Below are 57,671 nucleotides of genomic sequence, written 5' to 3'. Positions count from 1 at the left end.
CCAAACCTACGATGGCTTATCCTTACTAATAATAAAATATCGGCTTTGCCTTCTGCAATAGGTAAATGCGCCAGGCTGCAAAAGCTGATGCTTGCCGGAAACCAGCTGAAGGAACTGCCTGCAGAGCTTAAGAATTGCCAAAACCTTTCGCTTTTGCGGATCTCTGCAAACAGGTTGCCCACGTTACCCCAATGGCTTTTATCAATGCCGAAACTTTCATGGCTGGCAATCTCCGGAAACCTGTTCAACAAAAAGCCTGATGTTTTGCCGCCTGCTTTTATTAACTGGGGCGAATTAGAGATCAATCAATTACTGGGCGAAGGAGCCTCCGGAATGATCTATAAAGCTATCGGCAAATCGGCAGAGAAAGAAGTAGCTGTTAAGGTTTTTAAAGGAGCCGTAACCAGCGATGGCTATCCCGAAGATGAAATGAACGCCTATATAGCCGCGGGCAGCCATGCCGGCCTGGCAAAGTTGATAGGGCAAATCCATGCCCACCCCGAAGGTAAAACAGGATTGGTTATGGAGTTAATTCCTTCCCATTTTTTTAACCTGGGTATGCCGCCCACCTTAGATACTTGTACCCGGGATGTGTTTAAGGAAAACTTTAGCCTTTCATTACAAAAGGTATTAAAAATTGCTGCCACCATTGCTTCTTTAGCAGCGCAATTGCACGATAACGGAATTACCCACAGCGATCTATATGCCCATAATATATTAATAGATGAAGATGGTAATACATTGTTTAGTGACTTTGGGGCAGCATCTTTTTATGATAAAACTGATTTGAAAACTGCCCATGCTTTTGAGCGGTTGGAAGTGAGCGCCTACGGTTACCTGCTGGATGACCTGCTTTCTTTATGCAGCGAAAAGGGAAATGAAAATGCTTTAAAGAAGATAACGGGACTTAAAAATGAATGTTTGGCGTCCGATATATCATCGCGTCCGGGGTTTGAATATTTGGTAGCTGAGTTTACAAAACTATTAACATCGGGTTAATCCTTATAAGGTGGTGTATATAGATCAAATTCGAACCGATTTTTGAGTTTTAACAACTCTTGTTTTAGGTTTAAGGGGGTTTAACCGATCAGATTTTACCATAGTGCGATTGGTGGTTGTGCCAATGGATTTATTAGTTTGTGTAACGTAATCCATAGCCTGTTGGAAGGTAGGTACCCACAATTCGTTTTTGTTTTTATTGATGTATTGCAATAACTCCTGATGGGCTCTGGCCGATATAGTGATGTAATCGCCACCAATGCCATGGATCATCAATACGCCCATCCCACCACTTTGCTGAACTTTTTTTACAAAGGCAATAAGTTGCGCGCCTGTTGTATTATCCTCCACGCCGAAAGATGGTACCAGCAGAGGGTCAAGGCGTTTAAAGTTGGTTATAAAATCGCTGGAATCGCCGCCGCCACGGGCGTATTTTATCTGGTTGAATTTTCTTAAGGAGTCAACATAATCTTTTCCGCCAGCAGTTGTTTCCGTGCAGGGGTAGGCGTAAGTACGGCTTGTTTTGCCGTCAACAGCGTATAAAAAGTGGTTCATTACTTCTATCTCCCTGATTATACTATATGGTGTATAGTTTTCAGAGTGTACCGGGTTATCATCGGTGCTTAAACAAGGATGAAAAATGGTATGGTTAGCCAGTTCAAAACCTCGTTTGCTAAGCCTGCGCCAGCGGGGGATGGTTACCGGATCAATATCGCCGGTTAAAAAGAAGGTAGCTTTCAGATGTGCGGCTTCCAGTTGCGGTACACCTACATTCAGTTGCGAAACCAATGCATCATCATACGTAAGTACAATGGCGGCTTTTTTATGCTTCGGCCATTTAATGCTTTCCTGGGCGTGCCCGGCAAAGCCTATCAAAATAATTAATGAGATGAATATTAATTTCACGGTAGCTATTTAAAAATTGGCTAAATAGATGGTATATCAAATTTGGCGAATTTTACCGGCATAACAATAAAGATCAACACTTGTATTCCGTTAAATTATGAAAAATTCATATCGGCATGGTTGATGTCGTATGATTTCCCCCAGGGCAAACGCATCTAAATAATTAACGGGGATAAGCTGTTATTTAATAATAGGTAACGGAATAAAGCTTATGACGTTAGGAAGATATAAACATCAAACAATACCTTGTTTTTATTGGCTGGTCCTGGTTAAATGGTCCAGGTATCGAATGGGCTTGTATAGGCCAACAACAGGCACAAATATTTGGATGCGCCTAAATTGCGCAATACACCAGTTTAATGTTAACCTTGTTAAAATATAAAATACTGATTATTAGATAATTATAATGTTACGCATCTGAAATGTGTTAAGTTATGTTAACCCAATTAGGTGCGTTTACCCTGTGATTTCCCCTTTAATATTTTGAATATTTAATAATAAACACCATCTTTATAAACAGTTACCTATAAACCAATTTGAAAAAAGTTATTGCATTGCTGTTGTTAAATATTCACCTGCTAAATATTGGCGGGCAATTGGCATTGCATCAATATTTGGTTTATAAAACCGATAAGTTTTATAACGCGCAAATAAGCAAAGGTTTATATAATGTTAAAGACCTAACCGAGATCTCAATCCCAGTAAACATGCCCGGGATTCATGACTGGAAGCGTTTTGAAAACATAGCTGGTCAAATTCAGTTTGGCAGCACCAGCTATAACTATGTAAAAATGAAGCTTACCCGCACGGCGCTTCACCTTATGTGTATCCCTAATTACGATACCACCCGCCCCGTTGACAATAATGTGCTATGCGCTAAAGGGGTTAAAGATATTCCTGTTCCTCAAAAAGATCATGTGCCTTTTGGCAAAATAGTTTTATTGGATAACCTGAGTTTATCATTTATTCAATTTGAGTTTTACTGCCCGATAAAAAAATTGACTGAAAGGTTTATACAACCTACTCAGCCCCTGGTTTACGCTCATCAGGATATCCCGGAGCAACCACCTAAGTTTTTCTGCTAATCTCCTTTAATCAATTCGCTAAACACGTTTTTGTTGTTATAAGTATGCTGTGTTATCAAATGCATAGCCTGCTTATAGTGATCAAAACAATCATATTTCGGATTGACCGATCTTGATTATTTCTCCCTTTAATTTATCTTGACACCTTTTCAGGTTCTGAATAAACATTGGGCATATCAATTTTAAGATCATTGAATATCATTAATATTTATTAAATGGTAACCCTCGTGTAGTGTTATCACCAATATCGCTTCAATCAAAATGAAAATAAAAATAGCCGTAGCCGCGGTGCTTTTTGTAGCACTGGGCTTCACCATAATAGCATCCAGCAAAACCTCGTCACATGAGGATATGATTCAGTTACTTCAACAAATAAACCGCCAGAATTTTAAGATCTCAAATCCTTTTAATCCCGAAGCTAAGATCGCTTTCTGCGATTCTTTACTCAAAGCCGATCCTGGCATGCGGAGTAATTATATTTTAAGTTCCAAAGCCGCTTTGCTGCTAAAAAAAGGAAAAGAGGAAGAGTCTGTTAGTATTTATGAGGATTTGGTTAATAGAATGGATTATATGTCCAGCTCGCAAATATTGCCCGATATGGCCATCGCTTACATGCGCCTTGGCGAGCGCAGCAATTGCATGCTTAACCATACCGGATCTTCCTGTATTTTTCCTATAAAGGATGATGGGGTGCATAAAATTCAAACAGGATCAAGAAAAGCGATTGAGACTTATACATCAATGCTAAAGGCGCATCCTGACGACCTGGAGTCGCGCTGGTTGATTAATATCGCTTATATGACACTGGGTGAGTATCCTCAAAAGGTACCAAAAGAGGTTTTGATCCCCGGTTTAAATGCCGATAGCGTGGCCGGTATTAAGCCGTTTAAGGATATAGCGAAAAGCCTAGGTCTTAATATTAATGGCCGGGCCGGTGGCGTTGCAGTAGACGATTATAATAATGACGGTTACCTGGATATCATCACATCGGGCTGGGATTTGAGCGATCCTATGCATTATTTTCAAAATAATAAGGACGGTACGTTTACAGACCGCACTGAGCAAAGCGGCTTAAAAGGGATTACCGGCGGCCTAAACATCCAACAAACAGATTATAACAATGATGGCAATATCGACTTGTTTGTTTTACGTGGTGCCTGGCTTACCAAGGGGTTTGGCAATCAACCAAGCTCATTGCTGCGCAACAATGGCGATGGTACCTTTACTGATGTAACCATACCAAGCGGTCTGCTTTATTTTCATCCTACACAAACAGCTACCTGGGCCGATTTTAATAACGATGGCTGGCTGGATGTTTTTGTAGGCGTAGAAGCATCTACCCAGGCACTTGACGGCAATGCGCCAACCTGCCAGTTATTCATTAATAACCACGATGGTACATTTAAAGACGTTACTACTTCGGCACATTGCGGTATATTAGCGTTTGTAAAAGGGGTTACCTCTGCCGATTATAATAACGATGGCTTTGCTGATATATTTATTTCCACCATGACCGGCGATAAATACCTGCTGAAAAACAAAGGCCTTAAAAATGGGAAGGTGGATTTTGATGATGTTACCCGCAAAGCCGGCCTGGCACAAAACAAGGAGCGCACCTTTACCACCTGGTTTTATGATTATAACAATGATGGATGGCAGGATATTTTAGTTAGTGACTATAATTTTGAGCACACACTGGGTTATTACAGCGCTGCTGCTGCTTTGGGTAAACCGGTAAAAGACGCGGGCAATGTATTCCTATACAAAAACAATCACGATGGCACTTTTACCAATGTAACCAAAGAAGTAGGGCTTGATAGGGTGGTTTACAGTATGGGTGGCAATTTTGGCGATATTGACAACGACGGTTACCTGGATATGTATTTTGGTACCGGTAACCCCGATTTCAGATCATTGGTGCCTAATAAATTCTTTAAAAATGATGGCGGTAAAAAATTCATTGATATTACAAACTCATCGCGTATGGGCAATCTGCAAAAAGGCCATGGCGTAGCTTTTGCAGATTTTAGAAATACCGGCAACCAGGATATCTACGCCGAAATGGGCGGCGCTTATATAGGCGACTCGTACACCAGTTCGTTATACCTTAACCCGCGCACGGATAATAACAACTGGATAAGCTTAAAGCTTGATGGGGTAAAAGCCAATAAGGCTGCAATAGGTAGTCATATCAAGTTAACGTTTACCGAAAATGGCGTTCAACGAAGCGTTTATAAGGATGTAAACTCTGGTGGCAGCTTTGGCTCATCGCCATTGCGCCAGGAAATGGGTATTGGCCAGGCAAAATTAATTGATGATATCGAAATTAAATGGGCCGGAAGCGGCACTGTGCAGCATTTTGCCAATGTAAAACCAAACCAGTTTTTGCAGATTACCGAAGGCGTTGATCAATATAAGGTAACACATTTAAACAAACTAACCTTTATTGATAAGCAGGATATGGCAACATGTATGCCGATGACCGCGCAAACAAAATAATGATTTGCTTTGTAATACTTCTATTACAAACCGTATTAATAATCTAAATAAATCGATTACCTTTAAAGTAAAATCATTATCAACGCTAAATCTAATTAAAAATGAAAAAACTGCTTTTATTATGCTTCCTGTTTTTGGGAATAACAACAGTAAGTAATGCCCAAATGCATGCAGCCAGCAAGCCCGAAGAAAAGGCTATGGAGTTGCAGAAAAAATTAAAACTATCTGATAAGCAGTGCAAAAAAATTGCAGCCATTTATACAGCGTCATCAGAAAAGTTTGATAAAATAAAGGCAGAAAATAAAGGCGATAACACCAAAATGCTGGTAGCCATTGAACCTTTGCGTACAAGCACCATCAAACAAATTAAAGGGGTGTTAAGCCCTGCCCAGGGCGTAAAATACGATGCACTGGTAAAAGGCGCTAAAGATGCTGGCGGTAACGGCTGGAGCGATGGCTGGAGTGCCCCTAAATAAATGATATTTTAAAAGATCAATTAAAGCCCTTTGCTGCGAAGTAAGGGGCTTTTTATTTGTATAGCTCAATTAAGCTCGAACAGTTGACAATGATCGGCCGCTGCTCAACAAGGCTTTTGTAACAATAATCACTCAAATTACTCCCAGCAATAAATTGTTACATTCAAATATTAAAAAAAGCATAGATTAGCAAATCTAAACGGTTTTAGTTTGTGATTTGCACTTGTATAATTATATTTAAGGCCGCTAAGCATCGCCCTATTTATACCTATGAAACACTTTTTTAGTACCTGTTTCCTGGCAGCACTTTCTATGGGAGTGCTTGCCCAGGAGAAGGCGTTAGACTCCTTAAAGGAGAAAACCGCTTTCCAGACCAGTAGCCCCTGGATGCCCGAAATTGACGTGCGATCGGACATTGCCATTGTTTACGGCGTTAACGACCGGGCTGGAATGACCTTTGAGCAACGGGTACAAACCTGGCGCGATCATGGGTACCAAACCAACTTTATGACCGGCATAGCCTGGGGCGATTACAAAGACTATTTTTTAGGTAAATGGGATGGCAAAAACCACCTGGGCGTAGGGCAGGTTACTATGAAAGGCGATACCATTTTTCATGGTAAGGATATGCCCTATGTGGTGCCCGATACCTCGTTTATTGAATACATGAAAACCGCGATTGTAAAACGGGTAATAGACGCGGGTATCACCAACATATTTTTAGAAGAACCGGAATTTTGGGCACGCGCGGGCTACAGTGCGGGCTTTAAACAGCAATGGCAAACGTATTACGGCTTCCCCTGGAAACCGCAGGATGCATCGGCCGAAAATACCTACCTATCCAGCAAGTTAAAATATCACCTGTATTATGATGCCATTAAACAGGTATCGTCATACGCTAAAGCTTATGGCAAAAGTAAAGGTGTAAATATTAAGGTGTTTATAGCCACGCACTCGTTGGTCAATTATTCATCGTGGCAAATAGTTAGTCCCGAGGCCAGCCTGGCTTCATTACCGGGGATAGATGGTTATATAGCACAGGTGTGGACCGGTACCTCGCGCGAACCAACGTATTTTAACGGCCTGCAAAAAGAAAGGGTGTTTGAAAACGCTTACCTGGAATACGGTTCTATGGTATCTATGACCGCGCCAACCGGTCGTAAAATGTTTTTCCTTACAGATCCTATTGAAGACCGGGAAAAGGACTGGGCCGATTACAAACGCAATTACCAGGCAACCTTTACCGCCAAACTATTATATCCAACCGTATCAGATTACGAGGTGATGCCCTGGCCCGAGCGCATTTATACCCATCCCTATAAAGTGGCCGGCAGTAATGAGAAGATTTTGATCCCGCAATACTACTCCACCCAAATGCAAATTATGGTAAATGCTTTAAATAGCATGCCGCCATCGGCCAATAAAGTAACCGGCGTTAACGGCATAGGGGTGTTAATGAGCAATACGCTCATGTTTCAGCGCTTTCCTACGCATAACGGGTACGATGATCCGCAATTTTCCAACTTTTACGGGCAAACCCTGCCGCTGCTAAAGCGAGGCGTACCAGTGCAAACCGTACATATGGAAAACCTGCAATACACGGCGTCACTTAAAAATATTAAAGTTTTGGTGATGAGCTATGCCAATATGAAGCCGGTATCTGCAGTGATACATCAACAGTTAGCAGCCTGGGTAAAACAAGGCGGCGTTTTGGTTTATTGCGGCCGCGATGACGATCCTTATCAATCGGTAATGGAATGGTGGGATACAAAGGGCAATAAATATACCGCGCCATCGCAGCATTTATTTAAGCTGCTTGGCATCAACCCAACAAAACCCGAACAGCATTTTAAAGTAGGAAAAGGTGCCTTTTACGTAATGCGCCAAAACCCCAAAGAATATGTTTTAACAACCGGGAAAGATAGTGCTTACGTTAATACCGTAAAACAAGCTTATGAAAAAGACGCGCATGCCGGCCTGCTCAGCTTTAAAAACAGCCTTTACCTTGAACGTGGTCCTTATGATATTATATCTGTATTAGATGAAAACATCGATAGCAAACCGTACACGGTAAAAGGCCCGGTGATTGATCTTTTTGACCCGCAGCTGCCGGTACTGGCCAGTAAGGTTGTTAACCCCGGCGAGCAATCGCTGTTATATGACCTGGCCCGCGTACCCAATAAAAACACACCGCAGGTTTTAACATCGGCGTCAAGGATCTACCAGGAAGCGATAACAGCCAATAGCTACTCGTTCATTGCTAAGAGCCCCGTTAAAACGTTAAATAGTGCAAGGGTTTTATTGCCCACCCAACCAAAAGAAATGATAGTTACCGATAGCAAGGGACAAGTTATTACCGATGTTAAGACAACATGGGATACATCATCAAACACCTTATACCTGGGCTTTGCCAATAGCCCGGATGGGATAAAGGTTGATTTGAGATGGTAAATGGAACCTCTGAGAAAGGTTGATTACTATACTCCCGTACGTGAGTTTTCATGTGCGGGAGTTTTTTACTTAAGCACATTGATTGAAAACAAATAGCTGAACCAATATACATAATGAAAAAACTAATTCACCTGGCTTTCGCGTTTTTGCCGCTTGCAGGCATAGCGCAGCAAAGCACCCCGATCAGTAACCCGGTAGACCTGATCAACCCGTTAATGGGTACCGATTCTAAACCCTCTCTTTCAAACGGCAACACTTACCCGGCAATCGCTTTGCCCTGGGGTATGAACTTCTGGACGCCCCAAACCGGCAAAATGGGCGATGGCTGGCAGTACACCTACAGCTCAGATAAAATTCTTGGCTTTAAACAAACGCATCAGCCATCGCCGTGGATGAACGATTATGGTATGTTCTCTATCTTCCCTGAAACCGGCAAGCTGAAATTGAATGAAAAAGAACGCGCAAGCTGGTTTTCGCACAAGGCCGAAATAGCAAAACCTTATTATTACAGCGTTTACCTGGCCGATTATGATGTAACTACCGAGATCACACCTACAGAGCGTGCCGCAAGTTTCAAAATCACGTTTCCTAAAAGCGATAGCTCACACATTGTGATTGATGCTTTTGATAAAGGATCATACGTAAAGATTATCCCCGGCGAGCAAAAGATAGTTGGTTACAGCACTAAAAACAGCGGCGCGGTACCGGCCAACTTTAAAGACTACTTTGTTATTTACGTAGATAAACCATTTGAGCTGGCCTCAACCTGGCACGATTGGAAAAAAGACGGCGCCCTGGAATATACCGGCGATTATGGCGGCGCGGTAATCACCTTCAAAACCAAAAACGGCGAGCAGGTGCATTTAAAAGTGGCTTCATCATTCATTAGTATTGAACAGGCCGAACTGAACCTGAAACGCGAGTTGGGTGAAGATAAGTTTGAAACAACATGCCAAAAAGCGAAAGATACCTGGAACAAAACCCTGAGCAGGCTTAATGTAGAGGGCGGTACTATAGATCAAACCCGTACATTTTACTCCAGCTTATACCGCATGTTGTTTTTCCCTAACAAGATGTACGAGGTAAATGACAAAGGCGAAAACGTACACTACAGTCCTTTTAACGGCAAGGTAATGCCGGGCTATTTATTTGCCGGTACAGGCTTTTGGGATACCTTCAGGGCATTGTATCCATTCCTGAACCTGGTTTACCCATCTATCAATAAAGAGATGCAGGAAGGGCTTATTAACGATTATAAAGAAGGCGGCTGGCTGCCCGAGTGGTCGAGCCCTGGCTATGCCGATTGTATGATTGGTAATAACTCGGCTTCGGTGGTATCAGAGGCTTATTTAAAAGGGATGCGCGGGTACGATATCGAAACCCTGTACCAGGCTTTAAAACATGGTGCCAATAATGAGGGGCCGAACGCTACCGGCCGTAGGGGAGTGCAGTATTATAACACTTTAGGTTATGTGCCTTACAACGTTAAAATTAATGAAAACGCCGCCCGTACTTTAGAATATGCTTATGACGATTTTGCCATTTACCAGTTAGGAAAAGCGTTAGGCAAACCAAAGGCCGAAATTGAAGTGTACAAAAAACGCAGTCAGAATTACCGCAATATTTTTGATCCGCAAACCAAACTGATGCGTGGCAAAAACCAGGATGGTACTTTTGAAACCCCGTTTAATCCGTTTAAATGGGGCGATGCCTTTACTGAAGGCAACAGCTGGCACTATAGCTGGGGTGTTTTTCATGACATCCAGGGTTTAATTAACCTGATGGGCGGCAAGCAGCAGTTTGCAGCCAAACTCGATTCGGTATTTAGCATGCCGCCAACATTTGATGATAGCTATTATGGTGGGGTTATTCACGAAATCCGCGAAATGCAGATTACCAACATGGGCCAGTATGCGCATGGTAACCAGCCTATTCAACATATGATCTATTTATATAACCACGCCGGGCAACCATGGAAAACACAATACTGGGCACGCGAAACCATGAATAAGCTTTATAAAGCCACGCCCGATGGCTATTGCGGCGATGAGGATAACGGCCAAACATCGGCCTGGTACATCTTCTCGGCAATGGGTTTTTACCCGGTAACGCCAGCCAGCGATCAGTATGTGTTAGGTGCACCTTTATTTAAAAAGGTAACCATCAATTTAGAGAATGGTAAAACCATCGTTATTAACGCGCCAAACAACAGTGCCGATAACAAATATGTAAACAGCCTTACTATTGATGGCAAACCGTACACTAACAATTGGCTTAGCCATAAGGGTCTGTTAGGCGGTGCCGAGCTCAATTTTGATATGCAGGCCACGCCAAATAAAGAGCGCGGTACAAAGGATGCAGATGTTCCATATTCGATGAGCAACGAAAAATAACAGCAAATATTGTCCATTTAAAAAAAAGGCCCTGTCATTGACGGGGCCTTTTTTGTTAAGTGATTGTTTATCAGAAAAATAAAATTGTAACATTATTGTTTCTTTTAAAGAAATATGTATTTAACATGTATTGATTATATAATACATATGGTGTGGTAAGTGCCTGTTAGTTTGTTTTTTAGGCGGACACCGGGTGGTTATTTGGATGGTGTAGTTATGCCTTTTAAAAGTGTCCCTTAGGGTGGTAAAAATGCAATTATTGTATTAATCACACTAATTTGAATTTTATGGCGCTTTTTGATGCTTTTTTATGGCTTGTGATATAAAACAAACGGGGGAAATACCTCGCGTATTTCCCCCGTTCAAATTAACTTTATTAACTGTCTTATTATTAACTAAATGATTTAGTTACGATCTAAGAACGAGCAAAGGAACAAAATGTTTTATTATTTATTCAATAAAAAATAATATAATTGCATTTTAATACGTATGTAAGGGAAATGTTACAATTATTTATTTGATATTTTATAAATGTCACGTAGGTTTATCCCTTTAAGTTTTTAACTATTAACTAACTCATTATTTATGAAAAAAAGTCTACTAACGACTTTGTGCATTTTGTGGTTAGCTGTTACACAGCTATATGCGCAAAACCATACCGTAACAGGAAAGGTTACGGCCAAAGAAGACGGCCTGCCGCTGCCAGGCGTATCGGTAAAAATTAAGGGGACAACTACAGGTACCCAAACCAACGCCGATGGTAATTACTCCCTAAGTGTTCCTGATAACGGAACAATCACTTTTAGCTTTATTGGCTACGCTAACCAGGATATTCCTGCAACCGGAAGCCACATCAACGTGGTGATGGTTACTTCAAGCCGCGGCTTAAATGAAGTAATTGTTACTGCCCTTGGTATTTCTCGTCAGCAAAAATCATTAGGTTATGCTGCGCAACAGGTTAAAGGCGACGATTTAACTGTTACCAAACAATCTGATTTGAATACTGCTTTAGCAGGTAAAATTGCCGGTATCCAGGTATTGGGCGGTTCTGGTGCTAAGTTTGGTACTTCAACTATCCGTATCCGCGGTATCAATTCATTGGCAGGTGGTAATCCAATTTACGTAGTTAATGGTGTAATCACCGACCCGAATGCAGTTAACAATGATGATATCGAATCTCTATCTGTATTGAAAGGCCCCGCCGCTACTGCTTTATATGGTCAGCGTGCATCAGAAGGCGCTGTTGTTATTACCCTTAAAAAAGGTACTGATAAAGGCGTTGGTGTTTCTGTTAACCAATCAACAACGTTTGAAAAAGTTTACCAGTTGCCACAGTATCAAAACGAATATGGTGGCGGTACGAGCGTAAACTGGGATACTTATACTTATGATCCTAACAACGGTTCGCCAGCTTCTTATGCCAAATTTAATGGTACAAAAATTTATGATTACGGTGTTGACGAAAGCTGGGGCCCTAAAATGGATGGAACATTATATGCGCCATGGTATTTCTGGGATCCAAGCAATCCTGATTTTGGCAAGCTGAAACCATTTGTTCCACAGCCAAATAACGTACGTGATTTTTACCGCACAGGTATTACCTTCAATACCAACGCCGCGTTTTCAAAAGCTGCTGATAATTATAACATCAGGGTATCTTATACCAACATTGAAAGAACCGGTATTACACCAAACAGCGATCAGAAACGTAACAACGTGGGCATTAACGGTGAACTTAAATTAACCAAGAAGTTAACTTTAAGCGCTAATATGAATTTTTCGCAAATAAATTCATTTAACATCCCAGCCGAAGGATACGGAACTCAAACAGCAGGTTCATTCAGCCAATGGTTCCACAGGGATATTGATATTAATGAATTAAAAAACTACCGTCGTGCTGATGGTACATTTACTTCATGGAACATCACCAGCCCGGATGACTTAACCCCGCACTATTGGGATAACCCTTATACCGAGGCTTACGTAAATACATCTCAATCAAACAACAACCGCGTTTATGGTAACTTAACTTTATCATACCAGTTTACTAAAGATCTGTCATTCGCGATTATTGCAAGAGAAGATCTGTTAAACAGGGACGCCAGCGCGCGCGTAGGCTCTGGTACACTTAACGTGGATGCTTACTCACAAAACCAGTACTCTTATAAAGAAAATAACTACGTAGCAAATTTGGCCTATAATCACAACTTTGGTGAATTATCTGTAAAAGCAGGTGCTTATGCCGAAACACGCCAGGATCGTTACCTATATACAGCTGGTAACACCAATGGTGGTTTAGCTATACCAGATCTTTATACGCTTAGCAACTCGTCAAACGCGCCAACGGCTTTTAGCTTTAATGGTTTATCAAGGGTGAACAGCTACTATGGTTATACATCATTTGGTTATAAAGAATTTTTATACCTTGATTTTAACGCCCGTAACGATATCTCTTCAACGTTACCGGTAAATAGCCATTCTTATTGGTATGGTGGTTTATCAGGTTCATTTGTATTCTCCGAGCTTCTTCCAAAAAGCGATGCTTTCAGCTTTGGTAAATTGAGGTTGTCGGCAGCAAAATTAGGATCTGATGCGCCTATTTATTCCACTAACCTTACGTATAACTTAAGTACTACGCCACATGGTAATGACGCGGTGCAAACAGTGCCGAATACTTTACCAAACGCAACTTTAACACCAACTCTTTCTACAGCTTATGAAATTGGTACCGAGTTGCATTTCTTAAGGGACAGGGTTAAATTTGATTTCAACTATTACACCCGTACTGCAAAAGATCAGATCCTGCCATTACCGGTTAATGGTACAACAGGTTACTCAACAGTGGTGATCAACGCCGGTTCTATCAGGAACAATGGTATTGAAGTATCACTTGGCGGTACACCGGTTAAATCAAAAGATTTTACCTGGAACGTTGATTTCAATATTTCATTTAACCGTAACAAAATTCTTTCACTTTACCCTGGTGTTACCAACGTAAAAGTTACGCCTGATGGTCCGGGTGGTTACACCTTATCTGGTGGTAACCTGGCTGCAGGTTCACAAAGCTTTGGTTTTGTGGGTTCACCAAGCTTTGGTATCAACGGTTTCCCTGGTCAATCATACGGTCAGATTATTGGATCGGGCTTTACACGCGATTCACAAGGCCGCATCATTGTTGGTGCAGATGGTTTACCTGTTAGGGCCGATAACGTTAACCTTGGCAGCATGCTACCAAGCTATACCGGCGGTTTTACCAACTCATTTAACTACAAAGGCTTTTTACTTGCTTTTTCGCTTGATTATCAAAAAGGCGGCAAATTTGTATCTATCACCCAGCAAAACCTTAACGGATCTGGCTTAGGTATCGAAACCGTTGGTAACAATGCAAAAGGTAACCCTGTACGTAACGCTGTTGCCGATGGTGGCGGTACTTTAGTTGCCGGTGTACATGCCGATGGCACACCAAATACTACTTATGTAGAAACACGTACATTATACGAGCAATCATACAGCCAGATTTGGGAAAAATGGACTTACGATGCTTCATATGTTAAATTAAGAGAAGTTAGTGTTGGTTACACATTCGGTAAAAGAATGCTGAACAAAACGCCGTTCCAAAGTGCTTATTTTGGTATAACAGCTCAAAACCCATGGATGATTTATTCAAAGGTAAAAGGTGTTGACCCATCTCAACTGCAAACTTCATTCTATGAAGGCGGTCAGTTACCAAACACCAGGAACTTAGGTTTCAACATTAAGTTAACATTCTAATAAGATTCTCCATCATGAAAAAATCATATATCAGTAAAATTATAACCGGGGCCGGTATCATCATCCTGGCCTCATGTAAGGTTGGTGGTGATGTAAATATCAACCCCAACCAATCGCCGAATGCGCAAACAGGTTACCTGTTAACAAGTGCGCTTCAATACATAGGCGGCATAAACGGTGCCGGTGCAACTACCAATATCAACTCATTTGCCGGCAATTTGTATTCACAATACCTGGCCGAAACATTTTATACCAGCGAATCGCAGTTTTCATTAAAACAATACGATTACCAGGGATATTATACCGGTCCGCTGCAGGATTTAAAAACGCTGATCCAGTTTAACACAGATCCGGCTAAGAAAAACCTGTTATCTACAACCAAATTTGGTTCAAATAACAACCAGATAGCCGCTGCGCGGATACTTACAGATTTCATTTATCTTACTATAACTGATAGGTGGGGTGATATCCCTTATTCTCAGGCTTTAAGCGGTGTGGCTAATTTTACCCCGGCGTTTGATGCTCAAAAGGATATTTATACTGCTTTAATGAAAGATTTAGATGCCGCGCAGGCGCAATTTGATGGCGGTGCTGCATTGTCAAGCGATATATTGTTTCAGGGTGATGCCACCAAATGGAAACATTGGGCAAATTCATTGCATGCTGTTATGGCATTAAGGCTTTCGAAGGTTGACCCTGCTACCGGCAAAACCGAATACGCCAAAGCAGTAGCGGGTGGTTTGATGACCTCAAATGACGATAATGCAACTTATACATACCTTGCAGCTCAAACAAACGAAAACCCATATTTTACAAACTATCGTAGCCGTTATGATTATGCGGTAAGCACCTTGGTAGTAAATACGCTTTCTGGATTAAACGACCCAAGGTTACCAGTTTATGCTGCACCAACAGCTTCAAAAACCTATGTAGGTTTACCATATGGCACATTTGGAAGCGCTTTAGGTAATTATAACAAAGGTACACGTGCAAAACCGGGTAACGTATCGTTAATTGGCCTTGCTGTTTCTGGCCAGGGTTCACCAACCATATGGACTTCATATGCACAGGTCATGTTTACCCAGGCCGAAGCAGCTCATTTGGGCTGGATTTCTGGTGGCGATGCAACTGCTGCTGATTTTTATACCAAAGGTGTAACCGCGTCTTTAGAGCAAAATGGTATCAGCGATGCCGACGCAGCTACTTACCTGGCTCAAGCCTCTGTAAAATTTGTTGCAGCTAACGCGTTAGAGCAAATTTTAACTCAAAAATGGATTGCAGCTTTCCTTGGAGATGGCTGGGAATCATGGGCGGAATATCGCCGTACAGGTTTGCCTAAGCTTCTTGACCCGGTTCCGGGATCATTAAGCCCGGGTCAGAAAATACCACGCAGGCAACAATATCCACAAACCGAGCACGATCTTAACTTAACAAATTACAACGCTGTAATTGCACGTCAAGGTCCGGATGCACAGGATACCAGGATGTATTGGGATAAAAACTAATTTATAGTTTCTATATTACAAAAAGAGGGAGTTGCCATAATGGTAACTCCCTCTTTTGCGTTATAGCCTGTTTAAATTTTCTTTAAGGCTTTTTATGTGCCAATGAAGTTATTATTGAGTGTATTTATAGGCAATTTACCGGTAGTTTATCGTCCTGAAAAAAAGACCGTTAAATCAAAAAACGAACAAAACTAACTGTAAACTTATAGCCGGATAATACCCTGCATGCATAGTAGCGATATTGATGTCTACTACAACTGCGCCACAAAATCCTTCATCGCCTGCCCGGGGTCTGTTTGCTTCATAAAGGTTTCGCCTATTAAAAAGCCGTTAAAGCCGGCCAGTTTCAAATGCCTGATGGTTTCGGCATCGCTAATGGCGCTCTCGGATATTTTCATGAACTCTGCGGGGATATGTTGGGCCAACTGGTACGATGTATCCACAGATACGGTAAAGTCGGCCAGGTTGCGGTTATTTACGCCAATTGCATCTAATTTAGGGTGGATGCTGCGTTCCAGTTCTTCCAGGTTGTGTACTTCTAATAACACATTAAGCCCGATGCTTTTGGCCAGTGTTGCCATTTTATCGATTTCGGCACGGGTAAGGATGGCGGCGATAAGCAAAATGATATCGGCACCCAATGCCTTGGCTTCTATTACCTGGTACTCATCTATCATAAAGTCCTTACGTAGTACAGGAATACTATTTACCGAGCGCGCCCTTTTCAGATCGGCCTTGCGGCCCATAAAAAAGTCGCGGTCGGTTAAAACCGATAGGGCAGATGCACCGGCGGCGGCATAGTCGGTAGTAACTTTGCTCACCCTTACCTTATCGTTAATAATGCCTTTTGACGGCGATTTACGCTTAAATTCGGCAATTATACCGCTGCGTTCCGGATCAAGCAAAAACTCCCTGAAAGAATAAGTTTCCCTGTGGAAATATTCTGATTCTTCCAGTTCGACATACGACGTACGCTTTTTAGCGTAGGCTACTTCCTTTTTTTTATTGGCAACTATTTTATCAAGTATGGTCATAAAGCCCCCTAACCCCCTAAAGGGGGAATTTCAGTTCGTTAAATTACTGTATCTGCAAAGTTATCATTATCTGTTAATTACCCATTCAACCAGTTACCCATCATTTCCTTCCCATATTCGGTGAGTATAGATTCCGGGTGAAACTGTACGCCGCGCACATCGTATTCTTTGTGCGATAGCGCCATAATGGAATTATCGGTCTCATCAATGGCGGTAACCTGTAAGGTTTCGGGCAGATCATTGCTTACCACCCATGAATGATAACGGCCTACCTTAAAGCTTTCGGGCAGGTTTTTAAACAGCTGCTCGCTCTTGTCGGTCACCTTTATGGGGGTAGCTATGCCGTGCATCGGCTGACTAAGGTTATACAAGCTGCCGCCAAAAACTTCGGCAATGGCCTGCTGACCTAAACACACACCGAAAATGCTTTTAGTTGGCGCGTATTTCTCGATCACATCCAGCAGCAAACCAGCCTCAGATGGAATGCCAGGCCCTGGCGAAAGAATGATCTTATCAAATGCATCCACATCCTCCAACGCAAATTTATCGTTCCTCCAAACCTCGCATTGCAGGCCAAGTTCATTAACCAAATGCACCAGGTTATAGGTGAAAGAATCGTAATTGTCTATTATCAGGATGCCCAAGCCCCCCGGCCCCCTAAAGGGGGAGTTTATCTGTTCGCTCATTTCTATATATCTTAAAGAATGTCTTATCAATTATTTAATTATTCAACCCTTATTCCCCCTTTAGGGGGTTAGGGGGCTCTCTATAACTCTTCCGCCAACTCCACAGCCCTTCTTAATGCTGATATTTTTGTATCCACTTCCCTCAACTCGCTTTCGGCAACCGAGCCGGCAACTATGCCTGCTCCGGCCTGGTAATGCAGCGTATTATTTTTACTGAGGAACGATCGGATCATGATGGCATGGTTAAAATCGCCATTAAAGCCCATAAAGCCGATTGCCCCGCTGTAAAAGCTACGTTTTGTTTTTTCGTTTTCGTCGATGATCTCCATGGCCCGGTATTTCGGCGCGCCGCTTAATGTTCCCGCAGGATACGTATCCGCCACAATTTTGAAAGAGGACACAGCCGGTAACAGTTTACCACTTACGTGCGATACCAAATGGATGAGGTGCGAATAATATTGTACTTCTTTAAACGCCTTCACCTCAACCTGCTCGCAATGCCTGCTCAGGTCGTTACGGGCCAGGTCGACTAACATCACATGCTCGGCTGATTCTTTGGGGTCGGCTTCGAGAGCACGTGCTATTTCGGCATCCTTCACGTCATCGCCGCTGCGTTTAAAGGTGCCCGCGATTGGGAAAATGCTGGCTACTTTATTTTTGATGGTGATCTGTGCCTCTGGCGATGAACCAAAAATCCTGAAATCGCCATAATCAAAATAGAATAAATATGGTGATGGGTTGATGGAGCGCAAAGCCCTGTAAACATTAAACTCATCGCCCTGGAAAGCACGGGAAAATGCCCTTGAAGGCACAATCTGGAAAACATCGCCCCGGTAAATATGCTGCTTCATTTTTTCAACAATGGCAATAAATTCTTCGTCTTTTAGGTTCGATTGCTCGGGGCCATTGCTTTTGAAGCTATACTCGGGGAAGTTTTTGTTTTTGATCAGGTATTCCAGTTTTTCGATACCGCCATTGGTTGGTCCGCCTTCGGCCTGGTTATGGAAAATGTAAAGCTCGTTTTTAAAGTGGTCAACCGCGATGATGTAACGGTAAATATGGTACTGCATCACCGGGATTTGTCGGGTAACATCGTCGCTTTCTTTTAGTTTAATGGTTTCAAAATGTTCAACTGCCTCGTGGGTAAAGTAGCCAAACAAACCATTGGTGATCATTTTTAATGGAAGTGCGTCTGTTTCAAACTTGCCCACAAATTTATTGAGCTCATCTATCAACTCAAACGTACCTGCTTCGCTGGTTTCCTGGCTGCTATCGGGGTATTGTGTTTTAAGGATGCCGTTGTTGAGCACCAGGCCGGCAATGGGTTCGCAAACAATATAGCTCAAACTGTTTTCGCGGCTGTGGTAATCAGAACTTTCCAGCAGCAGCGAATTGGGGAACACATCGCGTAGGCGCAGGTATATGCTTACCGGGGTGGTGGTATCGGCAAGTAGTTTTTTATAGGTGGTTGTTATTTTAAAGTTGCTCATGTTATGTTTTCAAAATTTTATAAATAAAAAAACCCGGCGAATTGGGGTCGCCGGGTTTCCACTTAGGTTTACAATTGATTAGATCATCTCTGACTAAAAACGTATCCGGCTGCCAAATTTAATTGGTGCCACCAGCTGCTTTTATTTGCGTTTTTAATCATCGTGGCCACAAATTTATAAAGAAAAATGAATTATCAAATTTTTTTGAAAGTTTATTTATTGCTAAATCCTATTAGCTACGTGGGATAAGTATGATACCAGCCGAAATAAGTACTAAAGCAATGATATAGAACACAAAAATGGTTTTGTGCCTGGCCTCGGCGGTGGCCGCTTTTTTTGATTTGCTGTGGCCTATGGTAATTAAAACCAGGGCAATGATCATAATAACCCAGTGTTCCACAGTGAAATAGCGGGTTACTTTATTCTTCATGGTTTCGCTGTTAAACTGTACCAGCGGGCTAACAAAATACAGCACTATGCCAATAAGCAATTGTGTATGCGCCGAGATCATGGCAAACAAATTAAGCTTGCGATTGCCGTTGGTATACGGTTTTTTGCCCAACCAGCCAATAAGCGAACCAATAATGGCTGCCACAATAAGTGCCAGCACAATATACCTGAAACCCGAATGAAGATGTTGTAAAAAGCTATAAGCTGTCATGCTATCAAATTTTTTTGTGTGAAGATAAGCAAAACTGGCTTTCAAATATGCTCAACCTAAACAATTGAAAATGTTTTTACACGAATTTGAAGGTGGATTGACAAGCTATTCATTTTTAAATTAATCAATCACCTTTGGTTTATATGTGCCGGCAATTAAAAAAGCGATGCCACTAAAACCCAAAGCTTCAAAAACGCTGGTCCACTCGTTAGCGGTAGATTCACTTACCTTGGTGCCGTTAGCAGTATCATCTTTCGGGTTTTTGAGCAGGGCAGCACTGCGCTTTTGGTTATCCTGTTTTTGGGCTGCAACAGCGCGTGGGATATGCAGCATGATGAGCCATAAAAACAAGGTGATGCCTAACAGGTTGGCTGCCAGCTTTACCTTTATTTTAAACATAATAGCGGCACCTGCGGCAATAAGTGCAACTGCAGCAAAATAAGTCCAGAATAAGGGGAAGCCTGCCCATGCGGGAACGAGTGTTGCCACAAAGGACGGATAAACAAAATGCTCTATCCCGAAAACGATCATGGTAGTAGCAAAAAAGTATGGTCCATAGGGGCGTAGCCTATCGGCTATTGCATCTATACCGCTTACTTTTTCGGTTGGTAGGGATGTGGCCACAACCAAGGCCCCGCCGCAAAAGGCGAGCAGCTTAAATGCATCTCCCCAGCCACCTAAAAACAACAGGTTGGTTTTGATATTATAGGGGATGTGGAAAATTATAATAATCAGTAGCATAAATGCCCCGAGGTAATCGGCCACAACATGTGAGTTGATGCCAAATATAATGGCCGCTGATACCAAAATGAGCATAATGCCTGATATGCACATGCAAAACGTACTTTGCCCAATAAATGCCGGCTCGGGCGGCATGATCACCGGCCTGAAACCGGTGCAGATAAATTGTAAAATTGCGATCGAAACTAACGATACGGCAAAAAATACGCGCCACACTTTGTTATAGGTTTCCATGAAGATTAGGTATAAAGGTTAATTGGATTTATATGCAATTTACAATACAAAAACTAATTTAACCTAATCAACGAAAATATTGTGTATAAGGACTTTATAACTCCCCGTTCAGTTTGTTCAGAAAAAAGCGTTTTAGAAATTTGATCTGTTAATGAATTGATAATCAATACATCGATCTGTAAAATGCTTTGACCATGCCGGCCGGATCGGCAGACAGGTTGATGGCCGATGACGCTGCTATGCCGTAAATTCCGGTTTTGAGTAATTGCTCTACGTCTTTTAGCTGAATGCCGCCCACCGCTATTACAGGAATATCAAGGGCAGCTTTTTCCAATTCGCGGTAGCCGTTGTAGCCTAACAATGGAAAATCGTTCGGTTTGGTATCTGTATGCGCAAACGGACCATAACCACAATAATCTACCACGCCGCTATCCTGCAGTTTTAACAGCACATGTAAATTTGTTGCCGATGCGCCCAGTGTTTTATCCTCACCAATAAAATCACGGATGGCCATAAGATTGGCGTCAAGGTCTTCAATGTGTACGCCCTGTACATCAACTTTATGGATGAGGTGATAATGGTTGGTAACAATCAAAGTAGCGCCCCAGTCGTCACAAATGCCGGCGATATGGTTAATCTCCTCTATTAGTTCATCATCTGATTTGCTAAGACAACGATACTGCACCCAATTGGCCCCGGCGCTGCAAGCTATTTCTACCTGTTCAATATGGGTACGGTCGGGAAGATCCTGGGTGAGGTAATGAAATTTGGAAATGTATTTTTTCATAGTATTAGTCCGAAAGTCGGTAAAGTCCGGAAGTCGATAAGTAAAAGAAGTAATTCTTTCGGACTTACCGACTTCCGGACTTCTTCTCCAGGGAAATTGCTTTTAAAAAGGAGACACCTACGGAGTCAAAAAGACAGATGATTTTAAACCTATAAACACGATACTCCTAACGGAGTTTTAAACTGCACTAAACAGACTCCAGCGGAGTCCCGTGTTTATAGTCCAAATTAGTTCTTAAAACAAGGCTCCGTAGGTGCCTCCTTTTTAGTTTGAAATTTAAAAGCGATTTCCCTGACTTCTTGTCTATTTAATCACCTCGCTGATAACTTTACCCACGTTGCCATCTGGTGCCTGGATATGCAGTAAGGCAGCAATGGTGGCGCTGATATCTGTCATATGCGTTTGGCGGTTAAGGCTGCCGTGTTTAACCCCCCAGCCCATAAATACCAAAGGAATGTGGCTGTCATACGGTGCCCAGGTGCCGTGTGTGGTGCCTGTTGAAGCACGGTCATTAGTGCCATGACCGGTAAAATAACCAGGTTTTAAAATGATTTGTATTACGCCGCTATGCTCGGCATTGTAACCGTTAATGATCATGCTGCGCAAATCATCAGGAATATTAGCCGATTGAATTTTTTGCAGATCAATAGCGTAAGCTACCTGGCTTTGTTTTTGAAGGTAAGCAATACAATCGGCCTTAATAGCATCTTCGCTGATGCCGGCTTTTTTAATAGCTGCATTGTTGAAGTTTACCTGGTAGTTATCCATGCTGATCACTAAATGATCTACCTTGAACTTATCGTTTAGCATGGTGTTCAGTTCCTTTTGGGTATTGCCATCATCCCAGGTACCGGCAGGGATGTTATGGTCTTTTAAAAATGTAGGGTTATGAGCCGCGCCATGATCGGCAGATAAAAATACGGTGTAGTTACCTTTACCTACAGTGGCATCAAGATAAGTAAGAAAGGTGGCAATATCGCGGTCAAGTCTTAAATAAGTATCTTCTATCTCAACCGAGTTTGGCCCAAACTGGTGACCGATGTAATCTGTTGATGAAAGGCTTACCGCTAAAAAGTCGGTAACTGTGTTTTTGCCCAATTGTTCGCTTTCTACAGCAGCTTTAGCCAAATCAAGGGTCATGGAGTTACCGTATGGGGTTGAACGGATCATGCCTATTTTGCCTTTATATAAATCCGATGTTTTGATGGGGAAGGTTGGCGCTTCCATACCGGCAAATTTACCCTCGTACCTTGGGCTGTTATCCGGTGCGCTTTGCAGGTAAGTGTTTATTGGGTAAAGTGTATTCCAGTCCTGTTTCAGGTATTTTTCGGGGATTTTTTGGTCATTGAATTTTTTAACCCAGGCAGGCAGATCATTCATGTAATAGGTACTGGTGATCCAGTTGCCGCTGGCATCATCAAACCAGTAAGCCGCATTGGCTGTATGACCGGCAGGTAAAATTCCACCACGATCTTTTAACGCAATCCCTATAACTTTTGAACGGAAGTTGGTTGCCAGTTTCAACTCATCGGTAACGGTAGTAACCTGCAAATTACGGGGTGACATCTGGCCGGCTTTTGAGGTGCTGCCAACCGCGGTAACAGTACTATCATCAGTACAATAGATAGATTTTCCGGTAGCTTGAATGATAAAATCGTTGCCAACAATACCATGTATTGCAGGGATAGAGCCGGTGTAGATACAGGTATGGCCTGCCGCGGTTACGGTAGGGATATAATCAATGTTGGTGTTATCGCAGGTAAAACCTTCATTCAGCATGCGTTTAAATCCGCCGCTTTGGTAGCGGTCATAGTAGCGGTACAGGTAATCCCAGCGCATTTGATCAACCACCAGGCCTACCACCAATTTAGGGCGGGGGATGGAAGATGAAGCAGCAGGGGCAACAGCTTTTTTATTTTGTGCCGATGCGGAAAGAGTTACCAATGATAAGGAAACAAGCAGCAGATGTTTAAACTTCATTTTAAAGATGATTTTGAATTGGCCAAATATCACTATTGCTGTGTGAACTTTGTGTTAAGTTATAGGTGATTGTTACAAAAACAGCGCATCGGGGTGTTGGTTAGGAGATACGGGGCTTTTTGAAATTGTTAAAATTTGATCCTTTTTAACCGCAAACCTGTGGCATACCGTTTACACCCCTCCCAATCACCTTTTGTACACCTTTCGCGATCCTTTGGTTTACCGTTGATGCACCTTTGAATATCCTTTTTAAACGGCGTGTTTTTTATATGTTACTATAAAACAGATGGTTATGTTTTGTTTTTATTGATTTTGCCTTTTCTTTTTTTCAAGAAACTGCAATAACCGCGCAGAACTAACGCGGCACCGGGATTAAATCAAATTTACAAAAAATGCTAAAATTTTACAAGTTAAAACGGAGGCGGCCGAGGGCTTTATTTTTATATCCAAATTTATACCGAAGTTGCTGTTGCGGGCACTTTTTGTACATCTCACATTAAGGTCAATTTTACCCTGTTTGTTACTGTTGAATTACCGGTTTTTTGGTAAGCCCTTAAAAGCTGTTTAAACACAAAAAAACGCCTGTCATCCTGAGTGATAAAATTTCGCGAAAATCTGAAGAGGAAATGACAATATAAAGCTATGTCATGGGTAGGCACGAAGCAATCGCGAACTGTGCAGATTCGCCCTGTAGAGCATGCGATTGCTTCGTGCCTACCCATGACGCGTTTTATATGTCATTTCCTCCTTCACAGTCTGCGGATTTTATACCTCGCAATGACATGGTGGACTTGTCATGGGTAACGTTTGAAGGATCTATTCTACGCCACGCCTTTTCGCCTTGTAAGTTCGCGAATAGTTGCTATGTGTCTACCCATGACGTTTTGTACTTTACACAAACATTGGCTTTGAACGCGGGCGAAGACTCACCCGGCGAGGCTTCGCCCGTCACCCTCTCTTCACCTGCGGTGGAAAGAGGGGTTTTTGATAGTTAATTAATTGATTACAAGTAATATATATGTACAAAAAAAACTTCAACCCCCTCTTTCCGGCGAAGCCGAAGAGGAGGGTGCCGCGCGTAGCGCTGGCGGGTGAGTCTTTGCCGCCATGCGATCTGCGTCATTGCCACCTTCAGAGTCCCGCGGATTTTATAACTCGCAATGACATAGCTTTATATTGTCATTTCCTCTTCAGATTTTCGTGAAGTTTTGCCACTCATGATAGAAATCGTTTTTAAGCAGCGCTGAATGTTAACAACGCGTGCTGACTGGCCGTATGCAAATCCCGCCATACCTGGTTAATCTCTGTATCCGGGCTGGCGGCTTGCAGGCCGCAGTAGGGATAAAGTTGGTCGACACATTCGCGGGCGGTTTTGGCCAGTTTGCGACTGGTTTGGCTAACTTCCTGCAAATGACTGGCCGGTTGAGTTAGGCAGCTTTGCCAGGAAGCATCAACCGCCAGGTAAAACTCCTGCCGGGCTTGGTTTAGCTGATTGCTTAATCCATTTAGCAAATTTGTTGTGATTTCGTGCTGGATGGTACCCCATCGCTTGCCCGCTTGCTTTTCTTCAAATATGGATTTGCATAGATCAAGGAAATGAACAGCCATCCCCGAGATATTTGCAGCAAGGGTAGCCTCGGCTAATTGTAAAAACGGGTATCGGTATAGGGGCTCATCAATCACCGTAAATTCGGGATCAATTTTAAAACAGCGGTCGGTTTTAACAAAAAGGTTGTTTACCTCGTAAGCGTCGCTGCCGGTAGCCGCCATGCCCATATATTTCCATGCCGGGAAAACCTGCACATCTTTTTTATCAAAAATAAAGGGCAGGATCAGTTCGCTGCCATTGGCATTTAAAACAGGCTCATTTCCGTTTTTAATAATACAGTTGGCGGTTATGTGGGTGGCGTGATGCGCACCGCTGGCGTACTTCCACGTCCCGTTAATGATATAGCCATCATTGGTAATGGTTGCAGTTCCGGTTGAGGCACCGCTACCGGCCAGGCATAAACGCGGGTTGTTTAAAAGTTCGGCCGCAATTTGGGGCGATAAAAAGCCGCCGAACCAACCGGCCCCGCTGCAAAGTGTGACCACCCAACCCAAGCCGCCATTGGCCCAGGCCAGGCTTTCTTCTAATCGTACCATATCGGGCAATGCCAACTGCAAACCCGAATATGCTTTAGGTACCAGGAATTTAAACCAGCCCTGTTCATAAATCAGCGCTAACTGATCAGGGTGCAACGCGCCCATCTGCTCAGCTCCGGCAGCCGTATCGCGGATGGTTTTTACCCAATCGGGCTTTAATAAGTAGGAGGGATGGGTATTAGACATTGTTGGACTTTTGGGATTGTTGGACTATAGGACTTTTAGACAAAGAATAATAGACAAAATTGCTTTCAATTTTAAACAGGATGCGAGATTGATCTCAAATCTCATGTCTCATATCTATTCCTCACTATCCAAATCATCAATTACCTGTTTTAATTCGGCAATGTATTTGCCGTATAGGGTTTTGATGTAGTAATTTGTTATAGCAAGTGTAATAATAAATGAAAAAAGAATAGTTACTAAAATAGCCGCCATACCGGCTACCGAAATGGCATCAGCAGTTAATGCGCGTTGCAGGTAATCGGATACCAGCTTGTCGGAAAACAAGGTTATGGTCAGGATCATGGCCAGGGGCACCACACAAAAATTATAGGCCTTATAAATTTCGGTATTAAGCTCCAGGTCATAGGTAATTTTGCGAATGCCCGCTTTAACTGCCAGGTTATATTGCCCTGCCGACTTATAAAACCTGTAAAACCTGGTATAGAAATACGCGTTGAGGATCATGATGGTGAACAACAAAATACTTGTTACATTTAAAAACAAGGGCCTGGTATGACTAAACGCCAGGTAAGCTATTATTATAGGGTATGCTATGATGGTAGCTATAAATTCCGATTTCATGTTTGCGCGCACTTTATCAATCACCGAAGTTGTTTTGCCACTTATCGCGGTGTTATCGGGCAACTGCATGCCTTTTGGCTCATCGTTGTTCCAGGTGTCTTTTAAATCTTCAATGTTCATCGCTCAGTTTTTTAATAATGTCTTTCAATCTGTTCTTGATCCTGTTGAGGCGTACACGTACATTAACGGTGGTAATACCCAGGTTGGCGGCAATTTCATCATGCGGCTGGTTTTCCATGTACAGGAATATCAACGCTTTTTCAACCTTGTTGAGCTGTTGCACTGCTTTGTAAAACAAGGCCAGCTGCTCTTCTTTTTCGCTGCTGTTACCCCGTTCATCAGCCGGATCGAAATTTAAGGGGATTTGTTCGCTGTCTGGTCGGCGTTTTTCCTTTTTAAAAAAGGCAATGGCGGTATTCAATGCCACCCGGTACATCCACGAACTAAATTTGCTTTCGCCCTTAAATGAATGGAACCCGCGCCATAACTGTAAAATCATTTCCTGTAACAGATCCTCCCGGTCATTAGCATCCTCAAGATAGATCCTGCAGATCTTGAACAGGATGCCCTTGTTTTGGCCAATGAGCTGCATAAAATGGGCTTCTTCAGTATTCACCTTTAAATATAATCGTGTAAATTAATTCATCAACATACAATAAGTACCGGGTTTTGAAAAACGTTACACGTTTTTGGATAAAAGATTTTTGGATGAAGGAGCAAGGACTTTTGGACGCACTAAGCCAAATCATATTTTACTGTTCAAAAGAGGTTAAAGCCCAATACTATTGTTGAAGATTTTATTCACGCAAAGGCGCTAAGGTCGCAAAGGTTTTTTGCTTTGCGATCTTAGAGGCTGTTTAAAAACGAAAGGAAATGTCATTGCTTCGTTTGTTCCTACCCATGATGTATTTTTTAGATGGTTATTTTTAAAATCCCCTCTTGAGAGCTACAGTGTGTACACATCTTTTGCTTTTTAACAAATAAATAAGAAACGTTGTCATTTCGAACGAACCGAGGTAGGATTGCGCGCCGGAGGTGAGGAGAAATCTTGTAAAAGCGAACATCCGGCCATGCAAATTGTAGAAGATTTCTCCTCGCGCCCCACTTTCCCCTGCACATGCTCGTTCGAAATGACATTTTTCTTTAATAAAAGATGTGTATTATAATGACATAGCTTTATTATTGTCATTCCACCTATTGATTAAATCGGGATGGAAACCAGGCCCAGAATAAATCAAAAAAAGAGGCTGATCATACGATCCAGCCTCTTTTTATCAGTTTTGGTATTGTCAGCTTTTTTACCGCTCTTTTGGTATTATCCGCATAAGCTTAAGTAGGACTGATCAATATCCGTCATTTTGGGTTAATACAGGTGCATTTCTATCGATCTCTGATTGCGGTATCGGCCAAAAATCAAAATTGTCTTTATATATGGTTTTGGTAGCCGGGATCAACGGATTTTGTGTAAAGCCATTTAGTTTGCCGGTGGCTAAACCCCACCTGCGCAGGTCAAAATAACGCAGGCCTTCCAATGCAAACTCTACCCTGCGCTCATGCCGTATTTTGGTGCGCATATCTGCCTGTGATAACCCCGCGGGTAATGCCGCCATATTTACACCCGGCCTTGCGCGTACTTCATTAACCTGCTGGTATACACTGGCATCGGGACCAACTGCTTCATTTTGGGCTTCTGCATACATCAACTTGATATCGGCATAACGTAACCAAACATAGTCCTGGTCATCAAGCAAGCCTGGTTGCGGATTAACGATCTTGGGGTCGACCCATTTTTTTGAGGGATAGAAGCCCGCGGTCCAGTTATTCACGCCAGGTTTTCCAACAGTACCGGGAAACGGCCATCCCTGGGCCGGGGTATCGCCAGGGAAAAAGAAAGTCATTTTTTCTCTTGGATCATTGGTTTCATACTCGTTGATCATGTCCTGCGTGCCCTGTAAATCAACATACCCCGGCAATATCAGGATCATGGTAAGTGAATTGGGATGCGGGATAGTTGGCGCCTGGAACTGTACAGAAAACATGATCTCGGGGCTGCTTTGCTGATCTGGCTTGTAAAAGTTTGAAGGGTAATTGTTATTTAAAGAAAACAGGCCGCCGTTAATAACCGCCTTAGCCAAAGCCGCCGCTTCTGTATACCTTTTTTCAAACAACAGCACCCTGATCATTATACCCTGGGCCGACGCCTTCACCACGTGGCCATTGGTATATTTCTGGTCGGGAAGCGATGCGATAGCTTTTGTAAGATCGGCTTCTACCTGTTTTAACACATCTGCCCGCGAAGATTTACTCACCTTAGCTTTAAAATCAGATGTGATTGGGTCGGCAGTTAAAACCGGCACGTTACCATAGGTTTCGGCCAGCAAAAAGTAGTTAAAGCCACGAATAAAATAGGCCTCTCCCTGGTATTGCGTAAGCTTATCGCCGGTTAATACCTTGCCAACATTGGCCAGGAAGGTATTACTTGCTGCAATGCCCTGGTAAGCGTTAATATACAAGCTATGGCTACCATCGGCAATAAAACCGCCGCTGTTAGGGGTTAACCCGGCAATGAGTGCCTGCTGGGCACCGGCCTGGTTGTTCTGTGTATAAGAGTCGTCGCTAAAGTTTTCGTACCACATTGGGGCATACGTAGAAATCTGGCCATTTTGGCCATATAACGTAGCATAAACACCGGTAAGCGCCAGGTCTGCATCGGCGGGTGTTTTCCAAAACGTGGTGTTTGATAATTTATCCGGAGGGGTTAGATCCAGTTTTTTGCAGGACGCTAAACAAGCAACCGCTGCCAAAAATATCATGATATATCTTTTCATTGTTTTTTAGTTAAAATTTAACGGATGCGCCAAATGTGTAAGTACGGTTTTGCGGATAGCCGGCAAAGCCATACCAGGCATCGGGCCTGTTGTTGATATCCTGTCTTTCCGGATCGGCACCCTGTTTAAGCGGGGTGAATAAGGCCAGGTTATCTACAGAAGCGAAAATTCTGATAGATTTAACCCCATTGATCATCCTTGCCGGAAAGGTGTAGCCTAACTGCACATTTTTAATACGCATAAAGCTGGCGCTGTATAAATGATAAGTAGACTGTACGCTGGTAATTTTAGGATAGCCGTAAAAACCCATGTAAATTTTAGGCATCGTGGTTGATGGATTTTGAGGTGTCCAGCGGTTTAGCCAGTCGGTTGTTGGGGCTGCACCTTGCGCGAAGGGATCAACACCCCATTTGTATAAATACAGCTTGTTGCCATATGATCCATATAGCTGTACACTGGCATCAAAATTACCATAAGTAGCACCCATAGTATAAGAGTACTCAAACTTAGGATATTGACCCGGCTGAATGCTGCGGTCTTTGGCATCAACCTTACCATCACCATTGATATCTTTATACTTGATATCGCCGGGAGTGGGAACACCGCCCAATGAAGATTGATCTGGCGATTTGTCGATTTCGGCCTGGTTTTGGAAAATACCATCCATGGTATACAGGTAAAACGAGTTGATAGGATATCCATTTTGCATAATGGTTTGCTGGTCGGGCCCGCCAATTTCCGGTGCGCCAAATGATACCAGCTTATTGCGGTATGCCTGGAAATTAGCCGTTGCATAATAGCTGATCTTTTCATTGAGACGGCCCTGGTAGTGCAGGCTAAATTCAACACCTTTATTGCTAACCGCGCCATTGTTTACAATTGGCGCGTTAACGCCAAGGGCCAATGGTACCTGCGATTGACGTAAAATATCATAGGTGTATTTATTAAACCAATCAAACGTAAAGGTAAGCTTGTTGTTAAACGCGGTAAAATCGACACCAATATCGGTCATCCTTGCCGATTCCCAGGTGAGGTTTGGGTCAACCAATTGATTTGCCTGGAAACCGTTTGTTATAGTGCCGTTAAAGGCATAAGCGCTTTGTAACAATGCCGACTGATAAGGATAGGTACCTATGTTTTGGTTACCCAGCTTACCCCATGAACCGCGGATCTTTAAATCGTTTATCCAGCTTACATCTTTCAGGAAGCTTTCCTGTGATACCCGCCAGCCTGCCGAAAATGACTCATAGAGTTTCCAGCGCGAATCTTTAGGCAGGCGCGATGATCCATCATACCTTACACTGGCTCCTAAAAGGTATTTATCACTAAAGCTATAATTGGCGTTGCCATAATAGGAGTTTACTACCCATTCGGCAGATGTACCGCCGTTGGTCGCCCCGTTTAGCGATCCGGCATCAATTTCTGATAGCTCATTGGTTGGATAATTAGTACGAAACGCGTTGATATCGCTGACGTTATCAACTTCCTGCTGTGCGCCACCAAGAATGGTAAGGTCATGCCTGCCAAATGATTTATGAAAATTCAACTGGCTGTACACCGTGGAGTGGATATCGTCATTTTCGGTTGAGGTCATACCGGGCGTACCAACATCCGCGTTGCGGTAGTAAGAAAGATCGCTGTACAGGTACTCGGGTATTACGGGCCTGAAGGTTTTGTTTTTGTCGACATTGAAACTTAAACCGACGCGGTTTTCCCACTTCAGGGCATCCGTGATCTTTACATCCAGCGAAATATTTCCCTGGCCATAATAATTGGGGTTATGCGTTAATATGGTTGACGTTAATACCGGGTTTTTATTACCAAGCTCTTTATCGTAAGCCTTGGTTATCCAAAGGCCATCGGCTGTTTGGGCCGGGTATAAAGGCGATTGTGCCAGGGTTGAAATGTACAGATCCGTGGCGTTGTCGTTAGGAAATGCCCTATCGCCATAGCGGATCTGGAAATTGGTACCCAGGGTAACCCTTTTATTTACCTTCGAGCTAAGGCCCAGGTCGAGCGTATATTTTTTATAATCAAACCCTTTCATGGTGCCCGGCTGATCTGTGAAACCCAAACCCAGGCTGTAAGTAGTATTATCGTTACCGCCGGATAGGTTTAAATAATGATTTTGCACGGTAGCTGTGCTAAACATGTCTTTAAGCCAGTCGTGGTTTGGGTACTTTACCCTGTCTGTAGCATTTTGATAAAGATCAATCTGGGCTTGCGTATAAATGGGCGCGTTGCCTGAATTTGCCTCTGCCTCGTTCAGCAATGACATATACGTAGCCGAATTGGTGATCAGTTTAGGCAGCCTGGTGGGCGTGGCAAAACCTATATTGTAATTATAGGACAACTGGAAACCACCTACAGCTCCCTTTTTAGTTTTAATGACCAATACGCCGTTTGCACCTCTTGAACCATAAATTGTTGCGGCTGCCGCATCTTTTAAAACCGTTGCCGATTCAATATCATTTGGATTGATAATGCTCAGATCGCCCGGCAATCCATCTACAATAACCAAAGGATCGGTTCCGGCACTACTAAAAGTACCAACACCCCTGATGCGCAATTGAACCTTTTCGTTACCGGGCTCTGCCGAATTTTGTACAACCGATAAACCCGGTAGCTGGCCCTGCAACAGCGAAGATGGATCTGTGGCAACTCTTTTTGTCATCTCCTCGCCTTTTACAGATACGATAGCGCTGGTGAGGGTATGCTTGCTTTGTGTGCTGTACCCTGTTACTACAACTTCGTTCAGGGCCTTTTTATCTTCTGCCAGGATAACATTAATCTGCGTTTTATCGCCTACAACTATTTCCTGTTTAACAAAACCAACAAAGCTAAAAGTAAGCACAGCGTTTCCATCGGGCACGTTGATGCTGTAGGTGCCGTCGGCAGCGCTAATGGTACCTGTACCTGTTCCTTTAACCTGGATATTTACGCCAGGGAAAGGCGCCCCCGTATTATCAGTAATTTTACCTTTAACAGAAAAGGCATTAACAGCCACCACGTCGGGTTTTTCTTTTATAGTTATCGTTTTTTTGTGGATAAGATAAATCAATGGCTGATCTGAAAATATCTTATCTAATGCCTGTGTTACAGTAACATTTTTTAATGATAATGATACAGGTGCCGCCGTTTTGATTAAATGCGAGCTATAGATAAAATCATAGCCACTTTGCTGTTGTAATGTAAAAAGCACATCTTCCAGGGGCATTTTTTGTACCTCAAGGCTTACCTTTTGCGCGTAAGTGGCTGCACTAACCTGCATCATAGCCAGCAGGATCAAAGCAAAGGTTAATTTCATGATCCGGATAAATTTTAAATGGGCATGATTATGCCACCTGAACTTTGATTCAGTAAATATTTTATACATTTGAATGTTAGGTTTAATTAATAAAAGGTTGTCTCACAATCGATAAGTTACCTGGCTTTATTACCGGGGGCGGTCGAAACGCTCCTGGTATATTTTCCAGATAACCGTTATTTAAATAAGAGTTACTTCATAACGATTATCCTCCTTCCGTCAATTTTAAAATGTACCAATCCTGTTAATTCAAGTCCGTTAAGGAGTTCGTTAATGTCTTTATCTTTAGCATAAGTACCCCCAAAAGTTTTGCTGGTTGGTGTGCCTTTGTATTCCACCTCCACATCATACCAGCGGGCCATCTGTTTCATAATATCGCGAATGCTATTTTCCCTGAAAAGAAAATAACCCATTTTCCAGGCGATAGCCTGGTTTACATTTACCGTTTTGGTGATTATGTTATCCCCGGTAGCTGTCACAATACCTTGTTGGCCCGGTACCAGCATGGCAGAGGAAGTGCCTTTACTTAGGTTTACAGAGCCTTCCAGCAAGGTGGTTTTTACTTCATCATCATCGGTATAGGCCGCTACGTTAAAGTGTGTGCCCAATACCTTTACCTTTACATTATCGGTGTGTACAATAAATGGATGTTTTTTATTTTTAGCTACCTCAAAATAGGCCTCGCCTTTTAGGGTAACGTTGCGCTCCTGGCCATTAAAAGCAACGGGATAAGTAAGTGATGATTGTGAATTTAGCCATACATTGGTTCCGTCGGGCAGCATAACGGCATATTGGCCTCCCCTGGGTGTGGCAATGGTGTTCAACGCGGCTGCTCCCGCATTTGCATCCTTCCCGGTATAAGCAATCAGGCCGTTTTTCATTTTTTTGATCTCCGTTTTTCCGGATTTGGCCAGCACCCCATTTTTAGCATCGTCTAAAACAATGCTCGTTCCGTTTGATAAGGTAAGGATAGCCGTATTTTTACCCGGCAGGATGGGTTTGCTGCTGTTTTGCTTTTTAATGGCTGTAAACTGCAGGGGTTTCTCTGGCTTTAGCAGTAGTTTGCCAAGGGTAAGTGTTAACAGCAATACAGCGGCAGCATACCACCACCATGTTGGCTTGATCCGCCTGATTTTAACTGGTGTTACCGACTCGTCGATCCGTGTGTAAGTGGCCCGGCGCAACAATCGGTCGCTGTCAGTTAACTTGCTGTTTTGTACATCTTGCTGCATTTCAAATGCGTCCTGGTACTCCATCAGTCGCTTTTCTTCATCAGGGGTACATCCGCCCGATAAGAATTTTTCATATAACAGTATATATTCTTCTGGTGTCATTTAATTGGTTTGGCAAATGGAGATTTTGCGCTTCATATATATAGTGCTCAAAAAACACGGGCAACACACATGTTAAATGAAATATTTTTCTAAAAAGGGAAATTTCTGTAGTAATGACATTTGCAAATGACATATATTTTCTACTTTTATCGAACCAATTATGGCCAATAAACTTACTGACAACGAATTATGGGACGCTGTTGTCTCTGATAATTCCAGGGCTTTTGTAGTTCTGTATAACAGGTATTGGAGTAAGCTTTATAAAACCGCCAGTTACTATTTGAAAGATGGCCCGGCAGCCGAAGAAATTACACATGATGTTTTTGTGGAGCTGTGGCAAAAACGAAAAACCATCAATATCCTCAACTTTTCAAATTACATTAAGGCGGCTGCCCGGTATCATGTGTACAAGTATCTGAAGGCGGCCCAGATAAATATTATTGAATACATAGAGCAGTTTACCGGGGAGGAGAACTTTGCGGTAGACAACGAAAGTATTAACAAACTGGACTATGAAGATCTCCAGACCGAGCTATCTTCCATACTTCAACAGCTACCACCACGTTGCCAGGAGATTTTTTGGTTGAGCCGGGTACAAAATTTAACTAACGAGGAAATTGCCCGTAAGTTTAATATATCCAAACGTACCGTGGAAAATCAGATCACCATTGCCTTAAAATATTTAAGAACAGAATATCCCAGGGTGAGCGGTGCAGCTACACTTCTGCTGGTTCTTTTTGCCTCTTAACCTCACAGAAAGAAGTTATTCTTTTATTTTGCCTCTAACCCTGCTCTTTCAATCGCAAAAACAGTCTTAACTCTTGCTTCCTGACTCTTGCTTCTCTGTCTTCGCCCAATCAAAGTATCCAAAAATAGCGATGATAAATAAAAAGATGGTGAGCAGTGCAAACATGGGCAGGTGTTTGTAAAACAGTATGGGTATGGCAAACAGGTTTGATACATTTAAAAATGCCCAGTTCTCTATTTTACGACGAGCCAAAAGCCACATGCCGGCCCAGGCGGTTGATGAGATCAGGGCATCCCAAACCGGTACGTTTGATGGGGTGAAGTATTTAGCCGGCAGATTTTTGAGCAGCACATAAAAAAACACCCACCCAACAACACATATGGTCAAACTAATGATCCATTCGTTTTTGGTTTGCCAGCTAATTTTTACAGGCGGTTCGTTTTTCTTTTTTAGCCAGTAGATCCAGCCGTAAACACTCATGACCACGTAGTAACCGTTCAGTATCGATTCGGCATACAAGCCTACATCCAGCAGCAGGTAAATAGCTATTGATGTACCTAAAATCCCCGCGGGGTAAAGCCATATATTATTAACCCGCGCCAGCAAAACTTCGGCCACACCCAGTGCAACAGCAAGCCATTGCACCCAGGTGGTTTCCTTTATTTGTTCTATAAAAAGAGAGATCAGATTATGCATTAGCGCTTAGTTAAATAAATATCCGCAGCCAGGCAATTCGTGAAATTCGCTCCAATTCGTGCCATTCGTGTACATCCATTCGTGTGCATCCATTCGTGTGCATCAGAAGCTAAGATTCAACGATGCTAAAAAGTTACGCGGTGCCTGCGGGAAAAAGTAGTTATAATTAACCAAATGCCCGCTTTCAATATCAGGATAGGTAGCGCCATTGGCCTCGTACTTTTTGCTGAAAATATTGCTAACCAGCAAGCCCACACCAATATTTTTTACCGAACTGATGCTGAAATTATAACGCAACCTTACATCGCTGGTAAAATAGCTTTTAAGGTAACGGTTGGCAGCATAAGGGTTGCTCAAATTATCGGGTGCTATGCCAAAGCCCGCCGGGTTTTGGTTCATGGTATTATCCAAATATTGCTTGCCTACATATTTGCTGATAAATGAAAATTCACTGCCTTTAAACGGGCTGTAGCTAATAATGCTGGCTCCCGTAAGCGATGGAGAGAAAGCAATAGTTGTTGTTGTTAAGGTTTCTTCAACCAATGATCCGTCGTCATAATTGGAGAAAAACTGGTGATAGTTTTTGATCTTATTGGCACTCCAGGTAGCGGTTAATCCCCAGTTGAGCTGGCTGGTTATCCTTACTTTGCCATCCAATTCCACGCCGGCGCGGTAGCTATCCGGAACGTTGGTGCGTATAGCCGAGCCTACGTCATTGAGCGCCCCGGTTAAAATCAGCTGGTTTTTATACAGCATGTAAAAGGCATTGATGCCGCCGCTAAAAAATTTGCCTATAGTGCGGTAACCCGCTTCAAAATCCTTTAGGTTTTCTGCTTTGGGACGGTTTTGCGGAGTAGCATTAACAAAGTCGTCGCGGTTGGGCTCGTGGTTACCTACTGCAAATGACGCGTAGACATTGTTTTGTTCATTAAACTGGTAAGTGATGCCCACCTTTGGGTTAAAAAAATTGAGCTCGATACTTTGCTGCGCGTTTTGCTGGTTTTGGTCGATGCCGTAAAAATTGTAATACAGGTGACGGTATTGGGCATCGGCATAAAGTAACACTTTATTGATGTGCCACTCGGCGCGGTAAAAAATGTTGAAGTCGTTCTTTTTGGCGTTATCGCGGTAGTACTCATAGTTAGGTCCTATGCCGGCGCTTTCTTTGGTGTAAACAACATCACCAAAATGCGCGCCCTCGTATTGGTTATAGGCACCGCCAAGGGTCATGTTCAGGTTAGTTTGGGGTTGATATTTTAAGGCATAAGTAACGCCGTAAAATTTATTATCAAGCCAAAGCCTGCGTACCAGGTCGGTGGTTTTGATGGTATCGGTACCTATAATAACCGGGTTTAAGCCATAGTTGGCCACGGCATCCTGCGGGCGGTACTCCTCATAATAACCGCTGCCTTTGGTATAATGCAGCGCGCCGCTAAAGGATAGCTTATCACTTATTTTTTGATCATACAATAACTGGTAATGGTTTTGCAGGTAATCATCTACCTGGTTTTTATAAAAATTACCGGCAGTATCCATCAGGCCAAGCTCATTATAAGTGTGGTTATCTTTACGGGTGTTATCGCCTATTACGTAATCGGCAATGCCGTTCCAGGCCTGGTAGGTGCGCTCATGGCCCGATATTACGTTGGCCCTTAGTGTGCTGGTTTTGGTGTACCAGGCGGCGCTCAGGTAAAGCGATTTTAAATCGGAGGTAGCCCTGTCAATATACCCGTTGGAGTGGATGCGTGATAAGCGGCCATCTAAACTAAAATGCCCGCCGAGTAAACCAGTACCGGCATTAACCGTGTTTTTGATAGATCCGTATGAGCCGCCCGAAGTATTAATCTCGGCATAAGCTGTATCCCGCCGGGTGGTGGTTTGAATGTTGATGCTGCCACCAAAAGCGCCTGCGCCATTGGTAGATGTACCTACCCCACGCTGCACCTGGATGTTATCTACGGATGAAGCCAGATCGGGCAGATCAATAAAGTATGAACCCTGGCTTTCGGCATCATTTAAGGGGATGCCGTTGATGGTAACGTTAACCCTGGTAGCATCAGAACCACGGATGCGGATACCGGTGTAGCCAATACCCGCGCCTGCATCTGACGTGGTTACTACCGATGGGGTTAAGCTTAAAAGGTAAGGCAGATCCTGCCCGAAATTTCCTTTAGCCAGGTCTTTTTTGCTGAGATTTGTAAAGGCAGTAGGCGAATTTTTAACCGCCCGGGTTGAACTTACGGTAACCTCTTCGGCGGTAAATGTGCCATTGCTTAGCGATAGGTTTACCACAATATTGGCACCCAGAACAATATTTTTATTAATAGTTTGATAGCCAACATAGCTGGCCTGCAGCGTATAATTGCCTGGTTTAAGGTTATTAAACAGGTATTTGCCATTGGCATCGGCAACAGCGGTTAATGATGGATTTAAAATGGCAATGGTAGCGCCGGGCAGTGCTTCGCCGGATGTGTTGGTTACCTTTCCCGAAATGGAAAGTTGGGCTGATGCCAGGACAGGCAGCAGCAGGGCGAAAATCGCCGCGAATACATTTTTCAAAATTTGTAAACTAAAATTAGTTAAACCATCTGCTCACCAGGGTACAATGGCAGTACACTTAACTTGTTACCTCTCCCTACGCCGGCATTATCCGGATCAGGTGCGGGAGTCCCCGCCCCCCTGAAGGGGGAGTAAATATGCCTAAAGTTTTAGCTTTAAGTTTGATTACTCCCCCTTTAGGGGGCTGGGGGGCTTCCTGGGTTTGATCTCAGCCTGTCTTTCAGTTTGGTAAAAACAATTTGTTTTTGATTACACCAAAGCAAGGCACCCCTTGAGAATTATGAGGCAAAGATAGGATTTGATTTGGGATTTGAGAATTCGGAATTCGGATTTACAGGAGGCATGTTGAGAAGCGGCTGTAATGAAATCAATTATATGACAACTTTTAACACTTAGTTATGCCTTTGGTGACTATGATAGTTACCTGTAAAAAATCAAATTCCGAAATCGAACATCCGAAATCCGAAATCAAAAACTTACTTTTGCAAACTTTTATAAAACATTGTTATGCTTAGAACTCACACCTGCGGCGAATTAAATATCAGCAATTTAGGCCAATCTGTTACTTTATGCGGATGGGTACAAAAATCGCGAGATTTGGGCGGTACCACATTTATTGATGTGCGCGACCGTTATGGTTTAACCCAGTTGGTTTTTAATACCGATACAGATGCCCTCATCCGCGAAAAAAGCCGCGAGCTTGGTCGTGAGTTTGTGATAAAAGTTATTGGTAAAGTAATTGAGCGTACCAGCAAAAATACCAAGATCCCAACCGGCGAAATTGAAATTGTTGTGGAAGATATCGAGATCCTGAACGCGGCCAAAATTCCGCCGTTTATGATCGAAGATGAAACCGATGGCGGCGAGGAACTGCGTGCTAAATACCGTTACCTTGATTTACGCCGCGCACCTATCCGTAACAACCTGGTTTTACGCCATAAAATGGCCCAGGAAATACGCAGGTATTTAAGTGATCTTGATTTTATAGAGGTTGAAACCCCGGTGTTGATCAAATCGACCCCCGAAGGCGCGCGCGATTTTGTGGTGCCAAGCCGCATGAATCCGGGCGAGTTTTACGCCTTGCCGCAATCGCCCCAAACATTTAAACAATTGTTGATGGTGAGCGGGTTCGACCGTTATTTCCAGATCGTAAAGTGTTTCCGTGATGAGGATTTGCGTGCAGACCGTCAGCCAGAGTTTACCCAGATTGATTGCGAGCTTTCCTTTATCACCCAGGAAGATATATTAAACATTTTTGAAGGCTTAACCCGCCACTTGTTCACTACAGTAAAAGGCATTGACCTGGGCGATTTCCCGAGAATGCAATACGCCGATGCCATGCGCCTGTATGGTTCTGATAAACCGGACATTAGGTTTGGAATGGAATTTGTAGAACTGAATGACATTGTTAAAGGCAAAGGTTTTGGCGTTTTTGATAATGCCGAACTGGTGGTTGGTATCAATGCCAAAGGTTGCGCAAGCTATACCCGTAAACAGTTAGATGAAATAACCGAATGGTTAAAACGCCCGCAAATTGGCGTTACCGGCATGATCTATTGTCGTTATAATGAAGATGGCACTTTAAAATCGTCGGTAGATAAATTTTACAGCGAAGATGAGCTGACCAATTGGGCAGCCGCTTTCAATGCCGAAAAAGGTGATATTATGCTGGTACTTGCCGGCCAAACCGATAAAGTACGCAAACAACTGAACGAACTGCGTTTAGAAATGGGCAACCGTTTGGGCTTACGCGATAAAAATAAATTTGCCCCGCTTTGGGTGTTGGATTTTCCTTTACTGGAGTGGGATGAGGAAACAAGTCGCTATCACGCTATGCACCACCCTTTCACCTCGCCTAAGCCCGAGGATATCGATTTGTTAGACACAAACCCAGGGGCAGTACGCGCCAACGCGTATGACCTGGTTATGAACGGCACCGAAGTTGGTGGTGGTTCTATCCGGATCCATGACCGTGCTACGCAATCGTTGATGTTTAAACATCTTGGGTTTTCGCCAGAGGAAGCACAAAAACAATTTGGCTTTTTAATGGATGCCTTTGAATATGGCGCGCCGCCGCACGGTGGTTTAGCATTAGGTTTTGATAGGTTAGTATCGATATTTGCAGGCCTGGATTCTATCCGCGATGTAATTGCCTTCCCTAAAAACAATTCGGGCAGGGATGTGATGATTGATTCACCATCAACTATCGCTGATACACAGATGAATGAGCTAAAAATAAAAACTACGGTATAAATAAGTTTTGGCAGCTGTAGCGTTAATGGAGTTTTGAGCGTATTGGGAATAAACTGATCTTATAAAAAATGAAAAGAACGCTACTTCTGTTATTACTTCCCTTCGCCATGTTATCATCTTGTATTAAATCAAACAATGATAATGTAGTTCCTTTTGACGCCGCAAAACAAGCTGCTCTTGACGATGCAACAATACAATCGTATCTTGCAGTGCATACTGAAATTCATGCTGTAAAGGATACCACAGGCGTGTACTACCAAATAATTACACAAGGTACCGGTGCTGCGCCGGTTTTAACAAGCACCATAACGGCGGCTTATACCGGTAAGTTAACCAATGGTACTACATTTGATTCAAGTACAAATTTGGTGTACCGCCTAAATAACCTGATACCGGCATGGCAGGTTGCTATACCTTACCTTAAGGTAGGCGGCCAGATGCTTATTATTAGTCCTTCCCGTTACGCTTATGGTAATGCCCAGGCAGGCGTTATCCCACCTAATTCGGTACTGATATTTTCAGTTACCCTGAATGGCGTAACCAATTAGCCAAACACCGCCGGGTGTTAACCATTATTATGAGTGTTTAAACCTTATGCTTCGGTATATTTTGCGTAACGTATGGCAGAAATTAAGATGATAACCATTTGATTTTTTGCTATTTGTAACGTTCGAGTGTTTTAACCCCATTTAATGTTAACTGATTTATAAGAAAATGAAAAAAATTCTATTTTTAATTTTACTTCCTTTAGGTATTTGCTCATTTTGGTCGTGTACAAAATCAACCGATCCCGAAATATCAAACGCGATACAACAGTCCAAAACGGATGATGCCGCTATCCAGGCCTATCTGGCTGCTCACCCCGAAATTACCAATGTTAAGGATACGCTGGGCTGTTATTACCAGATCACCAGCCAGGGAGCAGGAACTTATCCAACGCTAAGTTCAACCATTAAAGTAAGCTATACAGGAACTTTGCTTGACGGTACCGTATTCGACTCAAGCACAAACTTTAGCGCCGTTTTAGGAACCTTAATTTATGGCTGGCAAATCGTATTGCCCCATGTACCTACCGGCTCTAAAGTGCTGATGCTGATTCCCTCACTTTACGGGTATGGTACATCGGCCAATGGCAAAATACCTGCAAACTCTGTTTTGATATTTAACATTGATACAACAGCGCCGGGGGCTTAACCGGTGTCATTAAGTTAAGAGGTTTTTCGCGCAAAGACGCAGAGGCGCAAAGTGATTTGCTTATTTTTTCTTAGCGTCCTGGCGTCTTTGCGCGAAATTAAATTTTTAATATTTTTCTTAACTTAATGACACTGGGGCTCAACCTCAGCCATTTAAAATATCAAAGCCCGGGATGATGCATCGCCGGGCCTTTTTTATGGCTATATTTCTGTAGTTTTAGCCGCAGAGATTTAAAAGAAAGATGAAGAATTTATTATTGATTGCATTTGTTGCAATTGTTACCCTGGCATCCTGTACCAACACACCACCTGTTGATGCTATAAAGCAAGCCCGAACGGATGATTCACTCATTAGGGTTTACCTCTCCAATAACCCTTTAATCAAAGCCGTTAAAGATTCATCGGGCTTATATTACCAGGTAGTTAAAGAGGGTACGGGCGCTAATGCAACAGCAAATTCAACTGTTACTGTAAATTACAGGGGCAAGCTTATTAACGGCCCGCCGTTTGATGCTGCTAATGGCTTTACAAGCCCGTTAGCCAATTTAGTAAAGGCCTGGCAAATAGGAATCCCACATGTAAAGGCAGGGGGAAGTATATTATTGATAGCGCCATCGGCGCTGGGGTATGGCCCAAGTGCTAATGGCCCAATTCCAGGCAATTCTATACTGGTTTTTGATATTGATGTAACCGCAGTTAAATAAATAAAGCCAGGCGTTAATTTGGCTTTCTGCCTTTAGCTTTCTGCTTTTGGAACTGTGGTGCTATATTTCGAAGTATTGTGCTTATATTAACTGTTCAAAAAAGCCCCTGGATGAAAGCACAACTACTCCCCATATTTTTATTTTTTTCGATACCCTTATTTGCGCAAAACGCAGCGCAAAAAGCACAGGTAAGCAATAAGGCAGATGCCCTGCAAAGCCAGGTAATAGCCTGGCGGCGCGATTTTCATGAACATCCGGAACTGGGTAACCATGAGGTGCGCACATCGGCCATTATAGCTAAACATTTGCAGTCGCTCGGTATCGAGGTGCAAACCGGTATAGCTACCACCGGGGTAGTGGGTATTTTAAAGGGAGGGAAGCCCGGTCCGGTTGTGGCCTTACGGGCAGATATGGATGGCTTACCCGTTGTTGAACGCACCGATGTGCCTTTTGCATCAAAAGTAAAAACTACGTATAATGGACAGGAAGTAGGGGTGATGCATGCTTGCGGGCACGATTCACATATGGCCATTCTGATGGCCGTGGCCCAGGTGCTGTCGTCAATGAAAAGCGAGCTGCACGGCACCGTAAAATTCATATTTCAACCCGCTGAAGAGGGCGTAGAGCCTGGTCAGAAAGGCGGCGCCGAGGAAATGGTAAAAGAAGGCGTGCTTGAAAACCCAAAGGTCGACGTAGTATTTGGCCTCCACATCAATTCACAAACCGAAGTTGGTAAAATAACCTATCGCCCGGGCGGCACCATGGCCGGTGTTAATGATATGCAAATCATCGTAAAGGGGCGGTCGGCGCACGGGGCTTACCCATGGTCGAGCGTTGACCCTATTGTGGTATCTGCCGAGATCATCAACAACCTGCAAACCATTGTAAGTCGCAATATCAACGTAACCGAAAACCCTGCTGTAGTAACCATTGGTGCTATAAAAGGCGGTAACCGCTCAAACATCATCCCCGAAAGCGTGGAAATGTTAGGCACCCTGCGTGCGTTTACGGCTGCGGATGAAAAGTTGCTGGTTGATCGTGTTACGCAGATCGCTACCAAAACGGCCGAAGCCCAGGGCGCTACTGCCGAAGTAAAGATACCCTACAGTACCCATTACCCGGTTACGTACAATAACCCCGAACTGATGCAAAAGATGCTGCCCACTTTGCAGCAAACCGCGGGCGCAGCCAATGTATTGCTTAAACCACCCGTTACCGGTGCCGAAGATTTTAGCTTTTACCAGGAAAAAGTACCGGGACTATTTATTTTTTTAGGAGGCATGCCCAAAGGTGGCGACCCGCTTAAAGCACCATCGCACCACACACCCGATTTTTATATTGACGAAAGTGGTTTTGCGTTAGGTGTAAAAGCCTTGTGTAATTTAACGCTTGATTATATGGCAGGTAAAGGAAAATAATGGTGGAACATTGATATTGCTATATCGCGGATTGATGCTTAACTTTATAAACGCAATGGCAAATGAAATGAATTACAATTTTTGGATATCATGAGGAAGGGCTTGTTGGTTATGATATGCATGGGCTTGTTATTAATGTTTATAACAGGGCAAAAAGCCGTTGCGACTGGTTTAAGCCTTGAGGATACTGTAAAAAAAGTAAAGCCCGAGGTTTTGCAAACCATCAACACCGTTTTAAAAGCATCTTATACTTTTGATATTGATAAGGTTACTGATATGTATGCCCCCAATGCGGTGGTAACCGACGAACAGGAGCCGTATTCATGGAATGGGCAACTGGCCGGCGTGCAATGGGTAAACTCGGTACAAAAGGCGGTTAAAGATTTTAAGATCAAAGATTTTTTAGTGAACGTAAAAAAGATCAAGATCTTTCAGCAAACCGAGGAGGTGGCCTACCTGGTGGTCCCTGTTGAATATACCGGCACTATCAACGGGGATCCGTTTAATGAGGAGGGTGCCTTTTCCTTTGTTTTTAGGTATGTGAGCGGTAAATGGCTCATTAAAAGCCAGGCCTGGATACCCAAAAACGGCTTATGATCTATCTATAACCTAAAAACTCCTTTATGGAACCCGAATTGATTTTATTTAAACGATTTGACGACATTGCCCTTGCCAACGCATTGACTGATGTATTAGATGCAAATGGTATAACTTATACCATGGAAGAAAACGCCCAATCGTTTGATCCTGGTTTTAGGAGTAATGAGCTCACCAGGCAATATTCTGTAAAAATAGATGCCGGGGATTTTGAACGGGTAACCAAACTGCTGAATGAAAATGAGCTGGAGAATGTTAACAATGCCGATAAGGAGCATTACCTGTACAGCTTTACCGACGCCGAGCTGATTGAGGTATTAGCCAAAGCCGATGAGTGGAGCCCGTTTGATTACCAGCTTGCACGCAAAATATTAACAGAACGAGGCGTCACCATCAACGAGAAGATGCTGGCCGATCTTAAAAAGGAGCGACTGGAAGAACTTAAAACACCCGAGCCACCACAAAACGGGTGGATAATTGTGGGCTATATTTTTGCCATAATGGGTGGAGCCTTAGGCATTTTTATAGGCTGGTACCTGGTAACCTTCAAAAAAACACTCCCCGATGGTGAGCGGGTGTACGCCTATAATGAAAACGACCGGCAGCAAGGAAAATGGATCTTGTACATAGCCATAGCGGTTACGGTGATAATTGTTGTTTATAGGATTTCGCAGGTTTTTACCGGGAATTAATTTTATCTCTTTTGGCCAACCTCCTTTTCATCTGCAGTAAAAACCAATGGCGCAGCCCCACTGCCGAGCTATTGTTTAAAGATCATCCTGATCATACCGCCTATTCGGCAGGCACAAGCGATAAAGCGCGCATCCGCGTAAATCAAAAAATGATTGATAAAGTTGACGTAATATTTGTGATGAAACGCCGCCACAAAGAATTGCTAAAACAGCGTTTTGAACTAACCGGCAAAAAGATCATTGTACTTGATATCGAAGATAATTATCAATACAATGATCCGGAACTAATAGATACCCTAAAAGGTTTATTAAGCGAATATTTTTGACCAAACGGGAGCTTCGGTCTTGATTCTTGGTTCTTGACTCTTAATTCTGCTTTTTCAGAAACTTTACCTTAACACTAACCTGTTCGGCATTACCATTGCTGCTGCCTATCCATGTGGGGCCTGCTTTGATCAGGTCGATTGCTTTTTGATCGGCCGCGGGACTAAGGCTTTTCTTGATCTTGAAATCGCTTAATGAGCCGTTGTTTTCAACGGTGAATGTAACGCTAACTGTGCCGGTTACATCGCCATCGGGAAGTACGGCGTTGGCTTGCAGGTATTTTTTAAATGCGCTCATAGAGCCCTGCGGATGGGCAGATACAACAGGCACAGGTTCATCGTCAGCATTCTTTTTGGTGCCATAACCAACAGCTACCACTTCATTAAGCGCGCCGTTTGGGTTGAGCTCTACTTTTAAACTATCGCCGCTTTTGACGCTGATTTGTTTGGGCTGATAGCCAATGGAGGCTATTTCCAATGTTTCCTTTTTACCGGTTGCAGGCATGGCGAAGTAGCCATTAGCATCGGTTACTGTGCTTTTATTAGTGCCCTGCATCCGGATGGCCGCCCCAATAACCGGCGATCCATCATTTTTTGCCCTGATGATGCCCGAGATACTGTTGTAGCTATAGCCCGAATTTGATTCCCTTGATGTCAGCGTTGTTACGCCATCAACCTTGCCCTGTAGTTTTGATTCAAGTGGTATAGATGCTTTGTCTTTTGCCCTTTTTGCAAGCATGGCCAGGGTATCGGCTTTTTTATCATTATAGTTTAAGGCAACAATTTCGCTTAAGGCCGGGTTTTCGGGTTTGTTTCCAGCAGCAGGTTCGGTAACCGGCGCAGTTATTGGCACCTCTTTAAGTGTAGCAACGGCTGTCGCGTTCTTATTGTCGCTTGCCGAGATCTCCTGCTGATAAACTGATTTATCGCCTGGTTTAATTATCGTTTGTTTTTGAGTAGCGTTGGCTAACAAAGCAGTGGGTGTACTGGAAGGTTTTGCGGCAACGGTATCTTTAAGCTCTACTTTTGTATTATCCGCAACGGGAGCTTTATCCGGTGTTATTGCTTTGTCTTCCGCTTTGTTGAGCGCGATTTGTTTATTTTCCTGAACAGGGGGCGCTTTTTTTAACCACAAGCCACCAATGGTTAATACCAACAATACCGATGCAGCTATTGACCATGTGCGCCAGGCAATAACCCGGCCTTTTTGTGGCGGCGCAACACGTTGTTGTAAACGACCGCTTAAATCGGCAAGATTGGCTTGCTGGTCTGTAGGCACAGTTTCAAAGCCTTCCAGGGCATCCATTAAAAAAGGATCGTCAAGCGCTTCACGTTCAAGCCGGTGCATAGCTTTGGCATCAAGCTCCCCGTTAAGGTACTTCCTGATCTGCAATATGTTGGCCTTTTTAGTTTCCACTGTTTTTATCCAGGCAAATTTTAAGATTGCGTTTGCCGTTTTGTATATAACTTTTTACTTCGTTAAGGGTAAAGCCGGTTAGTTCGGCTATTTCCTTGTAACACTTCTCTTTTAAATAAAACAGATCGATGCTTTGTTTTTGCGCGCCGGCCAGTTTATCAATACATGTTTCCAAAGCCTTGTAAGCTTCTTCGCGGTTATCATCTTCAGGATGCAAAAGCGGGGTAAATTCCATAACCTCGTCTAAATTAACCACGTTTAACTTTTTGCCTGCCCTTAACTGCATTAAGCAATAATTGCGCCCAAGTACATAAAGCCAGTTTTTGAATATGCTGATCTCGTGTTTTTTAACTTTTTCTACCAGTTCTTCAAAAATACCCATCACCGCATCTTTGGCCAGGTCTTCATCTTTCAGGTATTTTAAACAAACGCCATAAACCAGGGGCATATATCTTTCATATAGTGCCCCCAAAGCCGCTACATCGCCGTTATTGCGGTATGTACTAAGCAGTTCTTCATCTGTTGATGTGCCTGTTTTGCCTGGTTTAATAAAATTGGTCATTAAAAGCTACAAAATAAATGTTTTTTAACGGTTTATGGAAATTAACATCGGCCAGCATCTTCATAAAAACAAACAAGTACCAAAAAATTGATATAAATGATGTTGGTATTGGTGGGTTTAACCGGGTTGGGGTCAAGTAGCAACCGCTACATTAGTTGAGGGGATAAGGTGGGATTGCGTAATTCGCAATTTAAGCAAAGTGTCATTTATGAATAGGTTATCAAAATGGCAATGGCCGCAAATAGGGAGGATAAGCAGGGTTATTGCATTTTCTGCCAGATAGCGATGGGTTTGAAATCTTGAGTGTTCGAAAGAAGAAAAGAGTATGGGGATGTGCGATTCCTTCCTCGGGGTAAGGAGGCAATGTCATTGAGTTAAGAGGTTTTTCGCGCAAAGACGCGGAGGCGCAAAGTGATTTGCTTTTTTTTTCTTAGCGTCCTGGCGTTTTTGCGCGAAATTAAATTTTTAATATTTTTCTTAACTTAATGGCATTGCACCCTCCCGCTGGGAGGGAATAAAAAATCTTTCGAACACTCAAGGTTTCAAACCCATCGCTATAAAAAGCCTTGTAAATGACTAAGCGTTTGAGGCCACATGTGGCATTTGGGTAACAAACAAATGTGGCGCGGGTAAATCTATTTGATGTTCTTCAAAAGCTTTTTTGATAAGCTCCTGGGTGCCAAAAAATACTGTCCAGTAATCATGTGCCTGTGTAAAAGGGCATATGCCAAGGGTTATTTTTCCGTCATTTATTTTAGATATGTTTACAACAGGTGTTGGGTCGGCTAAAACCAGCGGATGGCTAAGACACGCGTCAATAACTATCTTACGTACCAAATCCATATCGTTTTGCGGCTTAATCTCCAATGAAATATCTACACGGATGTTACCATGCCTGCTAAAATTAACTACCGTGTTATTTGATACCGCCCCGTTGGCCAGTATAACTGTTCTGTTATCGGGAGTGAGCAGTATGGTATTAAAAATCTGGATTTCAATTACCGCCCCGGTTTGCCCCTGCGATTCAATGATATCACCTATTTTAAAGGGCTTAAATACCAGAATAAGTACGCCGCCTGCAAAGTTTGCCAATGAACCCTGCAAAGCCAGGCCAACCGCCAGGCCAAGTGCGCCAATAATGGCTACAAATGATGTGGTTTGTATGCCCAGCATACCGGCAACGGTTATTAGTAATAATACCCGTAAGCCGGCCATCATCAGGCTGCTAAAAAAAGATTGAAGTGAAACATCAATTTTTCCCTTGGCCATAGATGTGTTAAGCAGGCGCCCTATCCAGTTAATAAGATAAAGGCCAATTACAAATACCAATAGCGAGCTCAATAAATTAAGGCCAAAAGTGCTAAGCCAGGCCAGTATTGCGTTGGTGTAAAAAGTTACGTTTTGCATAATAAGAAAGGGTTGGGTTTTTAATAATAATATGGTTTTTAAAGTATTGTTAAGATACAGATTAAAAAGCAAGGTTTTTATTGCAAGTAAAAGATTAACAGAGACTTAATGTTAATTTTCTTGAGAATAAATATCCTGGTATTTATATTGTTTAATTAAATCTTAAATAAATCGCATTGCATTTTGAGCTTCAAAACTTTGCGGAAGGCGTTTTTCAGAAGATATTGATCAGGGGTCTGCAAATAAAGGCGTCTGCCGGAATAAAAAACTGGGCTCAATTTGCCATAAAACAAATTGAACTGACCTCAAACAAATATGTTTGAACGGAAGCTATCCTAATAAATCTTTAATTATTGTGATAGCCTAAAGTTTTATTATTTTTGGACACATAAAATTAACGACATGAATTTTCCCGCTGAATTAAAATACACCAAAGACCACGAGTGGATAAAAGTTGAAGGCAATGAAGCTATAATAGGCATCACTGAATTTGCACAAGGCGAACTGGGTGATATTGTTTATGTAGATATTGCATCCTTAGGGAAAGAAGTTGCCAAAGACGACGTTTTTGGTACCGTTGAGGCTGTAAAAACAGTATCGGACCTTTTTATGCCTGTTACCGGTACAGTAACCGAAATTAACGCGGCGCTTAACAACCAGCCCGACCTGGTAAACACCGACCCTTACGGCGAAGGCTGGATGGTAAAGATCAGCATTGCCGATCTATCTGAAATTGATGGCCTTTTATCGGCCGATGCTTATAAAGAAGTTGTTGGCGCTTAAATGAAAGCAACACTAAAATATTACGGGCCCGCAATTTTGTGGGCCTTATTTATTTTAATTATCTGTGCCGTTGACCTGAAATCAGAGAGCGAATCGCCCCTGTTTTTCGCTGGGTTTGATAAGCTTACGCATACCGGTTTGTTTTTTACCTTAACAGTTTTGTGCTGTAATGCCTTTATCAGGCAACAAAAGCCAATATCATTTCCGTATAAACAGCTGGCTGTAGTAACCATATTGGCTATTTTTTATGGTGGCTTAATTGAAATACTACAGCTAAAAGTTTTTACCTGGCGGGATGCAGACTGGAATGATCTGTTTTGCGATGTGCTTGGTGTTTGTATGGGTGTTTTTGGTGTTATGCTTACAATTGGCGCAATTGGCAATGAAAAAAAATAAACTCTTCATATTAGCAGGAGCCATAGTGCTCTTAAGCTTTTCGTCATGTGGCATCTTCCACAAAGGCTGCGGCTGCCCTACGTTTGGGGCTGTTAAATGTGATTATAATTTGAAAATTTGTTAATTTGAAGATTTGAAAATGCTTGGCATCGCTATCTTCATTGAATTTGTATCATCCTAAAATCATTTTCAAATTTTCAAATCCCCAAATTTTCAAATAATTTACAACTGCAAGGTTGCTTTATTTGGATTTAATATAAATAAGCTTACATTTGCTGAGGTTAAAACTACACGATGACACTTTCACAACTTGAAATAGGCGAAACAGGAATTGTAAAGGAATTTACCGACCTTGAAATGTCGGTAAAACTGATGGAGATGGGCTGCTTACCTGGCGAAGAAATTAAAATTTCACGCATCGCCCCACTTGGTGATCCCATTGCTATTCATGTTTCCGGGTACCAGTTAAGCTTGCGTAGATTTGAAGCCTCCACTATAGTTTTGCAGTAGTTTTGTAGCCTTGAAAGCCGATATAAGAGTTGCACTTGTAGGAAATCCCAACACCGGTAAATCAACTCTCTTTAATATTTTAACCGGTCTTAATCAAAAAATAGGAAATTTCCCGGGGGTTACTGTTGATAAAAAAACAGGCTTTTGCCAATTGCCCGATGGCCGCACGGCCGAGATCATTGACCTGCCTGGTACTTATAGCATCTATCCCAAAAGCAAAGACGAATCCATCGTATTTTCGGTGTTGGCCGATAAAGCCAAAGCCATGGTACCCGATTTGATTGTGGTGATCCTGGATGCATCAAATCTTAAACGCAACCTGCTGCTATATACCCAGATTGCCGATTTGAAAATTCCGGTGGTGGTGGCCCTTAACATGATAGATGTATCTGAAAAGGCGGGTATTACTATTGATGTTAATTTGTTTGCCCAAAAGTTAGGTGTACCGGTAGTACCCATTTCTGCACGGAAGATAAAAGGGATAGATGAGCTAAAAAATACCATCGCCTATGCCAATAAAATTGCATTACAGCAGGATACTATTGATGTAGATGCTATTGCGCCGCAACTGATAGCACAGATCAAGGATGAGTACCGGATAGATAATCCTTATTTTGCCCTCCAGCTGGCCCATCAGCATGAAACACTTGACTTTTTATCGACCACGGAAAGCGAGCGTATAGAGGAGCTGGAAAAGGAGCATTCCTTTCACTCACAAAAAGCCCAGGCCACAGAAACCATCGCCCGCTATAATTTCATAAACGATCTCCTGTACGATACCGTTAAAAAACCCGAAACAGCGCACGATGAATCGGTTAGTAATAAAATAGATAAGATCCTTACCCATAAGATATTTGGCTTTGTAATCTTTTTTGCCATATTGATGTTCATTTTCCAGGCTATATTTTCCTGGTCGGCCTATCCGATGTCGCTGATTGAAGATCTGTTCATTTGGGTACAAAGCACGCTTACAAAAACGCTGCCTGCCGGTCCGCTGGTAAGTTTACTGGTTGATGGTGTTATCGCAGGTTTAAGCGGTGTGTTGGTATTTGTGCCACAAATCGCTATTCTTTTCGCGTTGATCTCTATTTTGGAAGATACGGGCTACATGTCTCGTGTTACGTTCATGATGGATAAAGTAATGCGCAAGGTTGGGCTTAACGGCAAATCGGTAGTGCCGCTTATTGGCGGTTTTGCCTGCGCGGTTCCATCTATCATGAGTACCCGTAATATCGAAAACTGGAAGGATAGGATGATCACCATCATGGTTACCCCCCTGGTAGCCTGCTCGGCCCGTTTACCCGTTTATACTTTGCTGATAGCCTTAGTGGTACCTAATAAAAACGTATGGTGGGTATTTAACCTGCAGGGGCTTGCGCTTACAGCCATGTACCTGCTCAGCATTGTATCGGCAGTATTGGTGGCTTTTGTAATGAAATTCATTTTAAAAGCCCGCGAACGTGGGTACTTCATTATGGAGTTACCCGTATACCGTATGCCAAGGTGGAAAAACGTGGCCTTTACCATGTACGACCGCTCAAAAACCTTTGTTTTGCAGGCTGGTAAGGTGATCATAGCGGTATCTATCATTTTATGGGTGTTGAAATCATATGGCCCCGGAGATAGGTTTACACAGATCGATAAAACATTCAGTCAGCCCAAATACACCAAAACCATGACGCCTGATAGCCTCTCCAAGGTTGTCGCTTCCGAAAAGTTGGAAAATTCTTATGCTGGTGTGTTCGGTCACGTAATTGAACCGGTAATTAAGCCACTGGGCTTTGATTGGAAAATAGGCATCGCACTCATTAGCTCTTTTGCTGCCCGCGAGGTATTTGTAGGCACCATGGCTACTATTTACAGCGTGGAAGGCGATGCAGACAAGCTGCAATCGGTACAGGAAAAAATGCATGAGGCTAAAAATCCTGATACCGGTAAACCTGTGTTTACATTAGCCGTGGCCTTTTCGCTCATGATGTTTTACGCCTTTGCCATGCAATGTGCCAGCACCGTGGCCGTAGTATACCGCGAAACCAAAGACTGGCGCTGGCCAGCGGCCCAGTTTGCCTATATGACCGCCTTAGCCTATACTGCGAGTTTTATAGTGTATCATTTGTTGAAATAGAATTTTAGTAGTAAGTAGTTAGTATCAAGACTTGTCGTTCATAGTTCATGGATAATAGATCATGGTTCATGGTATGTTTGGTTTAAGCGTATCTGCTCATTTATACAACCCACTTCCTGCTATGATCTATGAACTATCAACCATGAACAATTAGCCATGAGCTATTAACAAATAATAATCTGTTTGTAATTACTTGAAAGTTTCCGGCTATGATCTATGAACCATCAACCATGAACTGATGAAATCATTATATTTGTGTTGAGGTAAACATTGGATAAAGTAAAAGTTTTAGAAAGGTATCTTCCTCCCGATGCTGCCCCGCTCATCGGTAGATGGATTGACTACTTTAAATGCGAGTTTAAAATTTCGCGCAACCGCGGCACTAAATTTGGCGACTATCGTTCGCCTTATGCCGGTAAAGGTCACCGTATTTCGGTGAACTATGATCTTAACCCCTACGCTTTTCTGGTAACCACCGTACACGAGTTTGCACACCTGCATACCTGGAATGAGCATAAGCAAAAAGCCAAACCGCACGGCACCGAATGGAAAAATAATTTCAAAAAAATGATGCAACCTTTTTTTGAAAAAGATATTTTTCCGGCCGATATTAAGCATGCCATCACCAGCTACCTCGATAATCCGGCAGCTTCCAGCTGTTCAGATCTTAACCTGTACCGTTCATTACGAAAATACGATGCGGTGAAAGAGACCGTAACTACGGTAGAAAAACTGCCAATGAAAGCCCTGTTCAAAATAAAAGGGGATCGCGTTTTTCGTAAAGAAGAACAATTACGCAAGCGCTTTAAATGCGTGGAGTTAAAAACCAAACGCGTTTATTTATTTAGCCCGGTAGCCGAGGTGGAGTTGGTGGAAGAGTAAAATAAAACTATGTTATTGAGTAAAAAATCTGCAGACTCTGAAGGAAAGCATGACTTAAACATTCGCTTTGAACGCGGGAAAAGACTCACCCGGCGAGGCTACGCCCGCCACCCTCTCTTCACCTGCGGTGGAAAGAGGGGTTTTAATAGTTAATCAATTGATTACAAGTAATATAAATACAAAAATATTCAAACCCCTCTTTCCGGCAAAGCCGAAGAGGGTGCCGCGCGTAGCGCTGGCGGGTGAGTCTTCTACGCCATGCGATCTACGTCATTTCCTCCTTCAGAGTCGCCCGGGTTTTAAAACTCAGGATGACAGTTCTTTATTTGAAAGATCATTTCACCTTCATAGTCCCCGGATTTAAAAACTCAATGACATGGCAGATGTACCAAGGCCTGAAAAATACCAGAATACATCCTTCATTCCCTATCCTCAACAAGGAACAAATTAAATCATTACTTTTACCCCATGGCAAAAGTTAAATCATTTGTGAATAATCCTTACCAGGAAAACACCTATATTTTGTTTGATGAAACCGGCGAATGTGTCATTATTGACCCGGGCATATATACCGCTACCGAGCAAAATGTAGTAACTAACTTTATAGCGGATAATAATTTAAAACCTGTTTTGCTGCTTAATACCCATTGCCATATTGATCATGTGCTGGGTAATAAATTTGTGTTTGATAAGTACGGACTTAAACCTCAATTTCATGAAGGCGAACTGCCGGTACTTACGGCCGTGGTATCATACGCCCCGCAAATGGGGATCAGGTATGAGGTATCACCATTGCCGGATACATACCTGCCAGAAACCGGTAGTGTAAAATTTGGTAATACCACGTTGGAGTTTGTTTTTGCACCGGGGCATTCGCCGGCTTCTTTATGTTTTTATGATAGGGTTGCCAATATTTTAATAGGGGGCGATGTGTTGTTCAGGATGAGCATCGGTCGTACAGATTTGCCGGGCGGTAATTTTACCCAGCTGATGGATAACATTGAAACCAAATTGTTTGCCCTGCCTGATGATTGCACGGTTTACCCCGGTCATGGTCCCGAAACAACTATTGGCTTCGAAAAACAAAACAACCCGTTTTTAAGTTAAAATTCAAAATTGAAAAGTCAAAAGCTCTAACGTAGGCTAAACTCATCACTCAAAACTGCTAACTCGCCACTCAATTGAACACTTCGGTTTACATAGCTAAAAGATACCTGTTCTCGGGCAAAAAGATGCATGCCATCAACATCATCTCGGGCATCTCTACGCTTGGGGTACTTGTTGGCAGCGCGGCGCTTATAATTATACTATCGGTGTTCAATGGGTTCGAACAAGTGATCCTGTCGCTATACAGCAATTTTACGCCCGAGATCAAGATAGAAACCCGCCTGGGCAAAACCTTTGATCCCAACACCCCTTACTTTAATGCCGTGCATAAGGATGCGCACATTTTTTCATTTACACAGGTTTTGCAGGAAAAGGTATTGATCCGCTATGGCGATAAACCAATCATCGGGACTATAAAAGGGGTAAGTGATGACTTTTTGAAAAATAAGCAGCTGGATAGCATAGTACACAACGGGTCGTTCACACTGAAAAGCGAGGGGCGAAGTTTTGCGGTTATCGGGGGCACCATTCAGGGCAGCCTGGGTATCAATGTGCATGATGATCTGGCACCTATTGAGATCTTAGCTACCCGGCGTACAACGGTAAGCTCAGTCAACCCGCTAGACGAATTTGTGGTGCGGTCAATCAGCCCTTCGGGCGTGTTTGGTATTCAGCAGGAGTTTGATGACATCGTGGTAACTCCTATAGAGTTTGCCCGCGATTTGCTTGATGAACCTAAAGAGGTTAGCTCACTGGAACTTACATTTAAAAAAGGCACCGATATTACCGCTATTCAGGATAAAATAAAAGAGGCCATAGGCGATAAATTCACCGTTAAAAACCGCAAGGAACAAAATACCGAACTGTACAAAACGTTAAATTATGAGCGTTGGAGCATTTTTATGATCCTAACCTTTGTGCTTATTATCGCAATATTTAATATCATTGGCTCGTTAACCATGCTGGTTATTGATAAACGTGCGGATATTGCCATCTTGAGCAGTTTGGGTGCTAATAAACGCACCATACAAGGCATCTTCTTTTTTGAAGGGATGATGATATCCTTCGCTGGTTTTGTGGGTGGGATAGTATTGGGCCTTGCCTTTTGCCTGGTGCAACAGCGCTATGGTTTTATAAAAATGGGCTCAAGTAATTCGGTGTTGGATTCATACCCGATTGACATCAAGATCAGCGATTTTGGCCTGGTATTTTTAACAGTAGGGGCCATTTCGATAATCGCGGCCGGTATTAGCGCACGATTAAGTATCAAAGGATTGGACGATATCAAACAGGATTTGTAAATTTGTTATATGAGGATCAGGTATATTCAGTATTTCGCCTTCTTATTTATTCTTTTTTTAGCGGCATCCTCATGTAACAGGAACCCCAAAGAGCCAGCCAAGCCGGTTGTTTATAAAGGATTATATAGTTTTGGCCCCGAAATTAAATCATTTAAAGATTGTGATAACAGCCAGGAGTTTTGGGTAACCGATAGTTCGGCCATGTTAGAGTTGCAGTACTCGCAAATGAATTTCGAAAAACCTTATGAGCCTGTTTATGTTGAGGTAGAAGGTGTAAAAATAAAATCGGGCAAAGAGGGTTTAGGCTCCGAGTACGATAGTACACTTATAGTTAAAAAAGTAGTAAAAATAACCAAAGAAATCCCACAGGATATGTGTAATTAGTTTTAAGTTGCGAGTGTTGAGTTATAAGCTCAACTTTTCACAACAAAAAATTACATATTACCCAACGGGTTACCAAATAAACAAACATCTGCCTTAGCGGCGTTAACTTTATCATCATGGAATCAAAACGTCAGCAAAAATTTGCCGGAGTTATACAGGAAGACCTCGCGGCCATATTTCAGCGCGAAGGCATGAATTATTTGCCCAATACATTAGTAACCATAACCAAGGTACGCGTAACGCCCGACCTTGCCATCGCCCGGATATTCCTGAGCTTCTTTGGCAGCAGCACCAACTTTCAGCTGGCTTTGCAAACTATAAAACTGCACGCCTCAGAGATCCGTTATAAATTAGGTGCCCGCATTAAAGACCAGGTAAGGATTATCCCCCAACTGGAATTTTTTATCGACGATACCAGCGAATACGTTGAACGCATGGACAAGATATTTGACAAAATAAGCAAGGAAGAGCGCCAGCCGGATACGGAAGAATAGTTATTTACCCTGATGGACCAGCACCAAAAGCTCAAAACGTATTTACACAACCACCCCGATGCCGTTGGCAAGGTGGTTGATTACAAAGCCGGTACCGACCGGCTTTGTGCGTTAGATTTTACGGCGGCTAATACCGAGCTTACCACAGCCATTATAGCCGATAACCAGCAATTTACCCAGTGGGTAGGCGATAAGCTAAAAGCAAACAACTGCCGCTATGGTATAGGTGGATACCTGGAGCACCGCACCATTTATGCCGTAAGCGCCCACTTTGATACGGAGGACGAACCCCGCCGCCTGCACCTTGGCGTTGATATCTGGGGGGCGGATGGTACACCCATTTATAGCCCGTTTGATGGGGTGGTGCATAGCTTTCAGGATAACAATAATCCCGGCGATTACGGGCCTTGCATTATTCTGCAACATAATTTGAATGGTTTAACACTGTACAGCCTTTACGGCCACCTGAGCCGTAAAAGCCTGGATGGTTTGGCGGTAGGGCAGTCTATTAAAAAAAACGAGCAGATAGCCACGCTTGGCGATAATACCGAAAACGGCCAATGGCCGCCGCACCTGCATTTTCAATTGATGTTTGATATCGAAGGTAAGTTTGGCGATTACCCCGGTGTGTGTAAGCACTCCGAAATGGAAAAGTATAAGCGGAATGTGCCCGATCCAGGCTTGGTGTTGGGGTTTTGAAGTGTTTTCTTGGGTCAACTTATTTATATCCATGTCATTGCGAGGCACGAAGCAATCTCATGCTCTACAGAGCGGATTTGCAGAGTTCGCGATTGCTTCGTTCCTAACCCATGATGTTTTGTAAAACGTTTGTCATCCTGAACGTTTGAAGGATCTTCTTCGTTATAAAAGTCTGAGATAAGCAGAGCGCAGAAGATCCTTCGTTCCTGCCAATGACACATATCTTAATGTATTGATTTTAAACCAATTGCATATTGTGTTTTTTAGCTAACCTTTTTAACGAAGCCAGTTCCTTACGTTTA

The 57,671-nt window shown here is 42.9% G+C and carries 46 protein-coding genes (1 of these 46 running past the window's edge); 27 read left to right on the top strand and 19 right to left on the bottom strand.

Features of this window, described 5'->3' with window-relative positions; all coding sequences use genetic code 11:
* A protein-coding gene (locus FHS10_RS13820; RefSeq protein WP_259091556.1) for a leucine-rich repeat-containing protein kinase family protein crosses the window boundary here: on the top strand, positions 1–999 show its 3' portion. The gene continues 309 nt to the left of window position 1, outside the view; only the last 999 of its 1,308 coding nucleotides appear in the window; its start codon lies beyond the left edge, outside the window; its stop codon occupies positions 997–999.
* A 24-nt stretch (positions 1,000–1,023) separates the two neighbouring features.
* Here the strand turns inward: FHS10_RS13820 and FHS10_RS13815 are convergent, their stop codons facing one another.
* Entirely contained in the window at positions 1,024–1,905 is an 882-nt protein-coding gene (locus FHS10_RS13815; protein WP_259091555.1) for a polysaccharide deacetylase family protein, read from the bottom strand.
* A 536-nt stretch (positions 1,906–2,441) separates the two neighbouring features.
* On the opposite strand from FHS10_RS13815, the gene FHS10_RS13810 reads away from it, so the two are divergent.
* The 7 genes from FHS10_RS13810 to FHS10_RS13780 all read left to right on the top strand — a co-directional run bounded on the left by FHS10_RS13810 (position 2,442) and on the right by FHS10_RS13780 (position 16,085).
* On the top strand, positions 2,442–2,990 hold the full coding sequence (locus FHS10_RS13810; RefSeq protein ID WP_259091554.1) for a hypothetical protein: 549 nt from the start codon (positions 2,442–2,444) through the stop codon (positions 2,988–2,990).
* Positions 2,991–3,251: 261 nt separating this feature from the next.
* Positions 3,252–5,489, top strand: coding sequence for a CRTAC1 family protein (locus tag FHS10_RS13805; RefSeq protein WP_259091553.1), 2,238 nt, complete (start codon positions 3,252–3,254; stop codon positions 5,487–5,489).
* A 101-nt stretch (positions 5,490–5,590) separates the two neighbouring features.
* Complete coding sequence (locus FHS10_RS13800) at positions 5,591–5,965, top strand: hypothetical protein (protein ID WP_259091552.1); 375 nt, start codon at positions 5,591–5,593, stop codon at positions 5,963–5,965.
* A gap of 270 nt (positions 5,966–6,235) precedes the next feature.
* On the top strand, positions 6,236–8,416 hold the full coding sequence (locus FHS10_RS13795) for a hypothetical protein (protein ID WP_259091551.1): 2,181 nt from the start codon (positions 6,236–6,238) through the stop codon (positions 8,414–8,416).
* A 113-nt stretch (positions 8,417–8,529) separates the two neighbouring features.
* Positions 8,530–10,809, top strand: coding sequence for a GH92 family glycosyl hydrolase (locus tag FHS10_RS13790; protein ID WP_259091550.1), 2,280 nt, complete (start codon positions 8,530–8,532; stop codon positions 10,807–10,809).
* Positions 10,810–11,394: 585 nt separating this feature from the next.
* Positions 11,395–14,580 carry a SusC/RagA family TonB-linked outer membrane protein gene (locus tag FHS10_RS13785; RefSeq protein WP_259091549.1) on the top strand — a complete coding sequence of 1,062 codons (3,186 nt, stop codon included), beginning with the start codon at positions 11,395–11,397 and terminating at the stop codon, positions 14,578–14,580.
* 14 nt (positions 14,581–14,594) lie between these two features.
* Entirely contained in the window at positions 14,595–16,085 is a 1,491-nt protein-coding gene (locus FHS10_RS13780; protein ID WP_259091548.1) for a SusD/RagB family nutrient-binding outer membrane lipoprotein, read from the top strand.
* A 251-nt stretch (positions 16,086–16,336) separates the two neighbouring features.
* Here FHS10_RS13780 and trpC read toward each other — a convergent pair whose 3' ends face one another.
* The 13 genes from trpC to FHS10_RS13715 all read right to left on the bottom strand — a co-directional run bounded on the left by trpC (position 16,337) and on the right by FHS10_RS13715 (position 34,119).
* Positions 16,337–17,119 (bottom strand): indole-3-glycerol phosphate synthase TrpC, encoded by a 783-nt coding sequence (gene trpC, locus FHS10_RS13775; RefSeq protein WP_259091547.1) that lies wholly within the window; start codon positions 17,117–17,119, stop codon positions 16,337–16,339.
* Between the two features lie 77 nt (positions 17,120–17,196).
* Positions 17,197–17,805: an anthranilate synthase component II gene (locus tag FHS10_RS13770; RefSeq protein WP_259091546.1), complete on the bottom strand. Its 609-nt coding sequence runs from the start codon at positions 17,803–17,805 to the stop codon at positions 17,197–17,199.
* 80 nt (positions 17,806–17,885) lie between these two features.
* The gene (locus FHS10_RS13765) at positions 17,886–19,295 is read right to left on the bottom strand and encodes an anthranilate synthase component I family protein (RefSeq protein ID WP_259091545.1); all 1,410 of its coding nucleotides are present in this window, start codon (positions 19,293–19,295) and stop codon (positions 17,886–17,888) included.
* A gap of 232 nt (positions 19,296–19,527) precedes the next feature.
* Positions 19,528–19,956, bottom strand: a complete 429-nt coding sequence (locus FHS10_RS13760; protein WP_259091544.1) for a cytochrome B — start codon at positions 19,954–19,956, stop codon at positions 19,528–19,530.
* 120 nt (positions 19,957–20,076) lie between these two features.
* The gene (locus tag FHS10_RS13755) at positions 20,077–20,931 is read right to left on the bottom strand and encodes a DoxX-related protein (protein ID WP_259091543.1); all 855 of its coding nucleotides are present in this window, start codon (positions 20,929–20,931) and stop codon (positions 20,077–20,079) included.
* Positions 20,932–21,094: 163 nt separating this feature from the next.
* Positions 21,095–21,718, bottom strand: a complete 624-nt coding sequence (locus FHS10_RS13750) for a thiamine phosphate synthase (protein ID WP_259091542.1) — start codon at positions 21,716–21,718, stop codon at positions 21,095–21,097.
* A 303-nt stretch (positions 21,719–22,021) separates the two neighbouring features.
* Positions 22,022–23,698 (bottom strand): alkaline phosphatase PafA, encoded by a 1,677-nt coding sequence (gene pafA, locus FHS10_RS13745; protein WP_259091541.1) that lies wholly within the window; start codon positions 23,696–23,698, stop codon positions 22,022–22,024.
* A 1,233-nt stretch (positions 23,699–24,931) separates the two neighbouring features.
* The gene (locus FHS10_RS13740) at positions 24,932–26,029 is read right to left on the bottom strand and encodes an acyl-CoA dehydrogenase family protein (RefSeq protein WP_259091540.1); all 1,098 of its coding nucleotides are present in this window, start codon (positions 26,027–26,029) and stop codon (positions 24,932–24,934) included.
* A 114-nt stretch (positions 26,030–26,143) separates the two neighbouring features.
* The gene (locus FHS10_RS13735; RefSeq protein WP_259091539.1) at positions 26,144–26,770 is read right to left on the bottom strand and encodes a hypothetical protein; all 627 of its coding nucleotides are present in this window, start codon (positions 26,768–26,770) and stop codon (positions 26,144–26,146) included.
* Positions 26,760–27,266: an RNA polymerase sigma factor gene (locus tag FHS10_RS13730; RefSeq protein ID WP_259091538.1), complete on the bottom strand. Its 507-nt coding sequence runs from the start codon at positions 27,264–27,266 to the stop codon at positions 26,760–26,762. Before FHS10_RS13730 ends, FHS10_RS13735 begins: the two co-directional genes overlap by 11 nt.
* Positions 27,267–27,993: 727 nt before the next feature.
* Entirely contained in the window at positions 27,994–29,478 is a 1,485-nt protein-coding gene (locus tag FHS10_RS13725) for a RagB/SusD family nutrient uptake outer membrane protein (RefSeq protein ID WP_259091537.1), read from the bottom strand.
* A 10-nt stretch (positions 29,479–29,488) separates the two neighbouring features.
* On the bottom strand, positions 29,489–32,785 hold the full coding sequence (locus FHS10_RS13720; RefSeq protein ID WP_259091536.1) for a TonB-dependent receptor: 3,297 nt from the start codon (positions 32,783–32,785) through the stop codon (positions 29,489–29,491).
* Between the two features lie 191 nt (positions 32,786–32,976).
* Positions 32,977–34,119: a FecR family protein gene (locus FHS10_RS13715; RefSeq protein WP_259091535.1), complete on the bottom strand. Its 1,143-nt coding sequence runs from the start codon at positions 34,117–34,119 to the stop codon at positions 32,977–32,979.
* Positions 34,120–34,279: 160 nt separating this feature from the next.
* Here FHS10_RS13715 and FHS10_RS13710 point away from each other — a divergent pair, with 160 nt between their 5' ends.
* Entirely contained in the window at positions 34,280–34,867 is a 588-nt protein-coding gene (locus FHS10_RS13710) for an RNA polymerase sigma-70 factor (protein WP_259091534.1), read from the top strand.
* Positions 34,868–34,933: 66 nt separating this feature from the next.
* Here FHS10_RS13710 and pnuC read toward each other — a convergent pair whose 3' ends face one another.
* Together pnuC and FHS10_RS13700 are read right to left on the bottom strand one after the other, a co-directional pair.
* Positions 34,934–35,563 (bottom strand): nicotinamide riboside transporter PnuC, encoded by a 630-nt coding sequence (pnuC, locus tag FHS10_RS13705; protein WP_259091533.1) that lies wholly within the window; start codon positions 35,561–35,563, stop codon positions 34,934–34,936.
* Positions 35,564–35,665: 102 nt separating this feature from the next.
* Positions 35,666–38,122 (bottom strand): TonB-dependent receptor, encoded by a 2,457-nt coding sequence (locus FHS10_RS13700; protein WP_259091532.1) that lies wholly within the window; start codon positions 38,120–38,122, stop codon positions 35,666–35,668.
* Between the two features lie 507 nt (positions 38,123–38,629).
* Between FHS10_RS13700 and aspS the strand changes: the two genes are divergently transcribed.
* The 8 genes from aspS (at position 38,630) to FHS10_RS13660 (ending at position 45,305) form a co-directional block, all read left to right on the top strand.
* Positions 38,630–40,375, top strand: a complete 1,746-nt coding sequence (gene aspS, locus FHS10_RS13695) for an aspartate--tRNA ligase (RefSeq protein ID WP_259091531.1) — start codon at positions 38,630–38,632, stop codon at positions 40,373–40,375.
* 68 nt (positions 40,376–40,443) lie between these two features.
* Positions 40,444–40,923, top strand: coding sequence for an FKBP-type peptidyl-prolyl cis-trans isomerase (locus tag FHS10_RS13690; RefSeq protein ID WP_259091530.1), 480 nt, complete (start codon positions 40,444–40,446; stop codon positions 40,921–40,923).
* A gap of 166 nt (positions 40,924–41,089) precedes the next feature.
* The gene (locus FHS10_RS13685) at positions 41,090–41,569 is read left to right on the top strand and encodes an FKBP-type peptidyl-prolyl cis-trans isomerase (RefSeq protein WP_259091529.1); all 480 of its coding nucleotides are present in this window, start codon (positions 41,090–41,092) and stop codon (positions 41,567–41,569) included.
* Positions 41,570–41,810: 241 nt separating this feature from the next.
* Positions 41,811–42,272, top strand: coding sequence for an FKBP-type peptidyl-prolyl cis-trans isomerase (locus FHS10_RS13680; protein ID WP_259091528.1), 462 nt, complete (start codon positions 41,811–41,813; stop codon positions 42,270–42,272).
* Positions 42,273–42,382: 110 nt separating this feature from the next.
* Positions 42,383–43,690, top strand: coding sequence for an amidohydrolase (locus FHS10_RS13675; RefSeq protein ID WP_259091527.1), 1,308 nt, complete (start codon positions 42,383–42,385; stop codon positions 43,688–43,690).
* 90 nt (positions 43,691–43,780) lie between these two features.
* Positions 43,781–44,287, top strand: a complete 507-nt coding sequence (locus FHS10_RS13670; protein WP_259091526.1) for a DUF4440 domain-containing protein — start codon at positions 43,781–43,783, stop codon at positions 44,285–44,287.
* Between the two features lie 26 nt (positions 44,288–44,313).
* On the top strand, positions 44,314–44,979 hold the full coding sequence (locus FHS10_RS13665) for a hypothetical protein (protein ID WP_259091525.1): 666 nt from the start codon (positions 44,314–44,316) through the stop codon (positions 44,977–44,979).
* Positions 44,980–44,990: 11 nt separating this feature from the next.
* Entirely contained in the window at positions 44,991–45,305 is a 315-nt protein-coding gene (locus FHS10_RS13660) for a low molecular weight protein tyrosine phosphatase family protein (RefSeq protein ID WP_259091524.1), read from the top strand.
* Positions 45,306–45,345: 40 nt separating this feature from the next.
* Here the strand turns inward: FHS10_RS13660 and FHS10_RS13655 are convergent, their stop codons facing one another.
* From FHS10_RS13655 to FHS10_RS13645, 3 genes are all read right to left on the bottom strand, one after another.
* On the bottom strand, positions 45,346–46,719 hold the full coding sequence (locus tag FHS10_RS13655) for a carboxypeptidase-like regulatory domain-containing protein (protein WP_259091523.1): 1,374 nt from the start codon (positions 46,717–46,719) through the stop codon (positions 45,346–45,348).
* A complete protein-coding gene (locus FHS10_RS13650) occupies positions 46,709–47,281 on the bottom strand; it encodes an RNA polymerase sigma factor (protein ID WP_259091522.1) in 573 nt (190 codons plus the stop codon). Before FHS10_RS13650 ends, FHS10_RS13655 begins: the two co-directional genes overlap by 11 nt.
* A 576-nt stretch (positions 47,282–47,857) precedes the next feature.
* Positions 47,858–48,688: a mechanosensitive ion channel family protein gene (locus FHS10_RS13645; RefSeq protein WP_259091521.1), complete on the bottom strand. Its 831-nt coding sequence runs from the start codon at positions 48,686–48,688 to the stop codon at positions 47,858–47,860.
* Positions 48,689–49,090: 402 nt separating this feature from the next.
* Between FHS10_RS13645 and gcvH the strand changes: the two genes are divergently transcribed.
* The 10 genes from gcvH (at position 49,091) to FHS10_RS13595 (ending at position 57,369) form a co-directional block, all read left to right on the top strand.
* Entirely contained in the window at positions 49,091–49,471 is a 381-nt protein-coding gene (gene gcvH, locus FHS10_RS13640; RefSeq protein ID WP_259091520.1) for a glycine cleavage system protein GcvH, read from the top strand.
* Complete coding sequence (locus FHS10_RS13635; protein WP_259091519.1) at positions 49,472–49,867, top strand: VanZ family protein; 396 nt, start codon at positions 49,472–49,474, stop codon at positions 49,865–49,867.
* Positions 49,868–50,161: 294 nt separating this feature from the next.
* Entirely contained in the window at positions 50,162–50,377 is a 216-nt protein-coding gene (locus tag FHS10_RS13630) for a FeoA family protein (protein ID WP_259091518.1), read from the top strand.
* 10 nt (positions 50,378–50,387) lie between these two features.
* Complete coding sequence (feoB, locus tag FHS10_RS13625) at positions 50,388–52,502, top strand: ferrous iron transport protein B (protein ID WP_259091517.1); 2,115 nt, start codon at positions 50,388–50,390, stop codon at positions 52,500–52,502.
* Positions 52,503–52,772: 270 nt separating this feature from the next.
* Complete coding sequence (locus FHS10_RS13620; protein ID WP_259091515.1) at positions 52,773–53,384, top strand: SprT-like domain-containing protein; 612 nt, start codon at positions 52,773–52,775, stop codon at positions 53,382–53,384.
* 468 nt (positions 53,385–53,852) lie between these two features.
* Entirely contained in the window at positions 53,853–54,491 is a 639-nt protein-coding gene (locus FHS10_RS13615) for an MBL fold metallo-hydrolase (RefSeq protein WP_259091514.1), read from the top strand.
* Positions 54,492–54,565: 74 nt separating this feature from the next.
* On the top strand, positions 54,566–55,792 hold the full coding sequence (locus FHS10_RS13610; RefSeq protein WP_259091512.1) for an FtsX-like permease family protein: 1,227 nt from the start codon (positions 54,566–54,568) through the stop codon (positions 55,790–55,792).
* Positions 55,793–55,801: 9 nt separating this feature from the next.
* Positions 55,802–56,176 carry a hypothetical protein gene (locus FHS10_RS13605; protein WP_259091511.1) on the top strand — a complete coding sequence of 125 codons (375 nt, stop codon included), beginning with the start codon at positions 55,802–55,804 and terminating at the stop codon, positions 56,174–56,176.
* Between the two features lie 116 nt (positions 56,177–56,292).
* On the top strand, positions 56,293–56,670 hold the full coding sequence (gene rbfA / locus FHS10_RS13600; protein ID WP_259091509.1) for a 30S ribosome-binding factor RbfA: 378 nt from the start codon (positions 56,293–56,295) through the stop codon (positions 56,668–56,670).
* A gap of 12 nt (positions 56,671–56,682) precedes the next feature.
* Positions 56,683–57,369: a peptidoglycan DD-metalloendopeptidase family protein gene (locus FHS10_RS13595; protein WP_259091508.1), complete on the top strand. Its 687-nt coding sequence runs from the start codon at positions 56,683–56,685 to the stop codon at positions 57,367–57,369.
* The last annotated feature ends 302 nt before the right edge of the window (positions 57,370–57,671 follow it).

It is taken from the genome of Mucilaginibacter dorajii (assembly GCF_024808255.1).
GTDB lineage: Bacteria > Bacteroidota > Bacteroidia > Sphingobacteriales > Sphingobacteriaceae > Mucilaginibacter > Mucilaginibacter dorajii.
This window is presented reverse-complemented; position numbering and strand designations above follow the sequence as displayed.

Coding starts and splice junctions, on each gene's coding strand:
- aspS (WP_259091531.1), top strand. CDS start 38,630: ATGCTTAGAACTCACACCTGCGGCGAATTAAATATCAGCAATTTAGGC.
- FHS10_RS13805 (WP_259091553.1), top strand. CDS start 3,252: ATGAAAATAAAAATAGCCGTAGCCGCGGTGCTTTTTGTAGCACTGGGC.
- FHS10_RS13670 (WP_259091526.1), top strand. CDS start 43,781: ATGAGGAAGGGCTTGTTGGTTATGATATGCATGGGCTTGTTATTAATG.
- FHS10_RS13675 (WP_259091527.1), top strand. CDS start 42,383: ATGAAAGCACAACTACTCCCCATATTTTTATTTTTTTCGATACCCTTA.
- FHS10_RS13760 (WP_259091544.1), bottom strand. CDS start 19,956: ATGACAGCTTATAGCTTTTTACAACATCTTCATTCGGGTTTCAGGTAT.
- FHS10_RS13740 (WP_259091540.1), bottom strand. CDS start 26,029: ATGTCTAATACCCATCCCTCCTACTTATTAAAGCCCGATTGGGTAAAA.
- FHS10_RS13595 (WP_259091508.1), top strand. CDS start 56,683: ATGGACCAGCACCAAAAGCTCAAAACGTATTTACACAACCACCCCGAT.
- FHS10_RS13800 (WP_259091552.1), top strand. CDS start 5,591: ATGAAAAAACTGCTTTTATTATGCTTCCTGTTTTTGGGAATAACAACA.
- FHS10_RS13780 (WP_259091548.1), top strand. CDS start 14,595: ATGAAAAAATCATATATCAGTAAAATTATAACCGGGGCCGGTATCATC.
- FHS10_RS13635 (WP_259091519.1), top strand. CDS start 49,472: ATGAAAGCAACACTAAAATATTACGGGCCCGCAATTTTGTGGGCCTTA.
- FHS10_RS13685 (WP_259091529.1), top strand. CDS start 41,090: ATGAAAAAAATTCTATTTTTAATTTTACTTCCTTTAGGTATTTGCTCA.
- FHS10_RS13755 (WP_259091543.1), bottom strand. CDS start 20,931: ATGGAAACCTATAACAAAGTGTGGCGCGTATTTTTTGCCGTATCGTTA.
- FHS10_RS13665 (WP_259091525.1), top strand. CDS start 44,314: ATGGAACCCGAATTGATTTTATTTAAACGATTTGACGACATTGCCCTT.
- FHS10_RS13735 (WP_259091539.1), bottom strand. CDS start 26,770: ATGAACATTGAAGATTTAAAAGACACCTGGAACAACGATGAGCCAAAA.
- FHS10_RS13680 (WP_259091528.1), top strand. CDS start 41,811: ATGAAGAATTTATTATTGATTGCATTTGTTGCAATTGTTACCCTGGCA.
- FHS10_RS13605 (WP_259091511.1), top strand. CDS start 55,802: ATGAGGATCAGGTATATTCAGTATTTCGCCTTCTTATTTATTCTTTTT.
- FHS10_RS13765 (WP_259091545.1), bottom strand. CDS start 19,295: ATGAGCAACTTTAAAATAACAACCACCTATAAAAAACTACTTGCCGAT.
- trpC (WP_259091547.1), bottom strand. CDS start 17,119: ATGACCATACTTGATAAAATAGTTGCCAATAAAAAAAAGGAAGTAGCC.
- rbfA (WP_259091509.1), top strand. CDS start 56,293: ATGGAATCAAAACGTCAGCAAAAATTTGCCGGAGTTATACAGGAAGAC.
- FHS10_RS13715 (WP_259091535.1), bottom strand. CDS start 34,119: ATGACACCAGAAGAATATATACTGTTATATGAAAAATTCTTATCGGGC.
- FHS10_RS13725 (WP_259091537.1), bottom strand. CDS start 29,478: ATGAAAAGATATATCATGATATTTTTGGCAGCGGTTGCTTGTTTAGCG.
- FHS10_RS13630 (WP_259091518.1), top strand. CDS start 50,162: ATGACACTTTCACAACTTGAAATAGGCGAAACAGGAATTGTAAAGGAA.
- FHS10_RS13615 (WP_259091514.1), top strand. CDS start 53,853: ATGGCAAAAGTTAAATCATTTGTGAATAATCCTTACCAGGAAAACACC.
- FHS10_RS13690 (WP_259091530.1), top strand. CDS start 40,444: ATGAAAAGAACGCTACTTCTGTTATTACTTCCCTTCGCCATGTTATCA.
- pafA (WP_259091541.1), bottom strand. CDS start 23,698: ATGAAGTTTAAACATCTGCTGCTTGTTTCCTTATCATTGGTAACTCTT.
- gcvH (WP_259091520.1), top strand. CDS start 49,091: ATGAATTTTCCCGCTGAATTAAAATACACCAAAGACCACGAGTGGATA.
- FHS10_RS13645 (WP_259091521.1), bottom strand. CDS start 48,688: ATGCAAAACGTAACTTTTTACACCAACGCAATACTGGCCTGGCTTAGC.
- pnuC (WP_259091533.1), bottom strand. CDS start 35,563: ATGCATAATCTGATCTCTCTTTTTATAGAACAAATAAAGGAAACCACC.
- FHS10_RS13750 (WP_259091542.1), bottom strand. CDS start 21,718: ATGAAAAAATACATTTCCAAATTTCATTACCTCACCCAGGATCTTCCC.
- FHS10_RS13710 (WP_259091534.1), top strand. CDS start 34,280: ATGGCCAATAAACTTACTGACAACGAATTATGGGACGCTGTTGTCTCT.
- FHS10_RS13650 (WP_259091522.1), bottom strand. CDS start 47,281: ATGACCAATTTTATTAAACCAGGCAAAACAGGCACATCAACAGATGAA.
- FHS10_RS13795 (WP_259091551.1), top strand. CDS start 6,236: ATGAAACACTTTTTTAGTACCTGTTTCCTGGCAGCACTTTCTATGGGA.
- FHS10_RS13785 (WP_259091549.1), top strand. CDS start 11,395: ATGAAAAAAAGTCTACTAACGACTTTGTGCATTTTGTGGTTAGCTGTT.
- FHS10_RS13770 (WP_259091546.1), bottom strand. CDS start 17,805: ATGAGCGAACAGATAAACTCCCCCTTTAGGGGGCCGGGGGGCTTGGGC.
- FHS10_RS13790 (WP_259091550.1), top strand. CDS start 8,530: ATGAAAAAACTAATTCACCTGGCTTTCGCGTTTTTGCCGCTTGCAGGC.
- FHS10_RS13720 (WP_259091536.1), bottom strand. CDS start 32,785: ATGAAATTAACCTTTGCTTTGATCCTGCTGGCTATGATGCAGGTTAGT.